Below are 56,413 nucleotides of genomic sequence, written 5' to 3'. Positions count from 1 at the left end.
TCGGCCACTTGCACCAGCGCCCGGCTTTGTTCCTCGTCGTTGTCGGAAGCAATATCGAGATAGCTGAACGCCACGCGCACGGGCGTGCCGTGGATGGTGTCGTTGCGAAACAGCACCATGCCGCTGCGGTATTTGTCGGGGTCTTGCGGCGGCGGCAAATCGCGGTCGCCGGCCAGGTATTCGCCGCGCGGTCCCACCACCAGGTAATACAGGGTGTCGACATCGTCGCCGCGCAGCAAGTCGCGGCCATTATTATTGCTGCTCTTTTGGTTCCTGTCGGGCGCGCGGCGCAGCATGGCGCCGTCGGCCTGCTTGACCTGCTGCGTGAGCACCGTCACGCTGTCTTCCAGCGCATGGTCGAACGGCTGATTGGCGATGCCCTTGGCCACCAGATAGGTGATGGCGATGCTCATCGGCCACAGCAGCAGCAGGGGCGCCAGCATCCAGTCGAGGATTTCGCCGAACAGCGAATGCTCGATGGTGTCATCCTGCTCCGTGGTGGGCGGCTCGAACCAGTCGTCGTCGTCCGGTTCGTCCGCTGGCGCCTCGCGCGCCTTCACTTGCTGGCGGGTCCGCTGGCCGGGCTTGCCGACTCGCCCGCTTCGGCGTTCAGGCGCGCCGCTTCCGAATATTTTTCCAGGCAATAGCCGAGGCCGCGCACGGTGGCGATGCGCACGCCGCCCACCTCGATCTTCTTGCGCAGGCGGTGGACATACACTTCGATGGCGTTGTTCGACACTTCCTCGCCCCATTCGCACAGGTGGTCGACCAGCTGCTCTTTCGAGACCAGGCGGCCGGTGCGGCCCAGCAGGATTTCCAGCAAGCCCAGTTCGCGCGCCGACAGGTCGAGCATCTGGTCGTTGATGTAGGCGCTGCGTCCCACCTGGTCGTAGCTGAGGGGGCCGTGCTTGATGATGGTGGCGCCGCCGCCGGCGCCGCGGCGCGTCAGGGCGCGCACTCTTGCCTCCAGTTCCGACAAGGCGAACGGCTTGGCCATATAATCATCGGCACCGAGGTCGAGGCCATTGACGCGTTGTTCGATGGAATCGGCGGCCGTCAGGATCAGTACCGGCAGCAGCGAGGCGCGCGCGCGCAGGCGGCGCAGCACTTCCAGGCCGGACATTTTCGGCAGGCCCAGGTCGAGGATCAGCAAGTCGAATTCCTGGGTGGACAGAGCCGTATCGGCTTCCTGGCCCGTCTTGACGTAGTCGATTGCATAACCGGACTGGCGCAGCGAGCGGGTCAGGCCATCGGCCAGCACGCTGTCATCTTCGGCAAGTAAAATACGCATGGTGCACTTCCTATGCTTTGCGGCGGTAGAAGCTTGTATTGTGTTTCATTTTCCGCAAGGTGGCGAATTTTTGTGAAAATCCAGGCTTGTATTGATCTGTTTCAAAACAAATCCACGTTCCGCTTGCATTGATCACTGTTTTTTTATACAGTACTGTCTGTGTAAAGAATTTAACCCACTGGCGCTATCGCAGGCTGCACGGTTCACGTAGATGCGTCACGTGAATCCGCAACTGTAGAACGGCTGAAAGAACATATGGACGATAAAAAAGCTGTAGTACCCGCATCGGAAAAAGCCAAGGCGCTCGCCGCCGCACTGGCGCAGATCGAGAAGCAGTTTGGCAAAGGTTCGGTCATGCGCATGGATGCCAGCGCACCGATCGAAGAAGTGCAAGTCGTGTCGACCGGTTCGCTCGGCCTCGATATCGCGCTGGGCGTGGGCGGCTTGCCGCGCGGCCGCGTGGTGGAAATCTACGGTCCGGAATCGTCGGGTAAAACCACGCTGACCCTGCAAACCATCGCCGAAATGCAAAAACTGGGCGGCACGTGCGCCTTTATCGACGCCGAGCACGCGCTGGACGTCGGTTACGCGCAAAAGCTGGGCGTGAACCTGCATGAATTGCTGATCTCGCAACCGGATACGGGCGAGCAGGCGCTGGAAATCTGCGACGCCCTCGTGCGTTCGGGCAGCGTCGACCTCGTCGTCATCGACTCCGTGGCCGCGCTGACGCCACGCGCCGAGATCGAAGGCGACATGGGCGATTCCCTGCCAGGCTTGCAAGCGCGCCTGATGTCGCAAGCCCTGCGCAAGCTGACCGGTTCCATCAACCGCACCAATACTCTGGTCATCTTCATCAACCAGATCCGCATGAAGATCGGCGTGATGTTCGGCAGCCCGGAAACGACCACCGGCGGCAATGCGCTGAAATTCTACGCTTCCGTGCGCCTGGACATCCGCCGCACCGGCTCGATCAAGTCCGGTGATGAAGTGATCGGCAACGAAACCAAGGTCAAGGTCGTCAAGAACAAGATCGCGCCACCGTTCAAGGAAGCGCACTTCGACATCCTGTACGGCGCAGGCACTTCGCGCGAAGGCGAAATCCTGGACCTGGGCTCGGATGCCAAGATCGTGGAAAAATCCGGTTCGTGGTACAGCTACAACGGCGAACGCATCGGCCAGGGCAAGGACAACGCCCGCGCCTTCCTGCAAGAGCGTCCGGCGCTGGCCCGCGAAATCGAAAACAAGGTCCGCGCTTCGCTGGGCGTACGCGAACTGCCGCCGCTGGCTGCTGAAAAACCGGAAAAAGCGGACAAAGCCGCCGACAAGGCTGCCAAGGCTGCGGAAGCCAAGCCAGAGTAGGTCGGATTAGCGCGGCAAAGCCGCGCGTAATCCGACAACACCACAGACGTCAACAATGTTGTCGGATTACGGCCCAAGGGGCCTAATCCGACCTACGCATGGCTTGCCGCAAGGTAGGACCATAATCGCCGTCCCGCGCTGTTGCGCCGGGCGGCGATTGTGTTTGGGTGACGTGATCGTGGAATGAAAGACAAGGTGGGTGTATGGCCGCAGTACAACTAAGCTTGAAGGGCAGGGCGCTACGCTTTTTGTCGATGCGTGAACACAGCCGCATGGAATTGCGGCGCAAGCTGCAGCGCCATGCGCAAGAGGGTGATGACGTGGAAGCCTTGCTCGACAGCCTGGAGCAAGCCAACTGGCTGTCGCAGGAGCGCTTTTCCGAGTCGCTGATCCACCGCCGCTCGGCCCGCTTCGGCAATAGCCGCATCATGGCGGAGTTGCAAAGTCATGGCATTGGTGGCGAGGCGCTGCAGGAACTCAAGGCGGGCCTGGCCGAAGGCGAAGTTGCACGCGCCTGCGAAGTGTGGCGCCGCAAATTTGGTGAAGTAGCGCAGGATGCGGAGCAGCGCAACAAGCAGATGCGCTTCCTGATGCAGCGCGGTTTTTCCCAGCGCGCCGTGCAAGCGGCCTTGAAGGGGCTGGATCCCGACGAGGAATAAGGCTGGCCAGGGCACGCCGGCCGCCCCGGCCGTGCCGCCATGAACTGCGCTTTCAAACGCCGTCTGTTTCCCGTATGGCGATGCCGCGCGATCGGGTATGCTGGCGCTCGAACGCTGTGCGATGCGCAGCAACACTGACCGTGACAGGATGCAAGATGAGCAACTGGAATGCCGGCTATGTGGCCGAAATCGCCTATACCTATGGTTATTACGAAGAACTGAATCCTCTGCGCCTGCGGCTGCCCCTGCTGGCTGCCGGGCTTGCCTTGCCGGACAGCGGCACGGCTTGCGAGCTGGGCTTTGGCCAGGGCATCAGCGCCAACATCCATGCGGCGGCGTCCTCCACACGCTGGCATGGCAATGATTTCAATCCATCCCAGGCCGCCTTTGCGCAGGAGCTGGCCAGCGCGGCCGGCGCCGGCGCGCAGTTCACGGACGAATCGTTCGCGCAGTTTTGCTGTCGCGACGACTTGCCCGATTTCGACTTTATCTGCCTGCACGGGATCTGGAGCTGGGTCTCGGCGGACAATCGCGCGCTCATCGTCGACTTCCTGCGGCGCAAGCTGAAAGTGGGCGGTGTCGTCTTCATCAGTTACAACACGCAGCCAGGCTGGGCCGCCATGATGCCGATGCGCGACCTGATGGCCGAACATAGCCGTGTCATGAGCGCCCCGGGCCAAGGCGTGCTGGCCAGAGTCGCTGGCGCCATCGATTTCGTCGACAGGATGATCGCCGCGCAACCGCGCTTCCTGGAGGCCAACCCGCTCCTGGCGGACCGCATCGACAAGCTCAAGGCGATGGATGGACATTATCTTGCCCACGAGTATTTCAATGCCGACTGGCAGCCGATGGCCTTTTCCAGCGTCGCGGCCATGCTGGGCGAAGCCAAGCTCGAGTTTGCCGCGTCCGCCACCTATACCGCTCTGGTCGACATGCTGAACCTGACGGCCGAGCACCAGCAATTCCTGGCCGAGATACCCGATCCCGTCTTCCGCGAGACGACGCGCGCCTTCCTCGTCAACGAGCAGTTCCGTAAAGACTATTGGGTCAAGGGCGCGCGCAGGCTGACGCCGTTTGCCCAGGCCAGCGCCTTGCGAGCCGTGCGCGTGATGCTGGCCGTGCCGCGCGACGAAGTGGTGTTGAGCGTGCATGGCGTGCTGGGCGACGCCGATATGGATGAGCGCGTGTATGCGCCCGTGCTCGATGCCATGGCCGACCATCGCGTGTACACGATAGGCGAACTGGAGCAGCAACTGGCGGGCAGCGAAGCCAGCCTGGCCGCCTTGCTGCAGATCATGCTGGTGCTGGTCAGCAAGGGCAGCGTGCTGGCTGTCCAGGACGAGGCCGACATTGCCGTGGCGCGACCGCAGACGGCGCGCCTGAATGCGCACCTGCTGGAACAGGCACTGGCAAGAACCGATTTGACCATCCTCGCCAGTCCCCTGACGGGTAGCGGCGTGGCTGTACCGCATTTACAACAGCTGTTCCTGTGGGCGAAACTGCAAGGTTGTTCAACGCCGCAAGAATGGGTGGCCGCGACATGGCCGGTGTTGCTGCGTCTGAAGCAGCTGCTGACGAAGGACGGGCAGCCCTTGTTGACGGAAGATGAAAACCTGGCCGAACTGCTGGCGCACGCACAGTATTTCTCTGCGCGTAGCTTGCCCATCTTGCGCGTACTGGGCGTGACAGACTGAGGCGCGGCGCCGGCCAGCTTGCCGGTGCCCGCATACCCGCATCCAGGTTATTCATATTGTGAATGCTTGTCATTCATTTTGCGATTTTCATTAATAATTTGCGGCGGGCGGCCAGACCAATAAAAAATTATGTTGCGGCGCAACTAGCGCCCTGTGTGCTACACTTTTAGGGTTTTTGCGGCGCCGCAGGTGCGGTTGCTGTTCGTAGAAGCTGCGAACAGCGTGCTTTATGCACATGGCTGCTTACTAATTATGGCCGCGCAAGCGGCATCGGTCTTATGCCCCTGTCAATTCCCGTATCCCGGCGCGCCCTACGGCACTCCCGCGTTATCGACGTCCAAGCGTATGTGCGCGACGACGGCCTGTGGGATATTGACGCCCATATCACCGACATCAAAAGCTATGACGCGACCCTGGCCTCCGGCCTCCGTCCCGCCGGCGCCCCTCTGCATGACCTCCACTTGCGCATTACCGTCGATCGCGAACTGACCATTGTCGAGGCCGAAGCTGCCTCCGATGCCGTGCCTTATCCCGGTTTTTGCGATACCATCGGCCCCGCTTACCGGGCCTTGATCGGTCTGAATTTATTGAAGAATTTCCGCCGCGACTTGAAACAGCGCCTGGCGGGAATCGCCGGCTGTACCCATTTGACCGAACTGGCGCAAGTCTTGCCGACTGCGACGGTTCAGGCATTTGCCGGCGATGTCTGGTCGACCCGCGACGGTGAGAATGCTGATTTGCCGCATGAAAAGCCGTTTCAACTCGACAAATGCCACGCCCTGCGCACCGATGGCGGGGCGGTTGCACAGTATTACCCGCGCTGGGTAGCCAAAGCGTGACCCCGGCGCTTACCTGTTTTTTTTGCACCACTAACCGTATTTTTACACATCAGTATCAGAAGGGAAGCCAGCATGAAAATCCATGAGTATCAAGCCAAAGAAATCCTCCGGCAATTCGGAGTGACGGTACCACGCGGTATTCCGTGCATGTCCGTCGAAGAAGCCGTCAAGGCTGCGGAAACCCTGGGCGGCCCGGTGTGGGTTGTCAAGGCGCAGATCCACGCAGGTGGCCGCGGCAAGGGCGGCGGCGTGAAAGTGGCAAAATCGATGGAACAGGTCAAGGAATACGCTGACCAGATCATGGGCATGCAGCTGATCACGCATCAGACCAGCGCCGAAGGCCAGAAAGTCAACCGCCTGCTGGTGGAAGAAGGCGCCGACATCAAACAAGAACTGTACGTTTCGCTGGTCACCGACCGCGTTACCCAGAAAATCGTCCTGATGGCGTCGTCCGAAGGCGGCATGGACATCGAAGAAGTGGCCGAGAGCCACCCGGAGAAGATCCACCACGTGACCATCGATCCGGGCGTAGGCCTGACCGATGCCCAGGCAGACGACATCGCCGCCAAAATCGGCGTGCCTGCCGGTTCCATCGCCGACGCACGCGTCAACCTGCAAGGCCTGTACAAAGCGTACTGGGAAACCGACTGCTCGCTGGCCGAGATCAACCCGCTGATCGTTACCGGCAGCGGCAAAGTCATCGCCCTGGACGCCAAGTTCAACTTTGACCCGAACGCCCTGTTCCGTCACCCGGAAATCGTCGCCCTGCGCGATCTGGACGAAGAAGATCCAGCTGAAATCGAAGCGTCGAAATTCGACCTCGCCTACATCTCGCTCGACGGCAACATCGGTTGCCTGGTGAACGGCGCCGGCCTGGCCATGGCCACCATGGACACTATCAAGCTGTTCGGCGGCGAGCCAGCCAACTTCCTGGACGTCGGCGGCGGCGCCACGGCAGAAAAAGTCACCGAAGCGTTCAAGATCATGCTGAAAAACCCAGGCCTGAAAGCCATCCTGGTGAACATTTTCGGCGGCATCATGCGTTGCGACGTGATCGCTGAAGGCGTCATCGCCGCAGTGAAAGCCGTCTCGCTGAACGTGCCACTGGTCGTGCGCATGAAGGGCACCAACGAAGACCTGGGCAAAAAGATGCTGGCCGATTCCGGTCTGCCTATCATCGCAGCCGACACCATGGAAGATGCAGCCAAGAGCGTCGTTGCCGCTGCTGCCGGTCAAGCTTAATTAAGGAATCAACATGTCCATTCTGATCAATAAAGATACCAAAGTCGTTACCCAAGGGATCACCGGCAAGACCGGCCAGTTCCACACCCGCGGTTGCCGCGACTACGCGAACGGCAAAGCTGCCTTCGTGGCAGGCGTGAACCCGAAGAAAGCCGGCGAAGATTTCGAAGGCATTCCTATTTTCGCTAACGTTACCGAAGCGAAAAAAGAAACCGGCGCCAACGTTTCCGTGATCTACGTGCCGCCAGCAGGCGCGGCAGCGGCGATCTGGGAAGCTGTCGAAGCTGAAATGGATCTGGCCATTTGCATCACCGAAGGCATTCCTGTCCGCGACATGATGGCCCTGAAAGACCGCATGGCCAAAGCCAACAGCAAAACCTTGCTGCTGGGCCCTAACTGCCCAGGCCTGATCACGCCAGACGAAATCAAGATCGGCATCATGCCAGGTCACATCCACAAGAAGGGCCGTATCGGCGTGGTGTCCCGTTCGGGCACCCTGACCTATGAAGCAGTGGGTCAATTGACCGCACTGGGCCTGGGCCAATCGTCGGCAGTCGGCATCGGCGGCGACCCGATCAACGGTCTGAAGCACATCGACATCATGAAGATGTTCAATGATGATCCAGATACCGACGCGGTCATCATGATCGGCGAAATCGGTGGTCCGGACGAAGCCAACGCGGCTTATTGGATCAAAGACAACATGAAAAAACCGGTCGTTGGCTTCATCGCTGGCGTGACGGCTCCTCCAGGCAAGCGCATGGGCCACGCCGGCGCGCTGATCTCGGGCGGTGCCGATACGGCACAAGCCAAGCTGGAAATCATGGAAGCTTGCGGCATCACCGTGACCAAAAACCCGTCGGAAATGGCGCGTCTGCTGAAAGCCATGCTGTAATTCCAGCCTGGTCACCGCAGTACAAAAAAGGAGCTTCGGCTCCTTTTTTTTTGTCCGCAAGACAGGCCGATTCCCGCTCTAGGCGGACGGCGCTGGTCCGAACCCGCCCAAATGTGTCGTTTTTCTTGCCATGCGTACCGCCGCCGCCCGCGCGCGCCGCTGGCATGGCGCTTGCACCATGCACGGCACGAGCAATGCACAATGGGAGGATACGATGCGCGCGCAAAGCGGATTTACCTTGATAGAACTGATGATCGTGGTGGCCATCGCCGGCATCCTGGCGGCCGTGGCCATTCCCCAGTATGGCGACTATACGATGCGGGCCAAGGTCAGCAATGTGCTGGCGGCGGCCGCACCCTTGAAAACGGCCGTGGCCCTGTGTGTGCAGGAAAATGGCGGCGAGGCGGCCGCCTGCAGCACGCCCACCGAGAGTGTGCCCAGCGCCATCCCCGTGTTCAGTGCCACGCGCGAAGTGGCCAGCGCCACAGTGAGCAAGGGCGATATCGTGCTGACCCTGGCGGCCGACCTGGGCACGGGTATCGGTGGACAAACAGTGACGATGACCATGAAGCCGGGTACCAGCAGCCTGACCTGGTTCAATAGCACCACCGTGACGAATCCGGCAGCGAAGGAAGCGATTACCAAAAACAATATTCCCGTCGTGACATCGACGCTGTAAGTGGTGCTTGCCAGCTGGGTCTAGACGATTTTTTGCCGGTCCGCGATCAGCGCTTCGTAGGTGAGGTTTTGCAGCAAGGTGTAGTGGGTCGGTTCCAGATCGATGAATTGCACGCCGTACGTATAGATTTCGGCCACCCCGGCGGCGTGGCCGTTCGACGGCTTGCCCACGCTGACGTTCTGGATGCGGGCGCGCGTGTTGACGCGCATCTGGTGCTTGTTCGGCTGCACCAGCAGGGTAAAGCTCAGTGCCACGCCTTCGTCATCGGGCGTGAGCATGCTGGGCGCCTCGATCAGCGCGCCCGTGACGCTGAGATTGACGATGAACACGGGCACGGCCGCCACGTCGCGGTAGCTCAGCTGTGCCGGAATTTCCACTTTCACGCGCATGGCCGTGCGCAGGCTGGTGCCCTGGATGGCGTCGGGAAAGCTCAGGTGGACATAGTTGAGCGGGCGGCCGAAGAGGCGCAGCACGCTGCAGGAAAAGGAACAGACGGTGACGCCGGAAAACACGCGGATGGTCAGCTTGTCGCCTTCGTTGAGCACGATGGACGCGCCGTTTTCCATGGGAATCTTGACGATCAGGTACTCGTCTTTCACATAGCCGATGACGGTCGAGAAATGCTGGATGGGTTTGATGGTGCGGTGCGTGATGAACTGGATGCGTCCCCCCACTTGCAGATTCATGGCCTCGAAGTCGAAGTCCTGGAGCTTGGTTTCCGCGGCGGGCTTGTTGCTTGTCATGCGATGCTCATGTGGATATGGACGACTCGCAGTATGCATGATTTCTTGATGAAAAAGCATTTATATCAATGAAATTCATTTTTGCATCGAAAGTGCCATGGGCACATGCAGGTGCTCGGTGCAGGCTTTACAATAGGATCAATATTGACGAATGTAAATCTTATGCCGCGCAGCTACTTCTGGACCATGTTGTTCCTGATCTTGCATCAAATCGACGCTGCCTACTGGAAAGAGTGGGAAATGTTTCATGTGCCGGGCGGCGTGCAGGGTTTTCTCGTGTTTAACCTGGCGGCCATTGCCCTGGTGCTGGCCGGTTACCGGCACGTGCTGCTGGCCACTCCGCAGGCGCCCCTGTATGCGGGCATCTGCGCCGCGCTGGGCGTGGGCACTTGCCTGATCCATGCCGGCTTTGCGCTGGCAGGGCTGGAGCAATTCCACTTGCCCCTGTCCATGGCCATCATCGCGCTGTGCCTGGCCAGTGGCGTGTGGCTGCTGCGCGACTTGCGCCGCGTCCGGGGCCAACTGGCGCGCCAGGCGGCATAGTTACACTTCTGCGTGCCAGTCGCCCGACTTGCCGCCATGCTTTTCCAGCACGCGCACATTCGTCATGACCATGCCCCGGTCGACGGCCTTGCACATGTCGTAGATCGTCAACAAGCCGATCTGCACGGACGTGAGCGCTTCCATTTCCACGCCCGTCTTGCCCGTCGTGTCGACCTGGGCGCGGCAGTGCACGCTGTTGGCCGCTTCATCCACTTCAAAATCGACGGTGACGCGCGTGAGGGCCAGTGGGTGGCACAGGGGAATCAGGTCGCTCGTGCGCTTGGCGCCCATGATGGCGGCGATGCGGGCAATGCCCAGCACGTCGCCCTTCTTTGCATTGCCGGAAATGATCAATGCCAGGGTGGCCGGTTGCATGCGGATGGTGCCGGCGGCCACGGCGCTGCGGCGTGTGTCTTCCTTGCTGCCCACGTCGACCATATGGGCCTGGCCCGTGGCGTCGAAATGGGTCAGTTCTCCGGCGGGGGCTTGCTTGTCTGCTGTTGTCATGGCGTCAAAATAGGTGAGAAAAGGGGGGCGCGGCACGCCTGGACACGACGTCATGCCACTGGCATGGCGCGTGGGAATGGGGGCCGCGAACAAGGTATGATAGCACCCGTGAATTCAAAAACTTCCCTTCCGACCCTCCCTGAAAACGCCGGCGCGGCATGGTTGCACGGCGCGCGTCGCGCGTCGGTGCTGGCCGCCTTCTGCATTGCTGCGCCCTGTGCGCTGGCGCAAACCTATACGTCCGCGCCAGCGGTGCCGGCTGCCAGTGCGCCGGCCAAGCCGGCCGGCAGCTGGACGCAGCTACCCGTGCCGCCGGCGCCGAACCTGCCGAACCTGGGGGACACGTCGCGCGAAGACCTGTCGCCGGCGATGGAGCGCAAGATCGGCGAGGAAATCATGCGCGGCATCCGCGGCGACCGCGACTACCTCGACGACGCGCCCCTGCTCGAGTACCTGAATACCTTCGGCAACGCGCTCGTGGCGGCGCGCCCCAGCGTGCGCGGTGAAACGAATTACGACTATTTTTTCTTTGCCGTGCGCGATCCCCAGTTGAACGCGTTTGCCTTGCCCGGCGGCTTCATCGGCGTGCACTCGGCCCTGGTGCTGGCGGCGCAAACGGAGGCGGAACTGGCGTCCGTGCTGTCGCACGAGATCGGCCATGTGGCGCAGCGCCATATCGCGCGCATGCTGGGCCAGCAGCGCCAGGACGCCCTGATGCCGCTGGCGGCCATGCTGCTGGCGGCGCTCGCGTCGCGCGCGGGCGGCGACGTGGCCATGGGCGTGTTTGCCGCCGGTCAGGGTCTGGCCATCCAGCGCCAGCTCAATTTCGGCCGCGACGCCGAACGCGAGGCGGACCGCATCGGTTTCCAGATCATGGGCGAGGCCGGTTTCGACACCACCGGCATGGTGGCCTTCTTCGGCCGCATGCAGGCGGCCAGCCGTTCGTACAGCGACTTGATGCCCGCCTATCTGCAGACCCACCCGCTGACGACGGAACGCATCGCCGACATCCAGGCACGCATCCGCGAGCAGCCGTACAAGCAGCGGGCGGACAGTCTGAGTTTCCACCTGGCCCGCGCGCGCGCGCGCGTGCTGCAAGATGAAAGCGTGCAAGGCCTGTTGAACGCCAAGGCCGTCTTCAAGACGCAGCTGGAACAGCAAAGCCGCTTCCAGGTGACAGCCGCCCATTACGGCTTGTCCTTCGTCGCCGTCAAGCAGGGCAAGCCGGTGGAGGCGCAAAAGGAACTCGATGCGGCCAATGCGGCCCTGCACCAGCCGGCCGGGCCGAATGTGTTTACCTCGGGCGGCACGCAGGCGCCCAATTCCTTGCTGACGGCGATGGGGCTGGAAGTGCTGCTGATGCCGGCGCAAAAGAAGGAAGTGGCGCAACAGGCTCTGAAAGCGGCCGATGCTGCGCGCCAGCAATTTCCCCTCTCGCGCGGCATTGCCCACCAGTATGCGGAAGCGCTGATGGCGGCCGGCAAGCTGGAGCAATCAACTGTGTATTTGCGCGAGCAGGTGCAGCTCTACAAGGAAGAGCCGGAACTGTACGATTTACTGGCGAAAGCCTATGCGGACCAGGGCAAGATGACCTTGCAGCACATGGCGCTGGCCGAATCTTACGTGCTGCAGGGTGCCACCATGGCCGCGCTGGACCAGCTGACGATCGCCCGCAAATCGACGGACGCGACCTTTTATGACCAGGCCGTGATCGATGCGCGCGAACGTGAACTGCAGGAAAAGCGCCGCGAACAGATCAAGGACCAGAAGAGCTAGTCCTGATCGGCTTGCGGCACCTGCTGGAAGCCGAAGGTTTGCGGCACGTCATCGTAGCGCAGCGGCTGCACGGCAATCTCCTTGCCTTCATGTAATAAAGTCAGCTTGCCCCGGCGTTCTTGCAGCCAGGTCAGCAAGTCGTCGTCGCTGGCCACCTGTCCATCGAAGTGCAGCGTGTCCAGCACTTGCGAAATGTCGCGGTCGTCGACCTGCGCCACGATATCGCCGTGGCGCAAGATCAGCATGCCGTCGTCGCACCAATACACTTGCTCGATCTGTTCCAGCGGCGCGCCCGTCTGCAAGACAAAACCGTGCTGTGGATCGCTGCGGGCGATATACGGCGTCGCTTCGAGATTCACATACACGCGCTGCGGGCCGTTCTGGAAAAACCAGCAGCCGCGTTCGTCCTGGGCGTAATTGCGATTGATGAAATTCAACAGGGCCGCATGGACGATCTTGTCGCCGGGCAGTTGTTGCTGTTGCGCCTGTTGGTCGCGCATGCGCCAGTGGCCGCGCGCGTCCAGGCCCAGCCAGCCGTAGCAGTGGGGCACGTTCGGCCATTTGGCCAGGGCCTGTTTGACGAGTTCATCCATGTGTAGCGTTTTCCGTGTGAGTGCGTGCACCGCCAGCGTGCCAGCTTTGCGGTGCGGACGGCGCCATGTTGCCGTTTTCAAAAAAGGAGAGCAGCCGTTGCGGCAGCCAGCGTGTGCTTCCCGGCAGCTTGCCGGCCGCAAAGCCGACGTGGCCGCCGTGGCGCGGATACTCGAGCGTGACGTTCGGCGCGGCGCTGCGCGGCAAGAAGCGCCCGGGCAGGAAAGGATCGTTTTGCGCATTCAGTACCAGGGTCGGCACGGTAATGTCTTGCAAGACGTGCTTGGCGCTGGCGCGGTGCCAGTAATCGTCGGCGTCGCGGTAGCCGTGCAGGGGCGCCGTGACGACATTGTCGAAGGCGTGCAAATCGCGCGCGGCCAGCATGGCGTCGCGCGCAAACAGGCCGGGAAACTGTTCCAGCTTGGCCAGGCATTTCGGTTTCAAGGTGTTCAGGAACATGCGCGTGTAGAGCCGGTTGGCGCCCGAAGACAGGGCCTTGCCTCCCTGCGCCAGGTCCAGCGGGGCGGACACGGCCGCTGCCGCATCGATGAAATCGGCCTGGTGCTGCGACTGGCCCAGCCAGCACAGCAGGGCGTTGCCGCCCAGCGAAACGCCGGCCGCGTAGAATTTTCCCGTGGCGCGCGGGCGCAGGCGCTGCACGATCCAGTCCACTTCCTGCGCATCGCCCGAATGGTAAAAGCGGGGCGCCAGGTTTGCTTCGCCCGAGCAGCCGCGAAAATGCGGCACGGCGCCCGACCAGCCGCGCGCGGCCACCTCGGCCATCAGGGCGCGCGCGTAATGGCTGTTTGACGAGCCTTCCAGGCCGTGGAACAGGACCACGAAGGGCTGGCCCGGCTGGCCGTCGACCAGGTCGACGTCGACGAAATCGCCATCGGGCGCTTGCCAGCGTTCGCGGCGGAAAGCCACGGCCGGCTTGGCGAGGCATACGGCCGGATAAATCGTCTGCGCGTGGCCGCCAGGCAGCCACAGCGGTGCGGTGTAGGAAAGAGACAAAGCCATCAGTGCAGGATCTGCGTCCCCGCGGCGTCGGCCGGTGCGCCACCGGGGGCGATGGAAGCGTGGTGCAGCACGATGCGCCAGCCGCGCGGGGTTTTCACATATACGTTTGTTGCCAGCAGGTGCGCCGGACCGCCTTCTTCCTGGGTCACGCCTTCGATCACCGTGTGCACTGAACTCATCAGATTATGCGTTTCATGCAGCTGCGCCGGCACGATGTGCAGGCCGCCGCCCGCCAGGATGGTTTCCCACGAGGCGCGGATGGCGGCATGGCCGATCAGGCGCGCGCCGCCCGGGTGGATGCAGACGATCTCTTCATCGTCGGCCCATAGCGCCATCAGCGCTTCGAGATCGGCGCGGTGCAAGGCATCGTAGAACGCCGCTTCGACTTCGGCGGCGCTGCCATTGAGTTCTTTCAGACGTTTCATGACGACTCCGGGCTGATCGGTATAACTTGATGCAAATAAAAACGGCGCGCTGGGGGCGCGCCGCTGGGCAGTTTAATGATGGCCGGCGCTGGCGCCTTCCTTCAGGGTGTAGGCCGTGCCGCAGTAAGGGCACTTGGCGATACCATCCTTGTTGAATTCCAGGAACACACGCGGATGCGACGACCACAGCGGCATGGCCGGGTTAGGGCAGTGGGCTGGCAAGTCTTTACTGTCGAGTTCGACCGCTGGCTGGGTGGTTTTTGTCATCTTGTCATGCTCCGTGAGGCTGTATGGAAGGAAGTCGGCTGCTGCCAAAAGCACGATTTTAACGGATTCAGGCAGACAGCAAAAATCATGGCTAAAATGGCGGCTCGATCATCTTCGGCTGCGGCGCGGATTTTTGCGGAAATATGGCAGCTGCAGCGCCACCCTGACTGGATTTGCCTTGCCGGTATCACCGTTGCGGAGCTTTTCTCCGCGCACCATTGTTGTGCAGTTACCACACTCCCTGAGCCGGAGCGCCGCGTGAACGCCGTCCCGGCCGCCAAGGACGACGCCCTGCTGAAAGATGCCTGGCGCGCCGGCCTGAACCTGGGTGCACCCACCTTGCTGGGCATCGCCGCCTGGGGCATGGTGGTGGGCGTGGCCATGGTGAAAAGCGGCCTGACGGTCGCGCAGGCGGGGGCCATGACCCTGTTTGTCTTTGCCGGCTCGGCCCAGCTCGCGTCCTTGCCCCTGCTGGCGGCGCAGGCGCCCGTGTGGGTGATCTTCGCCACGGCCCTCGTCGTCAATTTGCGTTTTGTTATCTTTTCCGTGCTGCTGGCTCCCCATTTCGCCCATCTGCCATGGCGCCAGCGCTTTGCGCTCGGCTATGTGGCCGGCGACATCACGGTGGGCCTGTTCCTGCAACGCTACCCCCATGAAACGCCGGACCCGGCCAAGTTGCCTTTCCTGAAAGGCTTGATTTACCCCAACTGGCTGGCCTGGCAAATCGGTTCCTTCATCGGCATCGTGCTGGGCGCCGTCGTGCCGGCCGAGTGGGGGCTGGGCTTTGCCGGCACCCTGGCGATCCTGTGCGTGACGGTGCCGCTGATCCTCAGCCGCGCCGCCCTGTGCGGCGTGCTGGTGGCGGGCGCGGTGGCTGTGCTGGCCTTCAGCCTGCCGTACAAGCTGGGCTTGCTGGTGGCCGTCGTGGTGGGCATGGTCAGCGCCATGGCCGTGGAAGAATTGACAGAAAAATGGACAAAACGCCATGTTTGACGGCATCGACTGGGGCAGGGCAGACGTGTGGATCGCCATTGCCGTGCTGGTGGTGGCGACGGCCGCCACGCGCAGCACCTTCTGGCTGATCGGCCACCACGTCACCATCCCCCGCCGCGTGGGCGAGATGCTGCGCTATGCGCCGGCCTGCGCGCTGGCCGCCATCATCGCGCCCGACATGCTGATGGAGGGGCAGCAAGTGCACTTCGACTTATCCAATTTGAAACTCTTGTCGGGTATTGCCGCCACGCTCTTTTTCGTGATTCGCCGCAATATGCTGCAAACCATCGTCTTCGGCATGCTGGTTTTCACGGGCTTGCGACTGTTGCATGTTTTTCAGTAAAGCAGGACAAATCGGGGATTTGGTCTGGTCATTGCGGTAAAATAGCGCACTTCCTTCCACTCGTCATCTGGATCGCCATGTCAGCTGTTCTCAACTTCATCCGTCTGCAAGATTTGATCGCCCAAAATGCACTGCAAGGCAAGCGCGTGTTTATCCGCGCCGACCTGAACGTCCCGCAAGATGACAGTGGCAAGATCACCGAAGATACGCGCATCCGCGCCTCGGTGCCGGCCATCCGCGCCGCCCTCGACGCTGGTGCTGCCGTCATGGTGACGTCGCACCTGGGCCGTCCGACGGAAGGCGAGTTCAAGCCCGCCGACAGCCTGGCGCCCGTGGCCGCCCGCCTGTCCGAACTGCTGGGCCAGGAAGTTGCATTGAAACAAAACTGGATCGATGGCGCCGGCCTGGAAAACCTGGCCGCCGGCCAAGTGGTCTTGCTGGAAAACGTGCGCGTCAACAAGGGCGAAAAGAAAAACAGCGATGAGCTGGCGCAAAAAATGGCCAAATTGTGCGACATCTACGTCAATGACGCGTTCGGCACGGCCCACCGCGCCGAAGCGTCCACGCACGGCATCGCCAAGTTCGCCCCCGTCGCCTGCGCCGGCCCGCTGCTGGCCGCCGAACTCGATGCGCTGGGGAAAGCGCTGCACGCCCCAGCCCGCCCATTGCTGGCTATCGTTGCCGGTTCGAAAGTGTCGAGCAAGCTGACCATTTTGAAAGCCCTTTCCGACAAGGTCGATAACCTGATCGTTGGCGGCGGCATCGCCAACACCTTCATGAAAGCCGTCGGCTTGAATGTCGGCAAGTCGCTGGTGGAAGCGGAACTCGTTGAAGAGGCGAAAGCCATCATCGAGATCATGGCCAAGCGGGGCGCGCAAGTGCCGATTCCCGTCGACGTCGTGTGCGCCAAGGAGTTTTCGCCTACGGCCGTGGCTACCGTCAAGGATGTGGCCGACGTGGCTGACGACGACATGATCCTCGATATCGGCCCGAAAACGGCTGCCCTGCTGGCGCAGCAGATCGCTGCCGCCGGCACCATCGTGTGGAACGGCCCCGTGGGCGTGTTCGAATTCGACCAGTTCGGCAACGGCACCAAGACCCTGGCCCTGGCCATTGCCGATTCGAAAGCATTCTCTATTGCCGGCGGTGGTGACACCCTGGCGGCGATTGCCAAATATGACATTACCGATAAAATCAGCTATATCTCGACCGGTGGCGGCGCTTTCCTGGAATTCCTGGAAGGCAAGACGCTCCCAGCAGTTGAGATCCTGATGCAACGCGCCGCTTGAGGCGCTGCCGTTAGCAGTTCAGTACCAAGCGCAGCCTGACCGCTGCGCTTTTACCTTGCCGGGCGGCTCAGCCGCCAGGTCTTGCTCACCTTCGCTCGCGCACAAGGAATCCTATGCCACGCGGTACAAAAATCGTAGCAACAATCGGCCCCGCTTCCACTGACTTCGATATTCTGGTCAAAATGATACGTGCGGGCGTCGACGTGGTGCGCTTGAATTTTTCCCACGGCAAGGCGCAAGACCATATCGACCGTGCGGCGCTGGTGCGCCTGGCGGCGGCCGAGTGCGGGCGCGAAGTGGCCATCATGGCCGATATGCAAGGGCCGAAGATTCGTGTCGGCAAGTTTGAAAACACGCGCATCCAACTTGAAGCGGGCGAGCGCTTCATCCTCGACGCCAAGTGGGGCGAAAACGGCGAACTGGGCAACCAGGAAAGAGTCGGCCTCGACTATAAAGCCTTGCCGCGCGACTTGCACAAAGGCGACGTACTGCTGCTCAATGACGGCCTGATCGTGCTGATCGTCGAGCGCATCCACGGCAGCGAAATCCACACCACCGTCAAGATCGGCGGCGAGTTGTCGAACAACAAGGGCATCAACCGCCAAGGTGGCGGCCTGTCCGCGCCCGCGCTGACGGCCAAGGATATGGAAGATATCAAGACGGCCATGAGTTTCCAGGCCGACTATCTGGCCATTTCCTTCCCAAAATGCGCGACCGACATGGAAATGGCGCGCCAGCTGGCCAATATCGCCGGCGAGCCCTACCATCACAAGCCGATGATGATCGCCAAGATCGAGCGCGCGGAAGCGATCCCTGCGCTGCAAGAAATCCTCGATGCTTCCGACGGCATCATGGTGGCCCGTGGCGACCTGGCCGTGGAAGTGGGTAACGCGGCCGTGCCGGCCTTGCAAAAGCGCATGATCAAGATGGCGCGCGCGTCGAACAAATTAGCCATTACTGCCACGCAGATGATGGAATCGATGATCGTCAACGCCGTGCCGACCCGCGCGGAAGTGTCCGACGTGGCCAATGCAGTGCTCGACGGCACGGACGCCGTCATGACGTCGGCCGAGACGGCCTCGGGCAAGTACCCGATCGAGACGGTGGAAATGATGGCGGCCATCTGCGTGGAAGCGGAACAGTCCGAATACAACAAGCTCGACGCCGATTTCCTTAACGTCACCTTTACCCGCATCGACCAGTCGATCGCGTATGGCGCCCTGTTTACGGCCCACCATTTGCGCGTCAAAGCCATCGTGGCGCTGACGGAATCCGGTTCCACCGCCTTGTGGATGAGCCGCCACAGCATCGACACGCCGATCTATGCATTGACTCCCAGCGTGACGACTTTGCGCAAAGCCGCGCTGTACCGCAATGTTCGGGCGTATCATCTGATGCAGAACGCCCCCAGCGCGCAAGTGCTGAAGCAGGCGGAAGAGCTGCTGGTGGCGCAGGGCATCGTCCGCAAGGGCGACATGATCGTCGTCACCTGGGGTGAGCCGATGGGCCAGGTGGGCGGCACGAATGCCTTGAAGATTGTGAAGGTCGGCGAATTCGACTAAGGTCCAAGAATTCAGGCGCCGCCGCGGTCATTGACCGCGAAGCGCCGCAACGGTTTCTATTGTTATCTGGAGTATTACCATGTCTCTCGTATCCATGCGTCAACTGCTGGACCATGCCGCCGAAAACGGTTATGGCATTCCTGCTTTCAACGTCAACAACCTGGAGCAAGTGCAAGCCATCATGGCTGCCGCCGATGCGCTGAACTCGCCGGTGATCATGCAAGCGTCCGCTGGCGCGCGCAAGTACGCCGGTGAAGCGTTCCTGCGCCACCTGATCGACGCCGCCGTCGAAGCGTATCCGCACATCCCTGTCGTCATGCACCAGGATCACGGCCAGTCGCCGGCCGTCTGCATGGCCGCCATCCGCTCGGGGTTCACTTCCGTGATGATGGACGGTTCGCTGGAAGCGGACGGCAAGTCGGTCGCCTCCTACGAATACAACGTGGAAGTGTCGCGTGAAGTGGTGAAATTCTCGCACGCCATCGGCGTGACGGTGGAAGCGGAACTGGGCGTGCTCGGTTCGCTGGAAACCATGAAGGGCGACAAGGAAGACGGCCACGGCGCCGACGGCACCATGACCCGCGAGCAACTGCTGACGGACGTGGCGCAAGCGGCCGACTTCGTGCAGCGCACCCAGTGCGATGCCCTGGCGATCGCCATCGGCACCTCGCACGGCGCCTACAAATTCACGCGCAAGCCGACGGGCGATATCCTGGCCATCGACCGCATCAAGGAAATCCATGCGCGCATCCCGAACACCCACCTGGTGATGCACGGTTCCTCGTCGGTGCCGCAGGAATTGCTGGCCATCATCCGCGAATTCGGCGGCGACATGAAGGAAACCTACGGCGTGCCAGTCGAGGAAATCCAGGAAGGCATCCGTCACGGCGTGCGCAAGATCAACATCGACACCGACATCCGCCTGGCGATGACGGCCGCGATCCGCAAATACCTGTTTGAAAACCCGTCGAAATTCGACCCGCGCGACTACCTGAAGCCAGCCCGCCTTGCTGCAGAGCAAATCGTGCGCGCCCGCATGCAGGCATTCGGCTGCGAAGGCCAGGCGTCGAAAATCAAGGCCATGCCACTGGAAAAAATGGCCGAGCGCTACAAGGCCGGCGAGCTGTCGCAAATTGTGAAGTAAAATTCTGTCTGGAACGGGCCGGAGGCAATCCTCCGTGCCCGATTTTCTCGACCGGCAGGCACCCCTTGCCTGCCGGTTTCGTTTCATCCAACTATTCCCCCGCTATGAACAGCCTCTATCAGACTTCCATCCACTCCCTGCCATTGCTGGGCCACGGCAAGGTCCGCGACAATTACGCCGTTGGCGACGACAAGATCCTGATCGTCACCACGGACCGCCTGTCGGCCTTCGATGTCGTCATGAACGAGCCTATCCCCGGCAAGGGCAAGGTCCTCAACCAGATGAGCGACTTCTGGTTCGAGAAACTGGGCCATATCGTGCCGAACCACCTGACCGGCGTGGCGCCGGAATCCGTGGTGGCAGCTGATGAAGTGGAGCAGGTACAAGGCCGCGCCGTCGTGGCCAAGCGCTTGAAACCGATCATGGTCGAGGCAGTCGTGCGCGGCTACATCATCGGTTCGGGCTGGAAAGATTACCAAGATACGGGCAGCATCTGCGGCATCGCGCTGCCGGCCGGCCTGCAACAGGCGGAAAAACTGCCGGAACCGATCTTCACCCCGGCGGCCAAGGCCGAACTGGGCGAACACGACGAAAACATCAGTTTTGCCGAAATGGAAGAGCGCATCGGCGCGGAACTGGCCGCCAAGATGCGCGACGTGGCCATTCAACTCTACAAGACAGCCGCCGAATATGCGGCCACGCGCGGCATCATCATCGCCGACACCAAATTCGAATTCGGCCTGGACGACAATGGCGTCATGCACCTGATGGATGAAGTGCTGACGGCCGATTCGTCGCGCTTCTGGCCCGCCGATTCCTACCAGCCTGGCATTTCGCCACCGTCGTTCGACAAGCAATTCGTGCGCGACTACCTGGAAACACTGACCTGGGGCAAGACCGCACCGGCGCCAGCGTTGCCGGCCGACGTCATTGAAAAAACCCAGGCCAAGTACTTCGAAGCCATCGAACGCCTGACGGGCGAGAAGCTGAAGGCCTGAGATGACTGAGCAAAACAAGCCGCTGGTCGGCGTCATCATGGGGTCGTCCTCGGACTGGGACGTGATGCAGAACGCGGTCGCCATGCTGAAACAGTTTGGCGTGCCGTACGAAGCGCAAGTCATTTCCGCGCACCGCATGCCCGACGAGATGTATGCGTACGCGAAAAGCGCGCGCGCGCGCGGCTTGCGCGCCATCATCGCCGGCGCCGGCGGCGCGGCCCACCTGCCTGGCATGGTGGCGGCGATGACCATCGTGCCCGTGCTGGGCGTGCCCGTGCCATCGAAATACTTGCGCGGCGAAGATTCCATGCTGTCCATCCTGCAAATGCCCAAGGGCGTGCCGGTAGCCACTTTCGCTATCGGCGAAGCGGGCGCGGCGAATGCTGCGCTGACAGCGGTGGCGATGCTGGCCGCCAACGACGACGCCCTGGCCGAGCGCCTGGAAGCGTTCCGCGCCACGCAAACGGCCGCCGCCAAGGCCATGGTCTTGCCTGAATAATGTGTTTGAAAAATAATGAATAGTAAATCGACTTCCCCATTGCTGCCTGCCGCCAATCCACCGGCGTGGCTGGGCGTGATGGGCGGCGGCCAGCTCGGCCGCATGTTTGCCCAGGCGGCCCAGAGCATGGGCTATCAGGTGGCCGTACTGGAACCGTCCGATGCCTGCCCTGCGGGACAGGTGGCGCAGCGCCTCATCAATGCCGGCTACAGCGATGCAGCCGGACTCGACACTCTGGCGGCGCAATGCCTGGCCGTCACCACGGAATTTGAAAACGTGCCGGCCGACAGCCTGTCGCGCCTGGCCGAGCGCGTGTTCGTGGCGCCGAACGCCCATGGCGTGTCGGTGGCGCAGGACCGCATCGCGGAAAAGCGTTTCTTTGTCGACTGTGCGGCCAAGTCGGGTGTGCTGCCGGCGCCGCACATGGTGATCGCCACGCAGCTTGACATCGACGCCATCGGCGACGACTTGCTGCCGGGTATCTTGAAAACCGTGCGCATGGGCTATGACGGCAAGGGCCAGTTCCGCGTGCGCACGCGCGACGATGTGCGCGCCGCGTTTGCGGAAATGGGCGAAGTAACTTGTCTGCTGGAAAAGATGCTGCCGCTGGCGTATGAAGTGTCGGTGCTGACGGCGCGCGGCGTGGACGGCGAATCGGTCGTGTATCCGATCGCCGAGAACGTGCACCGCGACGGCGTCTTGTTTACCACCACCGTGCCGGGCCCGAACGTGTCCGACGATTGCGCCGCCAGGGCGCAGCGGGCGGCGCAAGCCATGGTCGCCGAACTCGGCTATGTCGGCGTGCTGTGCATCGAATTTTTCGTGCTGGAAGATGGCAGCCTGGTGGTCAATGAAATGGCGCCGCGCCCGCACAACAGCGGCCACTACACGATGGATGCCTGCGTCACCAGCCAGTTCGCGCAGCAGGTGCGGGCCATGGCGCGCTTGCCGCTGGGCGACGTGCGCCAGCATTCGCCGGCCGTGATGCTCAATATCCTCGGCGACGCCTGGTTTGCCGACGACAGCGATGTGGTCACTGAACCGGCATGGGATCAGGTGCTGGCGCTGCCGGGCGCTTGCCTGCATCTGTACGGCAAGGACGACCCGCGCCGTGGCCGCAAGATGGGTCATTTGACCTTCATTGCCGCCACGTTGCCGCAGGCGCAGCAGCGCCTGCGCGACGCTTGCCTGATCCTGGGAATCGCGCCGTGAGCGTGCCCGCACACGACCTGGCGGCGGCGGCCGCCGTGCTGGAAGCGGGCGGCCTCGTCGCTTTCCCGACGGAAACCGTGTACGGCCTGGGCGCCGATGCGGAAAACCCGGCCGCCGTGGCGCGCATCTACGAGGCCAAGGGCCGTCCCTCGGACCACCCCGTGATCGTGCACGTGGCGCCCGGCGCCGACTTGGCGCACTGGTCCGGCGATATTCCTGTCGAGGCCGAACAACTGGTGGCCGCCTTCTGGCCCGGTCCGCTGACCCTGATCGTCAAGCGCGCCGCGCATATCCCCGACGCCGTTTCCGGCGGCCAGGATACGGTGGGCCTGCGCTGCCCGTCGCACCCGGTGGCTATCGCCTTGCTACGCACTTTTAAAGGCGGCAAGGGCGGCCTGGCGGCGCCGTCGGCAAACAAATTCGGCAATGTCAGCCCCACCACGGCGCAGCACGTGCGCGATGAATTCGCGGCCGAACTCGACAGCGGCCTGCTGGGCCTGGTGCTCGATGGCGGGCAGAGCGACGTGGGCATCGAGTCGACCATCGTCGACCTGTCGCGCCTGGCCACACACGGTCCTGTGTTGTTGCGTCCTGGTCATATCAGCAGCGAGCAGATCGCCGCCGTCATTGGCCGCGCACCGGCGGTTGCCGATGCAGCCGCGCCGCGTGCCTCGGGCACCCTGGAATCGCATTACGCGCCACATACGCCTGTTGCGATGCAGCACAGCGACGACGTGAGCGCCACCCTGAACCGTTTGCTTAATGACGGGCGCCGCGTGGCCCTGATCCACTACTCGGATCTGCCGCCGGCCAGCGCCAGCGTGCGCCTGGCAGCGAACCCGGAAAATTACGCACATGCGCTGTATGCCTCGCTGCGCACGATGGACCAGGTCGGCGCCGAGCTGATACTCGTCGAAGCCCCACCGACCGGCCCCGCGTGGCTGGGCGTCAACGACCGTTTGCGGCGTGCCGCGTTCGGCTCAAGTGGTATCTTGCAGCAATTCCTGTCCGTCTGAAAAAAGCCCCGCAAGGGGCTTTTTCTTGATGCAGCGCAATAGCGATGCTTGCCACGAAACATAGTAAATCCTCCATAATTCAGCAGATCGGCCGGCCATGACAGGGCGCCGGCGGTGTTGTTATTTCGTTGATTTTTAAAACATATTTTCTATACAAGCCTGAGGAACGATGGCATATTAGTTGGGTAGCGAATAGCACGCCCGTTCGTTTAGAAACCAGAAAAAAGACCGAGGAGACAAAATGCATCAAACAAAATTCGCGCTGGCCGTGCTGGCTGCGGCTGTCCTGGCAGGCTGCGGCGGCGCCAGTGGCGGTGATCAAACCTTGAAAGTCAAATACACGGCGCAGGTGTCGTTCGGCGACAGCCTGTCCGATGTCGGTTCGTATGCCGTCGGCACGGTGAAGGCGAAAGGTGGCGGCAAGTTCACCATCAATGGCGACAATACCAAGATCAATCCTGAACTGACGGGCAAGAACTGGACCGAGCACCTGGCCGCACAATTCGGCCTGGCCGCGCCATGCGCCGCCGAGACTGGCCTGGAGGGAAATGCGGCGCAAGGCCTTTCCGTGCCGCGCGTCAAGCATGCCGGCTGCTACGGCTACGCCATGGGCGGCTCGCGCGTGACCAATCCGGTTGGCCCGAACAACAAGGCGACGGGCAGTGCGCTGGGCGCCCTGACCGTGCCCGTGGTGACGCAGATTGCGAACCACCTGGCTGTTTCCGGCGGCAAGTTCAGCGGCACGGAAGCCGTTTTCGTGATGGCTGGCGGCAATGACGTGCTGTATCAGCTGGGCGCATTGCAAGCGGGCGCGACTGCCGCTGGCCAGGCTGCTGGCGCGGCCGCTGGCGCCCAGGCTTTCGCCACCAACCTGGCCATGGCTCTGGCCGCTGGCGCCACCAACCCTGCCACGGCAGCGGCAGCCATCGGCGCCGCCATCAAGACGGCCAGCGCCGTGCCGGGCGCCACATCGGCGGCCATCGTCGGTGCCGCCGTGCAAGCTGCCGTGATTGCCGGCAATACCAATGCCCCAACCCTGGCCCCTGCTTTGGCCGCCAAGGCACAAGCCGATGCGACGGTGACGGGCAACGCTGCCGGCGCCAAGGCCGGTGCCGACTACGCGGCAGCCCAGGGTCCGACGCTGGTTGCCGCCATGAAACAGGCGGGTACCGAACTGGTGGCGCTGGTCAAGGACCAGATCATTGCCAAGGGCGCCAACTATGTCATCGTCAACAATCTGCCTGACGTGGCCGGTACGCCATCGGGCCTGAGCAAGGATGCCAATACCAAGGCGCTCATCAACGCCATGGTCAGCGCCTTCAATGGCGAACTGAGCGGCGGCCTGAGCGCCAACGCGAAAGTCTTGCTGGTCGACGTGTTTGCCGTCAGCCATGACCAGGGTACCAACCCTGGCCCGTATGGCTTGACCAACGTCAGCGAGACGGCGTGCGACTTGAGCGCGCCAGGCAATATTCTGGGCAGCTCGCTGGTCTGCAATGGCTCGAACCTGAAAGCGGGCGACGTCAGCCACTACTCGTATGCCGACGATGTGCATCCTACGCCGTTCAACAACCTGTTGCTGGCCCGTTATGTGGCCAAGGACATGGTCGTGCGGGGCTGGCTGTAAGGAATCGCCGCGCCAGCTGCGTCCCCGGGGCGTGGCTGGCGCTGGCAGCGACACGACTGGATAGCCTGGCTATCCGCACATAATGATCAGGAGACAAGATGAAAAATCGTTTGAATACCGCTGTACGCGTGCTGGCCGCCGCCGCCGCGATGGCCATGGCGACGGGCGCTTCGGCGCAAAGCGCAGGCACCTGGATGGCCAAGGCTGGCCTCAACAAGATCACGCCGCACGTCGACAGTGGCGACATTTCCGCGCCAGCACTGCCGGGTACGAAAGCGGATGTCAAGGCCGATACCAAGCCCATCCTGACCTTTGCCTACATGATCACGGACAATATTTCCGCTGAAATGATCCTCGGCGTGCCGTACAAGCATGACTTGATCGGCGCTGGTGCCATCAAGGGCACGGGCAAGCTGGGGACGGCGGAAGCCTTGCCGCCGACGGCCTTCATCCAGTACCGTTTCTTCCAGCCCAATGCGATGATCCGCCCTTATGTTGGCGCGGGCTTGACGTATGCTTATTTCCAGAAGGAAAAGGGTTCGGGCCAGATGACGGCCTTGCTGGATCCGGGTGGATCGCCTGTCACTTACCGCCTGGACAACAAACTGGCGGGCAGCCTGGTGGTCGGCAGCAGCCTGGCGTTCAACGAGCGCTGGTTTGCCGACGTGGCCGTGGTCAAGACCTTCCTGAAAACCAAGGCGAAATTCTCGACGGGGCAGACGCAGGACATCAAGCTCGACCCGATTGCCGTGAGTGTCAGCATTGGATACAAATTTACGCTGTAAAACAAAAAATCCGCCTCGGCGGATTTTTTTTGTCCCGCTCAGGCTGGCGGTGTATTGAACTTTCCATTGTGGAAGATCAAGGGCGGCTGCGCGGCAAACGCGCATTGTTCCACTTCGCCCACGAAAATGACGTGGTCGCCTTCTGGATAGCGGCTGCGGTTGTGGCATTCGAACCAGGCCGACGCGCCTTTCAGGATGGGCTGGCCCGTGCGCGACAGTTCGTATTCGACGTCGTCGAACGGGTTCGGCGTGCGGCGTGAAAAGCGCGTAGCCAGTTCCGCCTGCTCGGCGCCCAGCACGTTGATGACGTAATGCGAATTGCCGCTGAAGATGGGCATGCTGTTCGCCACGGAACCGAGGCTCCACAGCACCAGAGGCGGCGACAGCGAGACGGAATTGAAGGAACTGGCCGTCAAGCCGCGGAAACTGCCGTCGGCCAGGCGCGTCGTAATGACCGTCACGCCGGTGGCAAACTGTGACAGTGCCTGACGGAAATGTGCCGTGTCGAATTCTTGCGCTGGCGCGCGGGGAGAGCGTGTGTTCATGGGTGACCTGTCTATTTGCTGACATTATGCCAAAAATCGGCCGCGCCAGCGCAATCGTGGCCGGCATGCCCCTTATGTGCGGTGCACCACGCGCCGTTTCAAGCGGCACTGCAGGCCATGGCGCTTTGCGTTACAGTAATGAAATGATACGTCGCAGAGGCGTTGCAGGAGGACATCATGCATCAACAGACGGAAGTGGCGGTATTCGGCGGTGGCTGTTTCTGGTGCCTGGTCGTCGTATACGGGGAAGTGCGCGGCGTGACGCGTGTCGAGGCCGGCTACACGGGCGGCAGCGTGCCCAACCCCACGTATGAACAGGTATGCACGGGCGAGACGGGCCACGCGGAAGTGGTGCGCCTGGAATTCGATCCCGCCGTCATCGCTTACCACGACTTGCTGGAAATCTTTTTTACCCTGCACGATCCCACCACCGTGAACCGGCAGGGCAACGATGTCGGCACGCAATTTCGCTCCGTCATCCATTACCAGTCGGCCGGGCAGGAAAAGGTGGCGCGCAAGGTGCTGGCCGAGATGGCCGGCGTGTGGGATGCGCCCATCGTCACGCAGTTGGCGCCGGCATCGGCCTTTTATCCGGCCGAGGATTACCACCAGAATTATGTCGAGCAGCATCCCTTGCAGGGCTATTGCGCTTTGGTCGTCGCGCCCAAGGTGGAGAAATTCCGCGCCATGTACGCGGGGCGCTTGAAGTAAGCGCTCCGCGCGCGTCTTTCAGCTCGCCAGCACGGGCGCCGGCCTGGCATCCTGCGTATACATATAGTTGCGCGACCAAGGCAGGGCGGAAGAACGCCGGCCCGCCTTCACGCAGACGATCTGGTACAGGCTGATCAAATCTTGCTCGAAGGCATAGGCGCAGCCAGCCAGGTAGACGTGCCAGATACGGAAGCGCCGTTCGCCCGCCAGCGGACGGATCTGCTCGGCATGGGCTTCGAAATTTTCCGTCCACAGGGCGCAGGTGCGCGCATAGTGGCGCCGCAGATTTTCCACGTCCAGCACTTCCAGTCCCCCCTGCTGCATGGTTTTCAGGACATTGCCGATGTGCGCCAGCTCGCCGTGCGGAAACACATATTTTTCGATGAATTCGCCGCCGCCGTATGGCGTCTCGCCATTGTCCGGGTCGGTCGAGGTGATGCCGTGGTTCATCGCCATGCCGTCCGGCGCCAGCAGCTTGTTGATGATGGAAAAGTAGTCGGGCAAGTGTTTCAAGCCCACGTGCTCGAACATGCCCACGCTGGTGATGCGGTCGAACTGGCCCGTCACGTCGCGGTAGTCTTGCAGGCGGATGTCGATCAGGTGCGCCAGGCCGGCCGCCGCCACGCGCTCGCGCGCCAGCGCGTACTGGTTTTCCGACAGGGTCACGCCCACGCAGCGGGCGCCATATTGCTGGGCGGCACGCATGACGAGCGCGCCCCAGCCGCAGCCGATGTCGAGCAGGGTCTGGCCCGGCTGGAGCTGGATTTTCTTCAGGATGTGGTCGATCTTCTTGACTTGCGCCTGCGCCAGGGTTTCGTCGCCCTGTTCGAAATAAGCGCAGGAATACACGAGCGCGGGGTCGAGAAACTGTTCATAGAACGCGTTCGACACGTCGTAGTGGTAGCGGATGGCTTCGGCATCCTTGCTCTTGTCGTGCGTAAAGCTGCGCACGATGCGGGCCAGCTTGCCTTCCGGCTTCAAGGTATTGCGCGCCAGGGCATTGCAAATGGAAATCATGTCCATCGCCGTGCCCTTGACCTCGATATTGCCTTCCACATAAGCCGAGCCCAGGTTGGCCAGCGAGGGGTTCAGCAGATAGCGGGCCGAGGCGACGGTCGGCAGGCGGATGGTGACTCTGGGCGTTTCGCTGGACAGGTCGACGTGCTGGCCGTTCCACAATTCTATGCGTAGCGGCAAGGCGGTCTTGCTGCGGATGCTGGCGATCCAGGACTTGAGTTGGTTTTGTACAAACAAAATGGCCTCCAATGAAGCAGCCCCAGCCGGGGCCGCAAATTGAGAAACAATGTTATTTAGTAACTTCTACCCTCATAGCCTACACCGATATTGACCAGCTTGCTTTGCGCCGCCTTGGCTGTCCTGCCTACGGTTGCAAGCGTTGCATGCTCCATTGCCCGTCAGCACCGCGCGTAAACACGATGCGGTCGTGGAAGCGCGAACGGCGTCCCTGCCAGAATTCGATGCGCTCCGGTTGCAAGCGGTAGCCGCCCCAGTGGGCCGGACGGGGCGGCTGCGCGTCGCCGACGGCGGCGGCCACGGCCGCGTAATTGCTTTCCAGCGCGGCACGGTCGGCGATGGGGGCGCTTTGCTGCGAGGCAATCGCCGACAAGCGGCTTTGCACGGGGCGTACATTGAAATACTCGTCGCTTTCGGCAGCCGTGGTTTTTACCACCGTGCCCTCGATGCGCACTTGCCGCTCCAGCTCGCCCCAGAAGAACAGCAGGGCCGCGTGGGGATTGTGTTCCAGCTGCTGGCCCTTGTCGCTGTGATAATTCGTGTACCAGGTAAAGCCCCGCTCGTCGAACTGCTTGATCAGCACGATGCGCGAGCTGGGCTTGCCGTCGGGACTGACGGTCGCCAGGCTCATGGCGTTGGGCTCCATCACCTGGGCTTTGACGGCTTCGGCAAACCACTTTTGAAATTGGGCGATGGGATCGGTCAGCACGTCCGTCTCGCTCAGGCTCGATTGCACGTAATCGGTGCGCATGGCGGCCAGCACGGCGGCCGGATCAGGCACCTGGGGAGCCTCTGGCGCGATGCCGCGGCGGCGCTGCATGGCCGTGCCCAGCTGCTCCATCTGCTGTGCGCTGAACAGGCGCTTGGCCATGGGCGCCAGCTGGCCCTCTTCTTTGCTCATGTGGGCCTGGTAGGCGGCGACATAGTCGTGCACGCCATCGGTGGACAGCTGCGTGCCCGTGCCGGCCGCGATGGCATCCAGTTCCGGGCGCAGGGCCAGCCAGGCCTGGTCCATGCGCTGGTGGTCGGCCAGGATTTCCGGCACCAGCGTCGCCAGCAATGCCGCATCGTCGCCCGTGGCCGTCGCTTGCAGCATCGGCATCAAGTCCTGCTCTTCATCGTCATGGTGCAGATGGGCGGCTTTATTGAAATATTGCAATACCGCCTTGGCCGCTTGCTGCGCGTCCGCCGTGTTGCCGTGCTGCGCCAGGTGGCCCAGCAGGTTTTGCAGGGTCGTCAACTGCTTGCGGATCTTGTCGTGGCAATGCTTGAGCACGGCGATGGGCTGGTCAAAGCCGGGAACGGAGTCGAACAGGGGAGCGGTCATGGCGAGTTCTCGTGATGGGCGGTGTGGGGGCGTGGCGACAAACGCTGCTTGTCGCTGTGTCAATTCAGCTATTTTAGAATATCCGTCAGCGCAGTGTCCGTTAAAATGGCGTCATGCATACCTCCACCAATGAACTAATTTCCATGGACTTGACCGAGATCGATTTTGAGCGGCGTTTTGGCGGCATTGCCCGCCTGTACGGTGCGCCGGCTTTGGCCCGCTTCCGTGCCGCCCATGTGTGTGTGATCGGCGTGGGCGGCGTCGGTTCCTGGATCGTCGAAGCGCTGGCGCGTAGCGCCATCGGTCGCCTGACCCTGATCGACCTCGATAACGTTGCCGAATCGAACATCAACCGCCAGATCCAGGCCATGAGCGACACCATCGGCCAAGCCAAGATCACGGCCCTGGCCGAACGCATCGAGCTGATCAATCCGTTTTGCCAGGTCACGCAGATCGAGGATTTTATTACCCCGGAGAATCTGGAGCAGTTGCTGGGCGGGCGCGATTTCGACTACCTCGTCGACGCCATCGACAATGCCAAGGCGAAAGCGGCCGTGATCGCGTATTGCCGTGCGCGAAATATTCCCATGCTGACCATCGGTAGCGCGGGCGGGCAGACGGATCCGACCTTGATCGCCGTGCGCGACCTGTCGAAGACGGAACAGGAACCGCTGCTCAAGCGGGTGCGAAAACTGTTGCGTACCGAATATGGTTTCCCCCGTGGCGTGAAAAACAAATTCAATGTCGACGCCGTGTTTTCCATGGAGCCGTTGAGCACGCCCGAGAGCGCGGAAGCGTGCGCCATCGAGGGCAGCGCGCCCGCCGGCGTCACGGGCCTGAACTGCGCCGGTTTTGGTTCCAGCGTGGTGGTGACGGCCAGCTTCGGCATGGTGGCGGCAGCGCATGCGCTGAAAAGCTTGCGCCAGGACAAATTGGCCGAGGTAGCCGTGTCGATGCCGGACGCCGCCTAGCTTAATTTCCTGCTGGCCAGGATGCGGTAGTCGCCGCTGCTCTTGAGCGACTCCACCAGCACCAGCTCGTCCGCCTGCCAGGCGATGGGCGCGAAGTCCCCGATGGCCGGCGGCGGCGCCTGGCGCGCCAGGGTGATGTGCGGCGTAAAACGGTCGTGCTCGAAGCGGGGCGCCAGTCCCTGTTCCGCCAGCTTATGCATGCAGGCCGCGCGCAAATCCAGCAGGGCTGGCGACGGTTGCGCCAGGGCGGCCCAGGCCAGCATCAGCTTCGCAAAGTGGCTGGCGTGATCGAACCGCAAGGGCATGGGATGCGCCGGCAATTGCGCCAGGATGTCGAGCAGGGCTGGCAGCTCGCTGGCCGGGCGCTGGCCCAGGAAGGCCAGGGTCAGGTGCAGCTTGTCGGCGCGCACGGGTTTGCCTTGCAAGCGCGCCTGCCAGGCGGCCAGGGCCGCGCGCGTGGCCGCATCGGGCCACAGCGCGTAAAACAGGCGGGGGCAGTGTGTATCGGGCGACAAGTTTTTCCTATCGTTGCGGCGGTTTGCTATTATTGGCGTTCCCTGCCCACTTGCACTGGCAGGGATCTCACCGAAACTCACTGAAAGAATACATCATGACGCGTAGCTCCGTTTTGTTTGCCCTGATCTGCTCCGTCGCCGCGTCGCTGGCGCAGGCACAGGCGCCAGCGCCTGTTCCCGCCTCCGCCGTCTCGCTGAGCCCCGGCCCTGTCGCCGATAAATTGATCATCATCGACAACAAGGTCGGCACGGGCAAGGAAGCGTCCGCTGGCAATAACGTCACCGTGCACTACACGGGCTGGCTGTACCGTCCGCTGGCAAAAGATTCGCGCGGCAAGAAGTTCGACAGCTCCGTCGGTCGTGGCCCGTTTGACTTCCCGCTCGGCAAGGGCATGGTCATCAAGGGCTGGGACCAGGGCGTGGCCGGCATGAAAGTGGGCGGCAAGCGCACCCTGATCATTCCAGGCGAACTGGCTTATGGCCCGCGCGGTGCCGGCAATGGCGACATTCCACCGAACTCGGCACTGATCTTCGACGTGGAACTGCTGGACGTTAAGTAATTGTTCAGTTTGGCGGCGGCGCATGCCCGCGCCGCCGCCATTTACGCTCTGAAACGCGGTAGACTGGGTTCTCCTGAAATTGCTGTGGAGACCACACCCATGAACATCGCCAACGACGTCACTGAACTGATCGGCAACACCCCCCTGGTGCGCATCAACCGCATCGCCGCCGGCAGTGTGGCCACCATCCTGGCCAAACTCGAATTCTACAATCCCGCGCACAGTGTCAAGGACCGCATCGGCCTGGCCATGATCGTTGCCGCCGAAGCCGCTGGCAAGATCCATCCCGATACCGTCATCGTCGAACCCACTAGCGGCAACACGGGCATCGCGCTGGCCATGGTGTGCGCCGCGCGCGGCTACCGTTGCACCCTCGTCATGCCCGATACCATGAGCCGCGAGCGCCGCATCCTGCTGCGCGCCTACGGCGCCGAGCTGGTGCTCACGCCCGGCAGTGAAGGTATGCTGGGCGCCATCCGCAAGGCCGAGGAACTGGTGGCGGCCGACCCGCGCTACCTGATGCTGCAGCAATTCAACAATCCCGCCAATCCCGCCATCCACCGCGCCACGACGGCCGAGGAAATCTGGCGCGACACGGATGGTCAAGTGGACATCGTCATCGCCGGCGTGGGCACGGGCGGCACGATTACCGGCATCGGCGAAGTGCTGAAGGAACGCAAGCCCGGCCTGCAAGTGATCGCCGTGGAACCGGAAGCGTCGCCGATGCTGTCGAAGGGGACAAAAGGGCCGCACCCGATCCAGGGCATCGGCGCCGGTTTCGTGCCGCAGATCCTCAACACGACCATCTACGACGAAATCATTTGCGTCAAGAACGACGACGCCTTCGCCACGGCGCGCCTGGCCGCCAGCGATGAAGGCTTGCTGGTCGGCATCTCGTCGGGCGCCGCCCTGTGGGCCGCCCTGCAAGTGGCGCGCCGCCCGGAAAACGCGGGCAAGACCATCGTCACCATCATCCCGTCGTTCGGCGAGCGCTATTTGAGTACGGCCTTGTACGCGGGCTTGGGCGATTGATTTGTAAACAGTAGGGACAGGTCTATCCCTTCCGCCAGCGCCCGGTTGCCTGCGTCGCCCGGGTGCAGGTGGTCGCCCGAGTCGTAGGCGGGCAGCAGTCGCAGCGGGTGCGCCGGGTCGCGCGCCAACGCATCGAAGTCGAGTACGGCATCAAAAAGGCCGCTGGCGCGTATCCACGCATTCAATTGCTGGCGCAACGTATCTTTTTCCTGCTGATAATAGTTGCTCAAGGTCGTGCCGGGCAGGGCGCCTTCGAACGGCGTCAAGGTGGCAGCGAGCACGCGCACGCCGCGGCTGCGGGCCTGGGCGACCAGTTGGGCGTAGCCGCTTGTTAATTCCTCCAGGGTTGGCCGTTTTTGCCGTGGCGCAAACGCCGTACCGGGCCAGCTGATGTCATTAATTCCCAGCAAGACGATCACCGCGCGCACGCCAGGTTGTGCCAGCACGTCGCGCTCGAAGCGGGCCAGGGCATTGTCTCCCATGCCATCGGACAACAACCGTGCACCGGAAATGCCCGCATTGATCACGGCCACGCCATGCGGCGTCAGACGCCGGGCCAGGAAATCGGGCCAGCGCGCATCCATTCCCAGGCTGGCAGTGGCGCCATCGGTAATTGAATCGCCGAGGATGGCCACGGCTTGCGCCCCCGGCGCCGCCTCCACCTGAATCGCACTGAGCAAGACGCGCGCGGTGGTCGTGTGCGCGTCGTCGATACGTGTTGCCCGTGTCTGGTCATGCGGGGCGATCCACGCCGTCTCGCGGCCATCCCAGTGAAACGTGGACACGGGACTGGCCTGCGGCAGGTGAATGCTCACCGTCAGCCGGGCCAGGTCCGGCACGGACAGGTCGACGGGATCGCTGACGAGCGGCGCGCCCGGCGCCACGCTGGCTGCCGGCTGGCCGGAAAATGTGAGCGTGCGCAAGCTGCCCGGTTTGATGGCGGAAGCGGAAGCGGCCAGGGCCACGGTGGCCGCACCGATGCGCAGCGGCACCTTGCCGTACGCATTCGACAACACGATGCGCACGCGCGGGCCGCCCACGCTGAGGCGCGCCACCTGGCGCACGGTTTGCCCGTGCAGCACGGCGGGCACATTGCTGGGGAACAGGAAATCGCTGCTCCACACGGCTTGCGGGCTGGCCATCCAGCTGGCCAGCCAGGTGGATGCGGGATCGGCCGCATGGGCGGGAGGAGCACTCAGTGCCAGGCTCAGCAGGGTGGCGGGGAGGACGGACAATCGTTGCATGGCGGCTCGCTTCATCAAGGGGAATGTGCGCATGATGAAAGCAAAGCCATGTATGTACTAGACTATCTCATCGAAGAACATTTATGAGTTGAATTCACAATGGCCAGACTGGAAGTGAACCGTTCCGGCGAGCTGGAAGTGTTTGTGCGCGTGGTCGAGCTGGGCGGCTTTTCCGCCGCCGCGCGCGCCTGCGGCATGACGCCGTCGGCCGTCAGCAAGCTTGTCTCGCGGCTGGAAGAGCGCCTGGGTGCGCGCCTGCTGAACCGCTCCACGCGCCAGCTGCAGCTGACGGCCGAAGGCTGCGGCCTGTATGAACGGGGACAGCACGTGCTGACGGCGCTGGACGAGGCCGAGCGCTGCGCCGGCGTGCAGGATGTGCCGCGCGGCAGAATCAAGGTCAATGCGAACGTGCCGTTCGGCCAGCATTTCTTGTTGCCGCTGGCGCCGCTGTTTCTCGAACGCTATCCCGAGGTGACGCTCGACATCGTGCTCACGGATGCCGTCGTCGATATCCTCGAGCAGCGCACGGACGTGGCCGTGCGCGCGGGGCCATTGAAAAGTTCCAGCCTGCTGGCGCGCAAGCTGGGCCAGACGCGCATGGTCATCGTGGCATCGCCAGCCTACCTGGCGCGGCGCGGCACGCCGTTGACGCCCGCCGACCTGGCATCGCACAACTTGCTCGACGCCAATTACGCGCGCGCCCGCTCGGGTTGGCCGCTGCGCCTGCCCGAGGGCGACATCGTCGTGCCCGTCGCGGGCAATGCGCAAGCAAGCGATGGCGAAGCCTTGCGGCAACTGGCGCTGGCGGGACTGGGACTGGCGCGCCTGGCCGCCTTCCAGGTGCGCGCCGATCTCGCGGCCGGCCGGCTGCAGGCTGTGCTGGAAGAGTGCAACCCGGGCGACAGCGAGGAAGTGCATGCCGTGTTCGTGGGGCAAGGCGGGCATGTGCCGCTGCGCGTGCGCGTCTTTCTCGACTTCCTGGCGCAGCACGTCGAGCTGGGGTGATGCGATAGCCTGCATCCGGACACGGCCGCGCAGTACAATATCGGACGGGCCGCAATGGTTCGGCCCGTATTGTGCCTTTGAATGGAAATATGTTCCTGGTAAAACCTGAACGCCGCCGCCTGCTGCAGGTGGGCGCAACCGTGGCTGTTATCACGCTGGGTCTGGCCTCTCGCGCCTTTCCCCAATTCGTCCCTGCCGCGCTCGGCAAGTATCCGGGCGACGCCCTGTGGGCCATGATGATCGTCTTTGCGCTGGGCATCGTCGCCACGCGCATGCGCACGTGGCAGCTGGCGCTGACGGCCTTGCTGATCTGCTTTGCCGTGGAATTCGGCCAGCTGTACCAGGCGCCGTGGATCGTCGAGTTGCGCGCGCATCCGCTGGGGCACCTGGTGCTGGGCTCCGCCTTCGGCTGGGTCGACTTGATCGCCTACACGGCGGGCGTGGCGATCGCGGCGCTGGTGGATAAAGCGGCGCTGTTCAAGCGCCGCTAATCCTGATTACTTGACGTTACCTTCGGCGTCGCGCAATTCCACGGGCGCCAATTTCAGCTTCGACAATTGCGAGGCGATCTTTGCCTTGTCGCCCACGCCGATGACGATCAGCTTTTCCGGCTGCAGGTATTTTTTCGCCACCTGCTGCACCTGCTTGTCCGTCACGCTGGCAAAGCGCTGCGGCAAGGTTGTGTAGTAGTCGAGGCCCAGGCCGTAGATGTACGTGTTGGCCATGCTGGCGCTGATACTGGCATTCGTGTCGAACTGGCCCGGCAAGGACAGCACTTGCGAGTTGCGCGCATTCGCCAATTCCTTGTTGCTCAAGGGCTTGGCGATCATGACGCGGATTTCCCTGACGGTTTCCGATACGGCCGGGCCCGTCACATCGGTGCGCACGCTGGCGGCAATCGAGAATGGCCCGGGCTGGTTGCGGTACTGGAATTGCGAGCGCACGCCATACGTGTAGCCCTTTTCTTCACGCAAGTTGGTGTTCAGGCGGCTGGTAAACAAGCCGCCCAGCGCCGCGTTCATCACTTGCAGCGGCGCGTAATCGGGCGTGGCGCGCGGCACGGCGATGGTCGACAGGCGCACGGCCGTTTGCGGCGCGCCCGGCTTGTCGACCAAAATCAGCTTGGCCTTTGTCGTCTGCGGTGCGGCGGCCACGGCCGGCGCCACCGTGCCTGGCTTCCAGCTGCCGAACTTGGCTTCGGCCAGCGCCTTCAATTCCGCTTCGCCGATATCGCCCGAAACGATCAGGGCCGCATTATTGGGCAGGTAATGCTGCTGCCAGAAACCTTGCAGGTCGGCGCGGCTGGCCGCTTTCAGCGCCGCTTCCGTGCCCAGCTGGATATAGCCATACGGATGCTGCGGGCCATACAGGGCCGCCGCTTCCACGCGGGCCGCGACAAAGCCCGCGTTTTCGCGCTGCTGCGCCAGCTGTCCGATGCGACTGGCGCGCTGGCGTTCCACTTCTTCCTGCGGGAATTGCGGGTGCAGCACCACATCGGCCAGCACATCGAGCGCTTGCGGGAACGTGGCTTTGAGCGACGTCAGCTGGGCGAACGACGCGTCCACGCCGGAGCCGGTATTGAGCAGGGCGCCCAGCTGCGCCACGTCGTCGGCAATCTGCGGCGCGCTGCGCGTGGCCGTGCCTTCCTGCAGCAATTGCGCTGTAAAGCTCGACAAGCCCGGCTGCGCCAGCGGATTGGCGCCCGAGCCGCTTTTCACCACAAGCTGGCTGGACACGAGCGGCACGGCCCCGTTGTAGTGGTGGATCACGGTCAAACCGTTCACCAGGGTGAACGATTTTCCTTGCGGTAAAACAATCTTCGGCGCGGGGCCCGCCTTCGGCACGGCATTGCGCCATGGCTCGTCCGCATTGATGGCCGTGCCAGGCGCAGGCTTGACCTTGCCAGGCGCCGGCGTCGGCACTTCCGCGCCCAGGTCCGGCGTGCCGGGCACGCCGTAGACGACCACGCGCGACTGGTCTTTCAGGTACTGGTCGACGGCGCGCTGCACGCCGGCCGCCGTCACCTGGCGGTAGCGCTCGATATCCTTGGCCAGGTAACCGGGATCGCCCACGTACTGGTTGTATTCGTTGAGCAAGTTGGCCACGCCGTGGCCGCCCATTTTTTCCACCTGGCTCAGCATGCTCGTCTCGATGCTGTTGCGCGCGCGCTCCAGTTCTTTCTCGGTTGGGCCCTTGGCGCGCAATTGCTCCAGTTCCGCCTGCAAGGCTTGCTCGATTTCCTCGGGCTTGCGGCCCGGGCGCGCCGTCGCGTCGATGGTGAAGATGGAGGTGAGGGCGTTCGAGCCCTGGCTGGCGCCCACGTCCTGGGCGATCTGCTTGTCGTACACGAGGGACTTGTATAAACGGCTGGACTTGCCGCCGGCCAGGATGTGCGCGGCTATCGACAGTTCCGCGTCATCCTTGGTGTAGGCGGATGGCGTCAGCCAGGCCATGAAGACGCGTGGCAATTCTACCCGGTCCTGCACCACGATGCGGCGTTCCTGCGTGATGGGCGGCGTCACGACATCGGGTTTCGGCACGGCCGGGCTGCTCTTGAAGCTGCCGAAGTATTTGTTGACCAGTTTCTTGGTCTTCGCCTTGTCGATGTCGCCCGCGATCACGAGGCTGGCGTTGTTGGGGCCATAGTATTTGCTGAAGAATTCCTTGATGTCGGCCAGTTTCGCGTTCTGGATATCCGCGTGCGAACCGATGACGCTGGCGTAATACGGGTGGGTCTTGGGAAACAACTGGTGGTACAGCGCTTCCTGCACGATGCCGTAGGGCGCATTCTCCACGCTCTGGCGGCGCTCGTTGCGCACCACGTCCTGCTGGTTCGTCAGCGCCGTCTGGTCGAGCACGTCCAGCAGATAGCCCATGCGGTCGGAATGCGTCCACAGGGCCAGTTCCAGCTGGTTCGACGGTACCGTGTCGAAATAATTGGTGCGGTCGAAATCCGTGCTGCCGTTGGAATCGGTGGCGCCCGCGCCTTCGAGCAACTGGTCGGCCATGCCGCGCGGCACATGCTTGGTGGCGGCAAACATCATGTGCTCGAACAAATGCGCAAAGCCCGTCAGTCCCGGCGCTTCATTGGCCGGTCCCACGTGGTACCAGATGTTGACGGCCGTGACGGGCAATTTATGGTCTTCCACGAGAATGACGTCAAGGCCGTTCGGCAAGGTGTATTTTTCGTAGGCAATGTTTGGCACGGCCGTGGCGCCCGTCGTGACGGCCGCATCGGCGGCGTGGGCGAGGGTGAGCGGGGCGCCGTACAGCGACAGCAACAGGGCGGGAATGGCCAGCAGTTTGATCGGTTTCATGCATGCTTCCAGGGATGGGTGGAAAAACGCTGCGGCTCGCTCGTGGCTGGCGCAGCGCGACGGTACTACAGTCGTTACTACGGTCGGTGCTACAGTTTATACAGCAGGGCCGCGCCACCCAGCACCAGCAGGGCGCAGGCGACGGAGACGATGGCCGCCGCGCCCAGCAAGCGCCATTCGCGCGGAGAAAACCAAGCGGTGGACAGGGGCGCTTCCGGCGCAGGCTGGGGCACGGCCGCAGGCAAGCCGCCCGCCGCGCGCGCCTGGGCCGCCAGCGCCTGTGTGGCGGCGTCCAGCAGGGCCAGCTGGCGCTCGACGGTTTCCGCCAGCACGGCTTCGTTCAGCGCCACGAGGGCGAATATCGGGTCGTCGACGTCGACCTTGATGCCCGTCTTGTCGAACACGTGGCTGCGCAGTTTGTGCCGATCCATCTACCACTGCACCTTGTCGAGCTGTTCGAAGATGTCGCGGTAGACAACCTTGATGCGCTGCTTTTCCATGATGTTGAACTTGTCGTTCTGCAGCACTTCCTGCATCGTCAGGCGCGCCGTGTTCATTTTCTTGACGTCCGCGCCGAAAGTGTCGGGATTGCGCTGGCTCAAGGTGATGCTGCCTTTGACGCGGGCGCGGTTGTCGCTGTACGACTGCGATTCGACGAATTGCTTGCCGGACGCCGATTGCAGCAGGCCGAAGTGTTCGTTTTGCCACAGCACCAGCGGCACTTTCGTCGATTGGGCCGTGGCAACAAAACCCGTGGCCGTGTCATGCAAGGTATCGCCGCCGCCGACGATGGTGTGGATGTACACCTTGCGGCCCGATTCTTCCAGCAGCGAAAAACAGTCGTTTTCCAGCAGGTAGCCCATCAGCGGCGAAAAGGTGTTGGCGCCATTGTCGACCACGCAGTTGCCGTCCGTGTCGAGAATGTCGATCATCAGCGCGTCGAAGCGTTTCGGGTCGATGTTGCGCGCATCCGTCATCACGGGCACGTGCTTGACGTTCATCGCCTTGTAGCGCGAAAAAGTCGCGTTTTCCTGGTCGGTGTCATAGCAGCGCAAAGGCGTGTCGTCCTTGCCGCCTATCCACTGTGCCAGCAGGGTCGAGACGAGGGTCTTGCCGATGCCGCCCTTGCCCTGCAGGATGAAATGTACCGTGTTTTGCATTGCGACTACTCCAAGTTGTTGCGTCAGTGACAATCCAGGATCCGTGACAGCGGCGACTGGCATTTTTACCACAATCCTTTGCAAATATGCCATGCGGAACAGCGAATCTGGTTATGATGTTAATCAGGATACCATTGATGCAGAGCAAGTTTTGTGTGAAAAATGCACCCCCAGAGTGTGAACGAGGACGCAGTGCCGATCTCCAGTCTCGATAAAGCCGACATTGACCGTCTGAATCAGCAAGCCCTGTCTTGCCTGGTCGGCAACCGCCGCCAGGCGCGCCGGCTGGCGCAGATGGCGCTGGCGGCGGCGCAACGACAACAGTATGCACGCGGCGGCGCGTATGCGGAACTCAATCATTGCTGGCTTGCGTATTACGCGGGCGAGGCCGAACCGTCATGCGACCGCCTGGGCGCGTATTTCCAGCAAAGCGGCGACCTGGAAGGGGGCATGGAGGTGGCCGCCCTGCAGGGCGCGTATGCGAGCCGGCGCGGCGATTTTGCCGATGCCGAGCAGCATTTCCTGCAGGCGCGCAGCCAGGCCGCGCAGATCCCCGATTCCCTGCACAAGTTCATGCTGTACGCGCGCCTGGGCGTCGACGCCTTGAACCGTGGCGATACGCAGGACGGTCCGCGCAATTTCCTGCTGGCGCTCGACATCGCCGAGCGTTTTGGCAGTCCCGCGCACCGCGTCAACAGCCTGTCGAACCTGGCGTCGTCGCAGCACGACCTGGGCAACGATGAAGACGCCATTCCCCTGCTGGTCGAGGCGCTCGAGATCATCGGCACGCAAAAGCTCAAATACCAGCAAACCATCGTCTCGGCCAACCTGGCCATGTGTTTATTGGCCACGGGCAAGCCGGCCGAGGCGCTGGCGCTGGTGGAACCGTTTTACGAGTGGCCGGAAGAAGACCTGGCCGTGCGCGCCTTTCTGTTCTGCATCGCCGCCCATGCGGCCATCCTGCTGCGCCAGCCCGACAGTGCCTTGCAACTGCTGTTGCGGGCGGAAGAATATGCGCGCCGGGGCCAGGACCTGGAAGAGCAGATGCATGCGTGGCTGGTGCGCGGCAAGCTGGACTTGCACGCGGGCCAGACGGCGCAGGCGCTGGCGTCCCTGACGCAGGCGCACAGCCTGCTGAGCTGGACGCGCAATCCATTCCACCAGCAGCAGATCCTGCGGGGGCTGGCCGACATCAATGCCCAGCTGGGCGAATGGCAGGCCGCGTATGGCTATTTGCAGCAATACCAGGCCGCGTACGAGGCCAGCAGCAAGTCGGCGCGTGCCTCGCGCAGCCTGATGCGCAACCTGGAAAAGGAAATGCACAGCCTGAAAGCCGAGCGCGACAAGGCGCTGGAACTGCAGGCCGCGCGCGAATCGGAAAACGTCAAGCTCGAGCACCTGAACCGCGAACTGGCGCACCAGATCCTGCACGTCAATTCCCTGCAGGACAGCCTGAAGGAGCAGGCCATGCGCGACCACCTGACGGGCCTGTACAACCGCCGCCATTTTGAAACCTGCCTCAACGCCATCCTGCACGAGGCCGATGCGGATGCGCCCGTGGCCATCGCCATCATCGACCTGGATTTTTTCAAGCGCGTCAACGATACCTACGGGCATAACTTTGGAGATGAAGTGCTGATCCAGTTCGCGCGCCTGGTGGAAGGCCAGCTGCGCGGCACCGATATGGTGTGCCGTTATGGCGGCGAGGAATTCTGCCTGCTGTTGCGCGAAGCCGACAGCCTCATCGCCGCGCACAAGATCGACGATATCGCCGCGCGCTACCGCCAGCTGCTGATCCAGCAGGCGCCGCACAGCTTGACGGGCTGCACCTTTTCGGCCGGCATCGCCGAATATCCGCGCCACGGCGCCGGCCGCCACGAATTGCTGATGCGCGCCGACAGCGCCCTGTACGCGGCCAAGCAGGCGGGCCGCGACCGCGCCTGCATCGCCGACGCTACTGGATAAAACGCAGCAGTCCGCGCAGCGCGTGCGCTACGGCCTGCTCGCGCACGGCCTGGCGGTCGCCCGAAAATACCAGCCGCTGCGTCTGCACGCGCCCGTCCATGGCCCAGCCGAAGCAGACGGTGCCGACGGGCTTGCCCGGTACGCCGCCCGTGGGGCCGGCGATGCCCGTGGTCGAGACCGCCACCTGGGCTGCGCTGTGGGCCAGGGTGCCTTGCGCCATGGCGGCGGCCACTTCCTCGCTGACGGCGCCGTGTGCGGCGATCAGTTCGGCGGGCACGCCCAGCATGCTGCTCTTGGCCCCGTTGGAATAGGTGACGAAACCCCGTTCGAACCAGGCGCTCGAGCCCGGGATATCGGTGACGGCCTGCGCCACGCCGCCGCCCGTGCACGATTCGGCCGTGGCCAGCAGCAGGCCTTTCGCCTGCAAGGCCAGGCCGACGGCGGTGGAGAGGGGGACGAGTTCCTTGCTCATGATGACTCCTGCATGCGTTGAAAATGGTGGCGAGACTGTAGCATGGGCCACGGTAAAAGAAACTTTCCCCGGTACCAGCGAAAATGCGTACACTCTTTTATACATTTGCTACCACTTCGGGCTGGCAGGCGCTCTGTCGCTGCGCTACCCGGGTGCGCATCGCTCGAACAGGCAAGCGGCATGGTGCCGCGCCTTCGTATGCATTATCTTTACTCGGTTGTCATGGCAATTCTGAACTGGACCTGGTGGCGTCATCCTGGCCCCTTGCGCCGCCCCGCGCGCGGCGCTGCTTGCCGCTCCCTGCGCTGGGGCTGGCTATTGCTGCTTTTTGGCGTGCTGTGCGCCGATGCGCGATCGCAGGTGCCGGGGGAACTGGAACGCCAGGTCAAGGCCGGGTATCTGTACAAGTTTGCCGGCTATGTCGAATGGCCCGACGGCAGCTTTGCCCGGCCCGAATCGCCGCTGGTGATCGGCGTGGCGGGCGCCGATGCGCTGGCCGAGCAGCTCGAGCAGAGCGTGGCCGGGCATAGCGTCAACGGCCGCGTCGTGCAAGTGAAAAAAGTGCGCCGCGGCGAAGCGCTGGCCGGGCTGCACGTGCTGTACCTGGGGGCGCTGGAGAAAACGGCGCTGCAGGAAATGCTGGCCGCCAGCCGTGGCCTGGCGTTGCTGACGGTATCCGATTCGGATGAGGTCTACGCGATGGGCAGCATGATCAATTTTGTGATGGCCGAAGACAAGGTCCGCTTCGACGTGGCCTTGAAACCCGTGGCGCAGGCGCATATCCGCATCAGCGCGCGCATGCTGCTGGCCGCCTACCGCGTGCAGACGGGGGGCGCCTAGATGATACGACTGCGTTCCATCCGCCACAAGCTGATGTCGGTGGTCTTGCTGACCACCCTGGTGGCGCTCGTCATTTCGCTGGGCACCATCGTCGTCTACGACTTGCGCGCCTACCACCGCAACCTGGTGGCCGACATCAGTACCCAGGCCGAGCTGCTTGGGCACATGAGTTCGGCCGCGCTGGCCTTCGACGACGAGCGCCTGGCGCTGGAAAACCTCAATTTGATGCGCATCCGTCCGCGCGTGACGGCCGGCGCCCTGTACAAGGCCGACGGCAGCCTGTTTGCCAGCTACCGCGCGCATCAGCACGTGGGAGAGCTGCCGGCGAAGGCGGGCAAGGAAGGCGTCAGCATCGCGGGCAAATCCGTCGAATTGTTCAAGCCCATCGTCGACAATGGCGAATTGCTGGGCACCGTGTATCTGCGCGCCGATTACGAGCTGGCCGGCCGCACGGCCGATTATCTGGCCATCGCACTGGGTGTGACGGTGCTGGCGCTGCTGGTGGCCTTGCTGCTGCTGCGCCGCCTCGATTTCGTCATCACGCAGCCCATCCTCGACATCGCCGACGTGGCGCGCGAAGTGATCGAGACGGGCGATTACTCGCGCCGCGCGCGCAAGCTCAGCGTCGACGAAGTGGCGCAGCTGGTCGATTCCTTCAACAAGATGCTGGCCGAGATCGAACTGCGCACGCAGGCGCTGGAGCGCTCGAACGGCGAGCTGGCGCGCGAGGGCGAGCAGCGCACCGAGGCGCAGCAGGAAGTCATGCGCCTGAACCAGGAACTGGAAGTGCGCGTGCACGAACGCACGATGCAGCTGGAAATGACGAATGGCGAACTGGCCATGGCGATGGAAGAGGCGCGCAGCGCCAACTACGCCAAGTCGGCGTTTTTGTCGTCGATGAGCCATGAATTGCGCACGCCATTGAACGCCATCCTGGGCTTCGCGCAAATCCTCAGTTCCGACCGACTGCCGTCGACCCTGGAGCAAAAGAAGGAATTCGCCGGGCATATCCTGAAATCGGGGCGCCACCTGCTGACACTCATCAATGAAATCCTCGACCTGGCGAAGGTGGAATCGGGCACGGTCAGCCTGTCGCTGGAACCGGTGGGCCTGGACGCCATCTTGCAGGAATGCCGCGACATGATCGCGCCGCTGGCCAGCCAGCGCGGCATCGGCATGACTTTCCCCGACGCCTGCCCGCTGAACGTGCTGGCCGACCGCACGCGCCTCAAGCAAATCCTGTTGAACCTGCTGTCGAATGCGCTCAAGTACAACCGCGAGCGGGGGCAGGTGGCCATCGATTGCGCGCCGCAGGCGGGCGGGCGGGTACGCATCAGCGTGCGCGACACGGGCGTGGGTCTCGACGGCGAACAGGTGGCACTGCTGTTCCAGCCTTTCAACCGGCTGGGGCAGGAGGGCGGCACTGAAGAAGGCAGCGGCATCGGCCTGGTGGTCACCAAGCGCCTGGTCGAGCTGATGGATGGCAGCATCGGCGTGACCAGCGCGCCCGGCGAGGGCAGCACCTTCTGGATCGAGCTGCGCGTGGTGGACGCCTTGCCCATTCCAGCGGCACCCGCCTTGCCGCGGCCTGACCTGGCCGGGGCGCTGCTCGATCACAGCGCGCCCGTGACCTTGCTGTACGTGGAAGACAATCCCGCCAACCTGACCCTGGTCGAGGAAATCGTGCGCTACTGCCCCCAATTGCAGCTGCTGACGGCCACCGATGGCCGACTTGGCGTGGAAATGGCGCGCACGCACCTGCCGCAACTGATCCTGATGGACATCAACCTGCCGAACGTGAATGGCACGGATGCGCTGAAACTGCTGCGCGCCGATCCGCGCACGGCGCACATCCCCGTCATCGCCCTGACGGCCAACGCCATGCCGGGCGACGTCGAGCGCAGCCTGGCGCTGGGCTTTTACCGCTATCTGACCAAGCCGATCAACCTCGATGAATTTACCGAGGCGATCAACAGCACCCTGGCCTACGTGGCGCAGCAGCGCCGGCAGAAGGGAACAGGCGCGCCATGATCAGCCAGGCCGATATCTATGCGGCGAAAATTCTCATCGTCGACGACCAGGACGTCAATCTGCGCCTGCTCGAGCATTTGCTGCAAAGCGGCGGCTACACGGCCATCACCAGCACCCTCGACGCGCGCGCCGTGGCCGGCCTGCACCAGCGCCACCAGTTCGACCTGATCATCCTCGACCTGGTGATGCCGGGCATGAGCGGCTACGAGGTGATGGATGCCTTGCGTCCGCTGGAGCTGGAAGGCTATCTGCCCGTGCTGGTGATCGCGGCCGACCCGGACGCCAAGCTGGCGGCGCTGGAGGCGGGCGCGCGCGACTTCATCAGCAAGCCCTTCGACGCGCTCGAGGTGCTCACGCGCATCCGTAACATGCTCGAAGTGCGGCTGCTGCACCGCGCCGCGCGCCATTACAACACCCTGCTCGAACGCACGGTGGGCCAGCGCACGGCCGAACTGCAGCGCTTTCGCGGCGCCATGGATGCCACCACGGACGCCATCTTCCTCGTCGACGTGCTGGGCATGACCCTGGTCGACGTCAACGACGGCGCTTGCCGCCTGCTCGGCTATGCGCGCACCGAACTGCTGGCGCTGGCGCCCGGCACCTTGCTGCCATCGCCGCCGGCCCCGCCGCTGTCCGCGCTGCCGGGCGGCGCGGCCCACCTGGCCACGGAAGTGACGGAGTGCGAACTGGTGCGGCGTGACCTGAGCCTGATCCCCGTGGAGCTGGGTTGGCACTGGTATGCGCAGGCGCCCGTGGCGGGCGGCTATCCTGGTACCCCTGGCGCGGGCGGCCTGCTGCTGATCGCCGTGGCGCGCGACATCAGCGAGCGGCGCCAGGCGCAGGAGCGCCTGAAGCACCTGGCCCATTACGATGGCTTGACGGGGCTGCCGAACCGCAGCCTGTTCTACCAGACGCTGGCCCAGGCCGTCGAACTGGCGCAAGAGAAAAGCTGGCGCATCGTGGTGCTGTTCATCGCGCTCGACCGTTTTAAAAGCATCAACGACACCCTGGGCGCGGCGCTGGGCGACGAATTGCTGCGCCAGTTCAGCAACCGCCTGGTCGAATGCGTGCGCCTGCGCGACACGGTGGGGCGCCTGGGCAACGACGAATTCGCGCTGATACTGACCATGAGCCGCAACCAGCAGGAAGCCGTGGCCGTGGCCAACCAGGTGCGCGAAGCGCTGCGCGCGCCATTCGACTTGCGCGGCCACGCGGCCACCCTGACGGCCAGCATCGGCATCGCCATGTATCCGGACGACGCCACCGACCCGGAAACCTTGATCAAATACGCGAATACGGCCATGGGCGGGGCCAAGCAGGCGGGCCGCGACGGCTACCGCTTTTTCACGGCCGGCATGAACGTGCAGGTGCTGGCGCGCCTGGACCTGGAACTGGCGCTGCGCCATGCGCTCGAACACGATCAATTCATCCTGTACTACCAGCCCAAGGTGGATTTGCGCACGGGCCGCATCAGCGGCGTGGAAGCGCTGCTGCGCTGGCGCCGTCCCGGCTACGGCCTGGTGGCGCCGGCCGAATTCGTGCCCGTGCTGGAAGACACGGGCCTGATCGTGCGCGTGGGCGCCTGGGTGATCCAGGCCGCCTGCCGCCAGATCGCCGAGTGGCGCGACAGCGAAGTGGGACCCGTGCACGTGGCCGTCAATGTATCGAGCCGCCAGTTTGCCGAAGGCGACCTGGAAGGCGAAGTGACGCGCGCGCTGGCGCTGCATGGCGTGGCGCCGGAATTGCTGGAACTGGAGCTGACGGAAACGGCGCTGATGTCGAACGCCGAGCGCACCATCGTCGTGCTGGGGAAATTGAAGAAAATCGGCGTGAAGGTGGCCATCGACGATTTCGGCACCGGCTATTCGAGCCTCGCGTATCTGCAGCGCTTCCCCATCGACAAGCTGAAAATCGACATCGCCTTCGTGCGCAACATCACCAGCAATCCGAACGACGCGGCGATCGCGCTGGCCATCGTCAGCATGGCGCATAGCCTGAAACTGAGCGTCGTGGCCGAGGGCGTGGAGTCGCGCCCGCAGCTCGAATACCTGCGGCGCAACCGCTGCGATGAAATCCAGGGCTTTTATTTCAGCCGCGCCCTGCCGGCGCTGGAACTGGGGCAGATGATCGTCGCCGGCGCCGGCCTGCCGCCCGGCCATGACCCGGCCGCCCAGCCGGCGCAGACGCTGCTCATCGTCGACGACGATGTCAACGTGCTGTCGTCATTGCACCGGCTGTTCCGTCCCGAGGGCTACCAGATCCTCACGGCCAGCACGCCGGCCGAAGGCTTTGAAATGCTGGCCCTGCACAGGGTGCACGTGATCGTCTGCGACCAGCGCATGCCGAGCATGAGCGGCACGGAATTCCTCAGTAAAGTCAAAGAACTGTACCCGGAAACCATCCGCATCATCCTGTCCGGCTACACGGGCCTGGAAGCCGTGCTCGACTCGATCAACCGGGGCGCCATCTACCGTTTCTATACGAAACCATGGGACGACACCCAGCTGCGCGACAACATCCGCCTGGCCTTCCAGCACTACTGGATGGTGAACCAGCCGGGGCTGGCGCGGGTGGCGGCGGTGCGCTAGCCGTCCTTATGCGCTGAAATGGTCGAAGGAAGACAGCTGCAGATCGAGCGGCACCCCTTTTGCATCCACCAGCCGCAAGCCTGTTTTGGCCTCGATGCTGCCCACGCGCGTGACTTGTGTGCCGCAGCTTGCCGCCAGGGCGGCGATGGCATCGCGCGACGATGCCGGCGCCGTGAAGCACAATTCATAATCGTCGCCGCCTGCGGCCGTGTAGCGGTGGCGCAGGCCTGTTTCCTGCTGCGCCAGCACGGGGCCGGCCGGCAAGGCGTCGACGTCGAGGGTGGCCCCCACCTGCGACGCTTTCAAGATGTGGCCCAAATCTCCCACCAGGCCGTCCGAGATGTCGATGGCAGCATGCGCCAGGCCCGCTTCGGCCAGCGCGCAGCCGAGCGCCACGCGCGGCGTCGGCGTGTGCATGCGCGCGGCGGCCGTCAGCAGGTCTTCTGGCGACAATTCCTGCTCCATCCGATAGCCGGCCAGCGCCAGGCGAGCGTCGCCCAAGGTGCCGCTGACCCAGATATCGTCGCCCGCCACGGCCGCGCCGCGGCGCAGGGCCTGGCCCGGCGCCAGTTCGCCGAACACGGTGATGCAGATATTCAAAGGGCCCTTGGTGGTGTCGCCGCCGATGAGTTCGCAATTAAACGCGTCGGCCAGCGCAAACAGGCCGTCGGCAAAGCCGGCCAGCCAGGCGCGCTCCGCTTGCGGCAAGGCCAGGGCCAACGTAAAGGCCACGGGACGCGCACCCATGGCGGCCAGGTCGGACAAATTCACGGCCAGGCTTTTGTGACCGAGCATGCGGGCGTCGGCGCCGGCAAAGAAATGCCGGTCCTCGACCAGCATGTCCGACGAGATGGCGATCTGCTTGCCGGCGCCGGGCGTAATCAGCGCACAATCGTCGCCGATGCCCAGGGTGGCGCGGCCGGGGCGCTGGCGCACGAAATATTGTTTGATCAGGTCGAATTCGGAAAGCGCGTCGTGTGGGGCCATGGCGTGGTCAGTTCGTTGAGTGAGGGTGTGGCCCGGCTATTATAGGCTGGCATACAATAGGCGCCTTTGCCACTGCCGATCCGCTTGCCATGCCCATCCCCGATATTCACGTCTTACTGCAATCCTGGCTCGATCACGGCTGGCTGCGCGACCCGCAAGCCGTCGGCTTGAGCACCTTCGAGGCGCCGGAGCTGGCGGCGCGCGGCTTCGACGCCATCAGCGACGGCAACCAGCTGTGCCTGTATGAAGATGCGCGCCTGTTCCGCCGCGCCGGCCGTCCCGTGCCGGCGTCGTTCAAGGTGTATCTGCAGCGCGGCCAGCTGGGCGCAAATGGCCTGGAACTCGGCTATCAGGTGCACCTGGCCGGTTTCCTGCGCGCGGCGCGGCAGCCCTTGCCGGCGTGTCGCGTACTGCTCGAGCAGGGTGGCCGCAGCGGCGCCTTGCTGTTCAACAATGGCCTGGTGCTGCAGTTCGCCGCCAATTTGCGCGGCAAGCCCCGTCATTACTATCTGACCCTGGTCGAGGGCCACGTGGCCGACGCCCAGCTTCCGGACCGCGACAGCGATATCGACTTGCGCGCGGCCAGCGTGGGCCATGTCCAGGCCATCTACGACAGCCGCGACCCTGCCGAATTGCAGCGCCTGGCACGGCGCGGCAATGCGGCGCTGCGCGAACTGGCGAGTCTGCTCGCTTAAATTTTCTTCGCCTGCGCCATGCCGTGCAGCAGCTTGGCCAGCAACTGGTCGAGCTGGCGCTGCTCGTCGGCGCCGAGCACCGACAGCATGGCGCGCTCGTTCTCCACGTGCAGCAGCACGAGTTTTTCTATCAGTTCCAATCCCTTTTGTGTCAGCGCCACCAGCACGCCGCGCCGGTCCGTCGGGTGCTTCTGGCGTTCGATCCAGCCGGCCGCTTCCAGCCGGTCGATGCGGTTGGTCATGCCGCCCGAGGACAGCATGGCCGCCTCGTACAGGGCCGTCGGCGTCAGGCTGTAGGGCGCGCCCGAGCGGCGCAAGGTCGCCAGCACGTCGAATTCGCCCGGTTGCAAGCCGTGTTCGGCGAACAGCGGATTGAGCCAGTCGCGCGCCATCAGTTGCGCCACCGTGCCCAGCTGGCCCACCAGCTGCATGGCGCGTGTATCCATCTGCGGCAGCTCGCGTTGCCATTGTGCGGCGGCAAATTGCGCGCGCGTGTGTTCTTGCGGGGTAGTTGTCATGGGCTATCCATTTATCTTGACCTCAAGATAGATTTCTATCTTTATGTTAAGATACTTTTCATCGAGTCATATTTGATGACGCATTAAACCATGTGCCTCCCAGCGAGGCAAGGACTATCCCATGCCTTCCGCCCGACCTGCCGTATCCCCTTCTTCAACGTCTTCGGCCCTGCTGGTGGCCGCCATCATCCTGCTGGGCCTGAACCTGCGGCCCATCCTGGCCGCCATCGGCCCTTTGCTTGACAGCATCCAGGCCGGCACGGGCCTCAGCAATGCCGATGCGGGCTTGCTGACCACCGTGCCCGTGTTTGCCATGGGCGTGTGTGCGCTGGCGGGTGCGCAGCTGCAGCGGCGCCTGGGCGTGGCGCGCGGCATCTCGCTGGGCATCGCCATCATCGCTGCCGCCTGCGCGCTGCGCTGGCCTTTGCATGGCAGTGGCGGCCTGATCGCCACGGCGGCCCTGGGCGGCCTGGGCATCGCGCTGGTGCAGACGTTGCTGCCCGCCTTCATCAAGCGCCATTTCCCCGAGCGGGCAGGCCAGTTGATGGGCTTTTACACGACGGGCATCATGGGCGGCGCCGCCATTGCCGCCGCGTCCGCCTCACCCTTGGCCCAATCGCTGGGCTGGCAGGCGCTGCTGGCCTTGTGGGCGCTGCCGGCCGTGGCCGCGGCGCTGCTGTGGCGGCGCGCATCGGCCGCGCGCGTGGACGTGGCCGGCGGCGCGGGTGCCAGCTTGCCCGTGGGCAGTGGCCGCGCCTGGCTGCTGATGGTGTTTTTCGGCATCGGCACGGGCGCCTATACGCTGGTGCTGGCCTGGCTGCCGCCGTTTTACACGGAGCTGGGCTGGAGCGCGGCCGACAGCGGCTTGCTGCTCGGTGGCCTGACCCTCGTGGAAGTGCTGGCGGGACTGGTGATTTCCAGCGTCATCCACCGTTTTCCTGACCGCCGCATCCTGCTGTTGTCCGTCCTGCTGGCCGTGCTGGGCGGCCTGGCTTGCCTGATTGTGGCGCCCGCACAACTAGCGCTACCCGCCGTGATATTGCTGGGCTGCGGTATCGGCTCCCTTTTTCCGCTGTCGCTGATCGTCAGCATGGACCACGTGCGGGACCCGGCCGGCGCCGGCGCGCTGCTCGGTTTTGTGCAGGGCGGCGGTTACATCATCGCCAGCAGCATGCCGTTTATCGCCGGCCTGATCCGCCAGCATTCGTCCAGCCTGGCCCAGGCGTGGATGGTGATGGCCGCTGGCGTCGTGCTCTTGCTGCTGATCGCCGTGCGCTTCGCGCCAGGTGCGCGGCTGGCGTCGCCTGCGGGAAAAATCGCGTAGGCTGTCGGTTTGTCCTTGATAGAAAGATGCCGCCATGGCCGACCACATCGCCACGCCACCATCGCTGCTGCCCGCCAACCGCCGCATCGTGCTGTCCGGCGAGGATGCGCTGCGCATCCTGCGCGAGATCGAATTCCTGCTGCAGTCGCTGCATCACATCGGTCGCCATTATTATCCCGACGGCGACGATGATGGCGCCGATGCCCAGCGCCGCGCGCAGTATTGCGCGGAGACGACCCGCTTCATCGACGCGCAGCAAGCGACGACGCGCCTGGCGCTGATGCGCAGCATTTTGTCCGCGCCGTTCGACACCACCCTGGGGGCGGACGACATGGACGATATCGAGCGCGCCGTCGAAGCGCTGCCGCTGTGGCGCGCCCCTGGTGATCCATCACAAAAACTAATTGAAATCTAAAATTTGATAGTTTTTCCTGTTCAGGACGTTTGTGCCGCCGGACGGCCTTACAATGCTAGGTTATGCGTTTTCGTGATATCAGACTGTGGCTAGCGGAAAATACCTAGCTAATTGAAAGAATCGGTCTGATAAAATCCGGAACACCCGATCGACCAAACAGGAAGGCAGCACAGCATGGATTCGTCATCTGATAAAAAAGAAGAATTGCGTCAACAATTGCGCTTGGCCGCACTCGAGTATCACGAGTGCCCGCGCCCCGGCAAAATCAGCGTGACGCCGACCAAACAACTGACCAACCAGCGCGACCTGGCACTGGCCTACTCGCCAGGCGTGGCGGCACCGTGCGAAGAAATCGTCATCGATCCGGCCAATGCCTATAAATATACGGCGCGCGGCAACCTCGTGGCCGTCATCACCAACGGCACGGCCGTGCTGGGACTGGGCAATATCGGTCCGCTGGCCGCCAAGCCTGTGATGGAAGGCAAGGGCGTGCTGTTCAAGAAATTCGCCGGCATCGACGTCTTCGACATCGAGATCAACGAGATGGATCCCGATAAACTGGTCGACATCATCGCTTCGCTGGAACCGACCTTCGGCGGCGTGAACCTGGAAGACATCAAGGCGCCAGAGTGCTTCTACATCGAGCGCCAGCTGCGCGACCGCATGAAGATTCCCGTCTTCCATGACGACCAGCACGGCACCGCCATCATCGTCGGCGCGGCCATCCTGAACGGCCTGAAAGCTGTCGGCAAGAAAATCGAAGAGTGCAAACTGGTTGTGTCGGGCGCGGGCGCCGCGGCGCTGGCCTGCCTGGACCTGATCGTCGACCTGGGCTTCCCGCTGAAAAATATCTACGTCACCGACCTGGCCGGCGTCGTCTACAAGGGCCGCACGGAATTGATGGACCCGGACAAGGAACGCTTCGCGCAAGACACGCCGCTGCGCACCCTGGCCGAGATCATCCCGGACGCCGACATTTTCCTCGGCGTCTCCGCCGGCGGCGTGCTGAAGCAAGACATGGTGCGCAAGATGGCGCCGAACCCCTTGATCCTGGCGCTGGCCAACCCGAATCCGGAAATCCTGCCGGAAGAAGTCAAGGCCGTGCGCAGCGACGCCATCATCGCCACGGGCCGTTCGGACTATCCGAACCAGGTCAACAACGTGCTGTGCTTCCCGTACATCTTCCGCGGCGCCCTCGATTGCGGCGCGACGACGATCACGCGCGAAATGGAAATTGCCGTCGTGCACGCGATCGCCGACCTGGCGCATGCCGAGCAGTCCGACATCGTGGCCACGACGTACGGCATCAGCAACCTGTCGTTCGGTCCTGAATACCTGATCCCGATGCCGTTCGATCCGCGTTTGCTGATCAAGATCGCGCCAGCGGTGGCCAAGGCGGCCGAGGATTCCGGCGTTGCCACGCGTCCGATCAAGGACTTGCAAGCGTACGCGGACAGCCTGCAGCAATTCGTCTACCGCAGCGGCACCTTCATGAAGCCGCTGTTCCTGATGGCCAAATCCACGCCGGCCGAACTCAAACGCATCGTCTACGCCGAAGGCGAAGAAGAGCGCGTGCTGCGCGCCGTGCAAGTGGTGGTCGATGAAAAACTGGCGCGTCCTATCCTGGTCGGCCGTCCACCCGTGCTCGAAGCGCGCATCCAGAAGTTCGGCCTGCGCCTCAAGCAAGGCGTCGACTTCGACGTCATCAACCCGGACTTCGACGAGCGCTATCGCGATTACTGGAACACGTATTACGCGATGACGAGCCGCAAGGGCGTCACCGAGGAATACGCGAAGCTGGAAATGCGCCGCCGCCACACCCTGATCGGTTCGATGATGATCCACAAGGGCGACGCCGACGGCATGATCTGCGGCACCTTCGGCACCACCCAGCTGCACCTGAAATACATCGACCAGGTGCTGGGCAAGCGCGCCGGCAGCAACGTGTACGCCGCCATGAACGTGTTGATCATGCCGGAGCGCCAGTTGGTGATGGTCGACACGCACGTCAATGAAAATCCGGACGCCGAGCAGCTGGCCGAGATCACCATCATGGCCGCCGAAGAGATGACCCGCTTCGGCCTGTCGCCGCGCGCGGCCCTGCTGTCGCATTCCAACTTCGGTTCCAGCGACAGCGCCTCGGCGCAAAAGATGCGCGCCGCCTTGGCCATCGTCAAGGAACGCGCGCCGGACCTGGAAATCGACGGCGAAATGCACGGCGATACGGCTCTGGACAGCAAGCTGCGTCAAAAACTGATGCCAAATTCGGCACTGAAGAACGACGCCAACCTGCTCGTCATGCCGAACATCGAGTCGGCCAACATCGCCTACAACCTGGTGAAAACGGCGGCCGGCAACGGCATCGCCGTGGGCCCGATCCTGCTCGGCTGCGCCAAGCCCGTGCACATTCTGACGCCATCGGCCACCGTGCGCCGTATCGTCAACATGACGGCACTGTGCGTCGTGGACGCAGTGGCTCAGCGTAAAGTCTAAGCGTTAGCTGCGCATGAAAAGCCGCCCCGTCCGCAAGGAGGGGCGGCTTTTTTACATGGGTGGCACGGGCAGGGCCGTGGCGGCCGGATGGCGGCGCAGGTAATAGTGGCGGTACAGCATGATCTCGCCCCACACCAGCAGCAGCGCCGCCAGCGCGAACAGGCCCAGCGTGATCTTGAGCGAATTGAAATACGCGCCGGCCTGGCGTTTGATGGCGTCGATGAAAATCATCGGCACTGATTTGTCGAGTTTGCTGAAGTCGGCCTGGCGCGCCACATCGGTGGTCAGGCGCACGGCCAGGTCGGTGCCCAGACTGGCCAGTTCGCCCGTCGCCTGGCCACGGAAGCCGGCGCCCTTGAGCGCTTCGCCCAGCACGCTTGCCCTGGCGATCAGCTGTTCCTGCAGCACTTGCGTCAGCAGCACGCTGCCGCGGCGCAGGATGAATTCATTGATCCAGCGCGCCTTGCTGCGTTCCCAGTAACTGCCTGATGTCGGCCGGTAATACAGGTCTTGCACGAAGGGCTCGATCAGGCTGCGCATGCTGATAGGCTGGCCCGGGGCGATCAGCTTGACCTGCTGTTCCAGGTAGACGCGCAGCGCCGGCATCTGCGCTTCGACCACCGGCTGCAGGTCGCGCTCGAGGGCCTGATTGACGACGCGGTGCACGCTGTGCACGGCGCCAAAGCCGCCGCCGAGGAGCGGCAGCGCGACCAGGATCAACACATAGCTGAGCTTGGCGGCCACGTGCCAGGCGGGCGGACGGCGCACCAGCAGGCATTTTCTGGCCAGCTGGTAGCAGATGCCGAGCGCCAGCACAAAGCCGATCACGCCATACAGCAGCATCCACGGCAGGGCGCTCCACAGCAGGTCGCTGCCGAACGGCGCCAGGGTGCTGCCCCAATTGACCAGTTGTTCCTTCATGTACATTGCCTTAAAGTAATTGATCAGGCAATTATAGCTATTTAACAAATAGACATGGCGCGCTTGACCTCAGTGCGCCATCAGGACCGGTTGATGTGGGTCAAAAAAGCACAGGCCCTGGTCATGTACAAGCGCATTTTTCGGAAATGCCGCTCTATTTGATGTGCATCAAAATGCTTCACTGCCTGCCGGCGATAATGGCATCGAACTCCTTGCCCTTCCAGTGGTCTGCATCGGCGCCGGCGTCATCTGTCCGGCACTTCCTTGTGTGACGCAACAACGCTGGCCGTGGCGGGAGTTCACTCTTCATGCCTGCGCGTGGTGTTCCTCTTGCTCTGCCCAGCGCAGCCGGATGGCGTCGATGGCGGGCAGTTCCTCGACAAACAGCTCGACCAGCCGCGCATCGAAATGGCTGCCTTGTTGTTCTTGCAAATAGCCCACGGCATCGATCACCGACCATGCGCGCTTGTACGGGCGCACCGAGGTCAGCGCGTCGAAGACGTCGGCCACGGCGACGATGCGTCCCGCCAGCGGGATCGTCTCGCCCGCCAAGCCGTTCGGGTAGCCGCTGCCATCCCATTTTTCATGGTGCGCCAGGGCGATTTCGCGGGCCAGCGCCAGCATGCCGCCCTCGGCATGTTCGCCGATGATGTCGCCGCCGATGCGCGCATGCGTCTGCATGACGGCCCATTCGTCCGCGTCGAGCTTGCCCGGCTTTTGCAGGATGCGGTCGGGGATGCCGATCTTGCCCACGTCGTGCATGGGCGCCGCGTGCAGCAGGTCGTCCGCGGCGGCCTCGTCCATGCCGGCGGCCACGCCCAGCAGGCGCGCGTAATGGCTCATGCGGATCACGTGCAAGCCCGTTTCATTGTCCTTGTATTCGGCTGCCAGGCCCAGGCGCTGGACTATCTGCAGCCGGGTTTCCTTCAGTTCGTCGATGCGTACCAGCGACAGGTGCGTGCGCACGCGGGCACGCACGATGGCGGGGCTGAGCGGCTTGGTGATGTAATCGACGGCGCCCGCTTCAAAACCGCTCAGTTCATCGCGCATGTCGTTCAGGGCCGTGACGAAGATGACGGGGATGGCGGCCGTCAGCGGCGCCGCTTTCAGCTGGCGGCAGGCATCGTGGCCGCTCATGCCCGGCATCATCACGTCGAGCAGGATCAGGGCCGGGCGTTCCTGCCGCGCCAGTTCCAGGGCCCGCGCGCCATCCTTGGCGAACAGCAGCGCGTAGTCGTTCTGCAAGATCTGGCGCAGCAATTGCAAATTGGCCGCTTCATCGTCGACGACGAGAATCACGGGCCTGGCGCGTGCATTCATGGGGACTCCGGGGCGAAGGTGGGCAGCAGGTCGTGCAGGAGCGACTGCGCCAGGGGGAAATCAAAGTCGTCGATGGCGTGCAGCAGCGGCGCCAGCGCGTCCGCTTGCGCACCCATGGCGTGCTGCAATTGTGCTTGCGCCGCGTCATCGAGTTCGCCGCGCCGCAGGGCGTGCAGCAGGGAACTGGCCGCTTGCCGGGCGGCGG

At 63.2% G+C, this 56,413-nt stretch carries 56 protein-coding genes (1 of these 56 running past the window's edge); 34 read left to right on the top strand and 22 right to left on the bottom strand.

Annotated elements, in window-relative coordinates; genetic code table 11:
• Together VM94_RS16700 and VM94_RS16695 are read right to left on the bottom strand one after the other, a co-directional pair.
• Positions 1-560, bottom strand: partial view of a sensor histidine kinase gene (locus VM94_RS16700; protein WP_046684397.1) — the start only. It extends 988 nt beyond the left edge of the window; only the first 560 of its 1,548 coding nucleotides appear in the window; it begins with the start codon at positions 558-560; the stop codon falls past the left edge of the window.
• Positions 557-1,291: a response regulator gene (locus tag VM94_RS16695; RefSeq protein ID WP_034746066.1), complete on the bottom strand. Its 735-nt coding sequence runs from the start codon at positions 1,289-1,291 to the stop codon at positions 557-559. Before VM94_RS16695 ends, VM94_RS16700 begins: the two co-directional genes overlap by 4 nt.
• 255 nt (positions 1,292-1,546) lie before the next feature.
• Between VM94_RS16695 and recA the strand changes: the two genes are divergently transcribed.
• From recA to VM94_RS16660, 7 genes are all read left to right on the top strand, one after another.
• A complete protein-coding gene (gene recA / locus VM94_RS16690; RefSeq protein WP_034746069.1) occupies positions 1,547-2,650 on the top strand; it encodes a recombinase RecA in 1,104 nt (367 codons plus the stop codon).
• 203 nt (positions 2,651-2,853) lie between these two features.
• Positions 2,854-3,309: a recombination regulator RecX gene (gene recX / locus VM94_RS16685; RefSeq protein WP_034746072.1), complete on the top strand. Its 456-nt coding sequence runs from the start codon at positions 2,854-2,856 to the stop codon at positions 3,307-3,309.
• A gap of 155 nt (positions 3,310-3,464) precedes the next feature.
• Positions 3,465-5,003 carry a class I SAM-dependent methyltransferase gene (locus tag VM94_RS16680; RefSeq protein ID WP_046684396.1) on the top strand — a complete coding sequence of 513 codons (1,539 nt, stop codon included), beginning with the start codon at positions 3,465-3,467 and terminating at the stop codon, positions 5,001-5,003.
• A 278-nt stretch (positions 5,004-5,281) separates the two neighbouring features.
• Positions 5,282-5,842, top strand: coding sequence for a DUF2889 domain-containing protein (locus VM94_RS16675; protein WP_046684395.1), 561 nt, complete (start codon positions 5,282-5,284; stop codon positions 5,840-5,842).
• A 72-nt stretch (positions 5,843-5,914) separates the two neighbouring features.
• Complete coding sequence (gene sucC, locus VM94_RS16670; protein ID WP_046684394.1) at positions 5,915-7,084, top strand: ADP-forming succinate--CoA ligase subunit beta; 1,170 nt, start codon at positions 5,915-5,917, stop codon at positions 7,082-7,084.
• Positions 7,085-7,097: 13 nt separating this feature from the next.
• A complete protein-coding gene (gene sucD / locus VM94_RS16665) occupies positions 7,098-7,979 on the top strand; it encodes a succinate--CoA ligase subunit alpha (RefSeq protein ID WP_034746085.1) in 882 nt (293 codons plus the stop codon).
• 130 nt (positions 7,980-8,109) lie between these two features.
• Positions 8,110-8,658, top strand: a complete 549-nt coding sequence (locus tag VM94_RS16660) for a pilin (protein ID WP_409929621.1) — start codon at positions 8,110-8,112, stop codon at positions 8,656-8,658.
• A gap of 20 nt (positions 8,659-8,678) precedes the next feature.
• On the opposite strand, the gene VM94_RS16655 is transcribed toward VM94_RS16660, so the two are convergent.
• On the bottom strand, positions 8,679-9,401 hold the full coding sequence (locus tag VM94_RS16655; RefSeq protein ID WP_046684393.1) for a flagellar brake protein: 723 nt from the start codon (positions 9,399-9,401) through the stop codon (positions 8,679-8,681).
• Between the two features lie 162 nt (positions 9,402-9,563).
• On the opposite strand from VM94_RS16655, the gene VM94_RS16650 reads away from it, so the two are divergent.
• Positions 9,564-9,944 (top strand): DUF6713 family protein, encoded by a 381-nt coding sequence (locus VM94_RS16650; RefSeq protein WP_046684392.1) that lies wholly within the window; start codon positions 9,564-9,566, stop codon positions 9,942-9,944.
• On the opposite strand, the gene moaC is transcribed toward VM94_RS16650, so the two are convergent.
• Complete coding sequence (gene moaC, locus VM94_RS16645) at positions 9,945-10,451, bottom strand: cyclic pyranopterin monophosphate synthase MoaC (RefSeq protein ID WP_034746095.1); 507 nt, start codon at positions 10,449-10,451, stop codon at positions 9,945-9,947.
• 186 nt (positions 10,452-10,637) lie between these two features.
• On the opposite strand from moaC, the gene VM94_RS16640 reads away from it, so the two are divergent.
• Positions 10,638-12,227 carry a beta-barrel assembly-enhancing protease gene (locus tag VM94_RS16640; RefSeq protein ID WP_046684656.1) on the top strand — a complete coding sequence of 530 codons (1,590 nt, stop codon included), beginning with the start codon at positions 10,638-10,640 and terminating at the stop codon, positions 12,225-12,227.
• On the opposite strand, the gene VM94_RS16635 is transcribed toward VM94_RS16640, so the two are convergent.
• The 4 genes from VM94_RS16635 to VM94_RS16620 all read right to left on the bottom strand — a co-directional run bounded on the left by VM94_RS16635 (position 12,224) and on the right by VM94_RS16620 (position 14,530).
• Positions 12,224-12,820 (bottom strand): DUF2946 family protein, encoded by a 597-nt coding sequence (locus tag VM94_RS16635; RefSeq protein WP_046684391.1) that lies wholly within the window; start codon positions 12,818-12,820, stop codon positions 12,224-12,226. The two genes, VM94_RS16640 and VM94_RS16635, sit on opposite strands and share 4 nt — an antisense overlap.
• On the bottom strand, positions 12,813-13,838 hold the full coding sequence (locus VM94_RS16630; RefSeq protein ID WP_046684390.1) for a YheT family hydrolase: 1,026 nt from the start codon (positions 13,836-13,838) through the stop codon (positions 12,813-12,815). Before VM94_RS16630 ends, VM94_RS16635 begins: the two co-directional genes overlap by 8 nt.
• On the bottom strand, positions 13,838-14,263 hold the full coding sequence (locus tag VM94_RS16625; RefSeq protein ID WP_034746103.1) for a YybH family protein: 426 nt from the start codon (positions 14,261-14,263) through the stop codon (positions 13,838-13,840). The genes VM94_RS16630 and VM94_RS16625 overlap by 1 nt, the downstream gene beginning before the upstream one ends.
• Before the next feature lie 72 nt (positions 14,264-14,335).
• The gene (locus VM94_RS16620; RefSeq protein WP_034780619.1) at positions 14,336-14,530 is read right to left on the bottom strand and encodes a zinc-finger domain-containing protein; all 195 of its coding nucleotides are present in this window, start codon (positions 14,528-14,530) and stop codon (positions 14,336-14,338) included.
• A 258-nt stretch (positions 14,531-14,788) separates the two neighbouring features.
• On the opposite strand from VM94_RS16620, the gene VM94_RS16615 reads away from it, so the two are divergent.
• The 11 genes from VM94_RS16615 (at position 14,789) to VM94_RS16565 (ending at position 25,998) form a co-directional block, all read left to right on the top strand.
• The gene (locus VM94_RS16615; RefSeq protein ID WP_046684389.1) at positions 14,789-15,523 is read left to right on the top strand and encodes an AzlC family ABC transporter permease; all 735 of its coding nucleotides are present in this window, start codon (positions 14,789-14,791) and stop codon (positions 15,521-15,523) included.
• Positions 15,516-15,866, top strand: coding sequence for an AzlD domain-containing protein (locus VM94_RS16610; protein ID WP_046684388.1), 351 nt, complete (start codon positions 15,516-15,518; stop codon positions 15,864-15,866). The genes VM94_RS16615 and VM94_RS16610 overlap by 8 nt, the downstream gene beginning before the upstream one ends.
• Before the next feature lie 77 nt (positions 15,867-15,943).
• Entirely contained in the window at positions 15,944-17,155 is a 1,212-nt protein-coding gene (locus VM94_RS16605) for a phosphoglycerate kinase (RefSeq protein WP_046684387.1), read from the top strand.
• 113 nt (positions 17,156-17,268) lie between these two features.
• Positions 17,269-18,717, top strand: coding sequence for a pyruvate kinase (gene pyk, locus VM94_RS16600; protein WP_046684386.1), 1,449 nt, complete (start codon positions 17,269-17,271; stop codon positions 18,715-18,717).
• A gap of 79 nt (positions 18,718-18,796) precedes the next feature.
• Positions 18,797-19,861, top strand: coding sequence for a class II fructose-bisphosphate aldolase (fba, locus tag VM94_RS16595; RefSeq protein ID WP_034746119.1), 1,065 nt, complete (start codon positions 18,797-18,799; stop codon positions 19,859-19,861).
• Between the two features lie 104 nt (positions 19,862-19,965).
• A complete protein-coding gene (locus tag VM94_RS16590) occupies positions 19,966-20,859 on the top strand; it encodes a phosphoribosylaminoimidazolesuccinocarboxamide synthase (RefSeq protein WP_046684385.1) in 894 nt (297 codons plus the stop codon).
• 1 nt (position 20,860) lies between these two features.
• Entirely contained in the window at positions 20,861-21,358 is a 498-nt protein-coding gene (gene purE, locus VM94_RS16585) for a 5-(carboxyamino)imidazole ribonucleotide mutase (RefSeq protein WP_046684384.1), read from the top strand.
• Positions 21,359-21,373: 15 nt separating this feature from the next.
• Positions 21,374-22,570, top strand: coding sequence for a 5-(carboxyamino)imidazole ribonucleotide synthase (locus tag VM94_RS16580; RefSeq protein ID WP_046684383.1), 1,197 nt, complete (start codon positions 21,374-21,376; stop codon positions 22,568-22,570).
• Complete coding sequence (locus VM94_RS16575) at positions 22,567-23,586, top strand: L-threonylcarbamoyladenylate synthase (protein ID WP_046684382.1); 1,020 nt, start codon at positions 22,567-22,569, stop codon at positions 23,584-23,586. The genes VM94_RS16580 and VM94_RS16575 overlap by 4 nt, the downstream gene beginning before the upstream one ends.
• 241 nt (positions 23,587-23,827) lie before the next feature.
• A complete protein-coding gene (locus VM94_RS16570; protein ID WP_046684381.1) occupies positions 23,828-25,213 on the top strand; it encodes an SGNH/GDSL hydrolase family protein in 1,386 nt (461 codons plus the stop codon).
• 98 nt (positions 25,214-25,311) lie between these two features.
• Entirely contained in the window at positions 25,312-25,998 is a 687-nt protein-coding gene (locus VM94_RS16565) for an OmpW/AlkL family protein (protein WP_046684380.1), read from the top strand.
• Positions 25,999-26,036: 38 nt separating this feature from the next.
• Here VM94_RS16565 and VM94_RS16560 read toward each other — a convergent pair whose 3' ends face one another.
• The gene (locus VM94_RS16560) at positions 26,037-26,543 is read right to left on the bottom strand and encodes a flavin reductase family protein (protein ID WP_034746143.1); all 507 of its coding nucleotides are present in this window, start codon (positions 26,541-26,543) and stop codon (positions 26,037-26,039) included.
• Between the two features lie 177 nt (positions 26,544-26,720).
• Between VM94_RS16560 and msrA the strand changes: the two genes are divergently transcribed.
• A complete protein-coding gene (gene msrA, locus VM94_RS16555) occupies positions 26,721-27,254 on the top strand; it encodes a peptide-methionine (S)-S-oxide reductase MsrA (RefSeq protein WP_046684655.1) in 534 nt (177 codons plus the stop codon).
• Positions 27,255-27,272: 18 nt separating this feature from the next.
• On the opposite strand, the gene VM94_RS16550 is transcribed toward msrA, so the two are convergent.
• Positions 27,273-28,508 carry an SAM-dependent methyltransferase gene (locus VM94_RS16550; RefSeq protein ID WP_046684654.1) on the bottom strand — a complete coding sequence of 412 codons (1,236 nt, stop codon included), beginning with the start codon at positions 28,506-28,508 and terminating at the stop codon, positions 27,273-27,275.
• A 127-nt stretch (positions 28,509-28,635) separates the two neighbouring features.
• Positions 28,636-29,835 (bottom strand): pyridoxamine 5'-phosphate oxidase, encoded by a 1,200-nt coding sequence (gene pdxH / locus VM94_RS27835; protein ID WP_082127747.1) that lies wholly within the window; start codon positions 29,833-29,835, stop codon positions 28,636-28,638.
• A 113-nt stretch (positions 29,836-29,948) separates the two neighbouring features.
• Here pdxH and tcdA point away from each other — a divergent pair, with 113 nt between their 5' ends.
• On the top strand, positions 29,949-30,806 hold the full coding sequence (gene tcdA, locus VM94_RS16540) for a tRNA cyclic N6-threonylcarbamoyladenosine(37) synthase TcdA (protein WP_046684379.1): 858 nt from the start codon (positions 29,949-29,951) through the stop codon (positions 30,804-30,806).
• Here the strand turns inward: tcdA and thpR are convergent.
• Complete coding sequence (thpR, locus tag VM94_RS16535; protein WP_046684378.1) at positions 30,803-31,321, bottom strand: RNA 2',3'-cyclic phosphodiesterase; 519 nt, start codon at positions 31,319-31,321, stop codon at positions 30,803-30,805. The two genes, tcdA and thpR, sit on opposite strands and share 4 nt — an antisense overlap.
• 95 nt (positions 31,322-31,416) lie before the next feature.
• Between thpR and VM94_RS16530 the strand changes: the two genes are divergently transcribed.
• Both VM94_RS16530 and cysK read left to right on the top strand, forming a co-directional pair.
• Entirely contained in the window at positions 31,417-31,881 is a 465-nt protein-coding gene (locus tag VM94_RS16530; RefSeq protein WP_046684377.1) for an FKBP-type peptidyl-prolyl cis-trans isomerase, read from the top strand.
• Between the two features lie 99 nt (positions 31,882-31,980).
• Entirely contained in the window at positions 31,981-32,913 is a 933-nt protein-coding gene (cysK, locus tag VM94_RS16525; protein WP_046684376.1) for a cysteine synthase A, read from the top strand.
• Here the strand turns inward: cysK and VM94_RS16520 are convergent.
• Entirely contained in the window at positions 32,874-34,157 is a 1,284-nt protein-coding gene (locus tag VM94_RS16520; protein ID WP_138828977.1) for an SGNH/GDSL hydrolase family protein, read from the bottom strand. The two genes, cysK and VM94_RS16520, sit on opposite strands and share 40 nt — an antisense overlap.
• A gap of 99 nt (positions 34,158-34,256) precedes the next feature.
• Here VM94_RS16520 and VM94_RS16515 point away from each other — a divergent pair, with 99 nt between their 5' ends.
• Positions 34,257-35,162, top strand: coding sequence for a LysR family transcriptional regulator (locus VM94_RS16515; RefSeq protein ID WP_046684374.1), 906 nt, complete (start codon positions 34,257-34,259; stop codon positions 35,160-35,162).
• A gap of 89 nt (positions 35,163-35,251) precedes the next feature.
• Complete coding sequence (locus tag VM94_RS16510) at positions 35,252-35,653, top strand: ribosomal maturation YjgA family protein (protein ID WP_046684373.1); 402 nt, start codon at positions 35,252-35,254, stop codon at positions 35,651-35,653.
• 6 nt (positions 35,654-35,659) lie between these two features.
• Here VM94_RS16510 and VM94_RS16505 read toward each other — a convergent pair whose 3' ends face one another.
• The 3 genes from VM94_RS16505 to VM94_RS16495 all read right to left on the bottom strand — a co-directional run bounded on the left by VM94_RS16505 (position 35,660) and on the right by VM94_RS16495 (position 39,639).
• Entirely contained in the window at positions 35,660-38,479 is a 2,820-nt protein-coding gene (locus VM94_RS16505; protein WP_046684372.1) for a M16 family metallopeptidase, read from the bottom strand.
• Between the two features lie 89 nt (positions 38,480-38,568).
• The gene (locus VM94_RS16500) at positions 38,569-38,910 is read right to left on the bottom strand and encodes a hypothetical protein (protein ID WP_052755790.1); all 342 of its coding nucleotides are present in this window, start codon (positions 38,908-38,910) and stop codon (positions 38,569-38,571) included.
• Positions 38,911-39,639: a hypothetical protein gene (locus VM94_RS16495; protein ID WP_046684371.1), complete on the bottom strand. Its 729-nt coding sequence runs from the start codon at positions 39,637-39,639 to the stop codon at positions 38,911-38,913. It abuts the gene before it with no gap.
• A 192-nt stretch (positions 39,640-39,831) separates the two neighbouring features.
• Between VM94_RS16495 and VM94_RS16490 the strand changes: the two genes are divergently transcribed.
• Entirely contained in the window at positions 39,832-41,604 is a 1,773-nt protein-coding gene (locus VM94_RS16490) for a GGDEF domain-containing protein (protein WP_235432927.1), read from the top strand.
• On the opposite strand, the gene VM94_RS16485 is transcribed toward VM94_RS16490, so the two are convergent.
• Positions 41,594-42,076, bottom strand: coding sequence for a CinA family protein (locus VM94_RS16485; protein WP_046684369.1), 483 nt, complete (start codon positions 42,074-42,076; stop codon positions 41,594-41,596). The two genes, VM94_RS16490 and VM94_RS16485, sit on opposite strands and share 11 nt — an antisense overlap.
• Positions 42,077-42,298: 222 nt before the next feature.
• Between VM94_RS16485 and VM94_RS16480 the strand changes: the two genes are divergently transcribed.
• Genes VM94_RS16480 through VM94_RS16470 form a run of 3 tightly spaced genes read left to right on the top strand, consistent with a single transcriptional unit; the run spans position 42,299 to position 47,535 of the window.
• On the top strand, positions 42,299-42,916 hold the full coding sequence (locus tag VM94_RS16480; RefSeq protein ID WP_160309299.1) for a YfiR family protein: 618 nt from the start codon (positions 42,299-42,301) through the stop codon (positions 42,914-42,916).
• Positions 42,917-44,947: an ATP-binding protein gene (locus VM94_RS16475; RefSeq protein WP_046684367.1), complete on the top strand. Its 2,031-nt coding sequence runs from the start codon at positions 42,917-42,919 to the stop codon at positions 44,945-44,947.
• Positions 44,944-47,535 (top strand): EAL domain-containing protein, encoded by a 2,592-nt coding sequence (locus VM94_RS16470; RefSeq protein WP_046684366.1) that lies wholly within the window; start codon positions 44,944-44,946, stop codon positions 47,533-47,535. Before VM94_RS16475 ends, VM94_RS16470 begins: the two co-directional genes overlap by 4 nt.
• A gap of 6 nt (positions 47,536-47,541) precedes the next feature.
• On the opposite strand, the gene thiL is transcribed toward VM94_RS16470, so the two are convergent.
• The gene (gene thiL / locus VM94_RS16465; RefSeq protein ID WP_046684365.1) at positions 47,542-48,522 is read right to left on the bottom strand and encodes a thiamine-phosphate kinase; all 981 of its coding nucleotides are present in this window, start codon (positions 48,520-48,522) and stop codon (positions 47,542-47,544) included.
• Between the two features lie 89 nt (positions 48,523-48,611).
• On the opposite strand from thiL, the gene VM94_RS16460 reads away from it, so the two are divergent.
• The gene (locus VM94_RS16460) at positions 48,612-49,217 is read left to right on the top strand and encodes a hypothetical protein (protein WP_046684364.1); all 606 of its coding nucleotides are present in this window, start codon (positions 48,612-48,614) and stop codon (positions 49,215-49,217) included.
• Here the strand turns inward: VM94_RS16460 and VM94_RS16455 are convergent.
• Positions 49,214-49,735, bottom strand: coding sequence for a MarR family winged helix-turn-helix transcriptional regulator (locus tag VM94_RS16455; protein ID WP_046684363.1), 522 nt, complete (start codon positions 49,733-49,735; stop codon positions 49,214-49,216). The two genes, VM94_RS16460 and VM94_RS16455, sit on opposite strands and share 4 nt — an antisense overlap.
• Positions 49,736-49,856: 121 nt before the next feature.
• On the opposite strand from VM94_RS16455, the gene VM94_RS16450 reads away from it, so the two are divergent.
• The 3 genes from VM94_RS16450 to VM94_RS16440 all read left to right on the top strand — a co-directional run bounded on the left by VM94_RS16450 (position 49,857) and on the right by VM94_RS16440 (position 53,967).
• On the top strand, positions 49,857-51,059 hold the full coding sequence (locus VM94_RS16450; RefSeq protein ID WP_046684362.1) for an MFS transporter: 1,203 nt from the start codon (positions 49,857-49,859) through the stop codon (positions 51,057-51,059).
• Between the two features lie 34 nt (positions 51,060-51,093).
• Positions 51,094-51,474, top strand: a complete 381-nt coding sequence (locus VM94_RS16445; RefSeq protein WP_200899225.1) for a hypothetical protein — start codon at positions 51,094-51,096, stop codon at positions 51,472-51,474.
• Between the two features lie 174 nt (positions 51,475-51,648).
• Entirely contained in the window at positions 51,649-53,967 is a 2,319-nt protein-coding gene (locus tag VM94_RS16440; RefSeq protein WP_046684361.1) for an NADP-dependent malic enzyme, read from the top strand.
• Positions 53,968-54,018: 51 nt separating this feature from the next.
• Here VM94_RS16440 and VM94_RS16435 read toward each other — a convergent pair whose 3' ends face one another.
• The 3 genes from VM94_RS16435 to VM94_RS29065 form a co-directional block, all read right to left on the bottom strand.
• On the bottom strand, positions 54,019-54,888 hold the full coding sequence (locus VM94_RS16435) for a hypothetical protein (protein WP_138828978.1): 870 nt from the start codon (positions 54,886-54,888) through the stop codon (positions 54,019-54,021).
• Positions 54,889-55,194: 306 nt separating this feature from the next.
• The gene (locus VM94_RS16430; RefSeq protein WP_046684359.1) at positions 55,195-56,208 is read right to left on the bottom strand and encodes a response regulator; all 1,014 of its coding nucleotides are present in this window, start codon (positions 56,206-56,208) and stop codon (positions 55,195-55,197) included.
• The coding region (locus VM94_RS29065) for a hypothetical protein (RefSeq protein ID WP_235432926.1) at positions 56,205-56,413 on the bottom strand (209 nt) is incomplete at its 5' end. The genes VM94_RS16430 and VM94_RS29065, both read right to left, overlap by 4 nt.

The sequence above is a fragment of the Janthinobacterium sp. KBS0711 genome, from assembly GCF_000988085.1.
Taxonomy (GTDB): domain Bacteria; phylum Pseudomonadota; class Gammaproteobacteria; order Burkholderiales; family Burkholderiaceae_D; genus Janthinobacterium; species Janthinobacterium lividum_E.
Note: the sequence above shows the minus strand (reverse complement) of the source record. Positions and strands in the feature narration are given on the sequence as shown.

Coding starts and splice junctions, on each gene's coding strand:
- VM94_RS16460 (WP_046684364.1), top strand. CDS start 48,612: ATGCCCATCCCCGATATTCACGTCTTACTGCAATCCTGGCTCGATCAC.
- VM94_RS16505 (WP_046684372.1), bottom strand. CDS start 38,479: ATGAAACCGATCAAACTGCTGGCCATTCCCGCCCTGTTGCTGTCGCTG.
- VM94_RS16680 (WP_046684396.1), top strand. CDS start 3,465: ATGAGCAACTGGAATGCCGGCTATGTGGCCGAAATCGCCTATACCTAT.
- VM94_RS16430 (WP_046684359.1), bottom strand. CDS start 56,208: ATGAATGCACGCGCCAGGCCCGTGATTCTCGTCGTCGACGATGAAGCG.
- sucC (WP_046684394.1), top strand. CDS start 5,915: ATGAAAATCCATGAGTATCAAGCCAAAGAAATCCTCCGGCAATTCGGA.
- cysK (WP_046684376.1), top strand. CDS start 31,981: ATGAACATCGCCAACGACGTCACTGAACTGATCGGCAACACCCCCCTG.
- purE (WP_046684384.1), top strand. CDS start 20,861: ATGACTGAGCAAAACAAGCCGCTGGTCGGCGTCATCATGGGGTCGTCC.
- VM94_RS16605 (WP_046684387.1), top strand. CDS start 15,944: ATGTCAGCTGTTCTCAACTTCATCCGTCTGCAAGATTTGATCGCCCAA.
- VM94_RS16445 (WP_200899225.1), top strand. CDS start 51,094: ATGGCCGACCACATCGCCACGCCACCATCGCTGCTGCCCGCCAACCGC.
- VM94_RS16470 (WP_046684366.1), top strand. CDS start 44,944: ATGATCAGCCAGGCCGATATCTATGCGGCGAAAATTCTCATCGTCGAC.
- VM94_RS16630 (WP_046684390.1), bottom strand. CDS start 13,838: ATGGCTTTGTCTCTTTCCTACACCGCACCGCTGTGGCTGCCTGGCGGC.
- VM94_RS16450 (WP_046684362.1), top strand. CDS start 49,857: ATGCCTTCCGCCCGACCTGCCGTATCCCCTTCTTCAACGTCTTCGGCC.
- VM94_RS16570 (WP_046684381.1), top strand. CDS start 23,828: ATGCATCAAACAAAATTCGCGCTGGCCGTGCTGGCTGCGGCTGTCCTG.
- thiL (WP_046684365.1), bottom strand. CDS start 48,522: ATGGCCCCACACGACGCGCTTTCCGAATTCGACCTGATCAAACAATAT.
- VM94_RS16510 (WP_046684373.1), top strand. CDS start 35,252: ATGTTCCTGGTAAAACCTGAACGCCGCCGCCTGCTGCAGGTGGGCGCA.
- tcdA (WP_046684379.1), top strand. CDS start 29,949: ATGCATACCTCCACCAATGAACTAATTTCCATGGACTTGACCGAGATC.
- VM94_RS16435 (WP_138828978.1), bottom strand. CDS start 54,888: ATGAAGGAACAACTGGTCAATTGGGGCAGCACCCTGGCGCCGTTCGGC.
- VM94_RS16655 (WP_046684393.1), bottom strand. CDS start 9,401: ATGACAAGCAACAAGCCCGCCGCGGAAACCAAGCTCCAGGACTTCGAC.
- fba (WP_034746119.1), top strand. CDS start 18,797: ATGTCTCTCGTATCCATGCGTCAACTGCTGGACCATGCCGCCGAAAAC.
- recA (WP_034746069.1), top strand. CDS start 1,547: ATGGACGATAAAAAAGCTGTAGTACCCGCATCGGAAAAAGCCAAGGCG.
- msrA (WP_046684655.1), top strand. CDS start 26,721: ATGCATCAACAGACGGAAGTGGCGGTATTCGGCGGTGGCTGTTTCTGG.
- VM94_RS16500 (WP_052755790.1), bottom strand. CDS start 38,910: ATGGATCGGCACAAACTGCGCAGCCACGTGTTCGACAAGACGGGCATC.
- VM94_RS16455 (WP_046684363.1), bottom strand. CDS start 49,735: ATGACAACTACCCCGCAAGAACACACGCGCGCGCAATTTGCCGCCGCA.
- VM94_RS16650 (WP_046684392.1), top strand. CDS start 9,564: ATGCCGCGCAGCTACTTCTGGACCATGTTGTTCCTGATCTTGCATCAA.
- pdxH (WP_082127747.1), bottom strand. CDS start 29,835: ATGACCGCTCCCCTGTTCGACTCCGTTCCCGGCTTTGACCAGCCCATC.
- VM94_RS16495 (WP_046684371.1), bottom strand. CDS start 39,639: ATGCAAAACACGGTACATTTCATCCTGCAGGGCAAGGGCGGCATCGGC.
- sucD (WP_034746085.1), top strand. CDS start 7,098: ATGTCCATTCTGATCAATAAAGATACCAAAGTCGTTACCCAAGGGATC.
- VM94_RS16565 (WP_046684380.1), top strand. CDS start 25,312: ATGAAAAATCGTTTGAATACCGCTGTACGCGTGCTGGCCGCCGCCGCC.
- moaC (WP_034746095.1), bottom strand. CDS start 10,451: ATGACAACAGCAGACAAGCAAGCCCCCGCCGGAGAACTGACCCATTTC.
- VM94_RS16475 (WP_046684367.1), top strand. CDS start 42,917: ATGATACGACTGCGTTCCATCCGCCACAAGCTGATGTCGGTGGTCTTG.
- VM94_RS16515 (WP_046684374.1), top strand. CDS start 34,257: ATGGCCAGACTGGAAGTGAACCGTTCCGGCGAGCTGGAAGTGTTTGTG.
- VM94_RS16635 (WP_046684391.1), bottom strand. CDS start 12,820: ATGGATGAACTCGTCAAACAGGCCCTGGCCAAATGGCCGAACGTGCCC.
- VM94_RS16520 (WP_138828977.1), bottom strand. CDS start 34,157: ATGCAACGATTGTCCGTCCTCCCCGCCACCCTGCTGAGCCTGGCACTG.
- VM94_RS16485 (WP_046684369.1), bottom strand. CDS start 42,076: ATGAGCAAGGAACTCGTCCCCCTCTCCACCGCCGTCGGCCTGGCCTTG.
- VM94_RS16580 (WP_046684383.1), top strand. CDS start 21,374: ATGAATAGTAAATCGACTTCCCCATTGCTGCCTGCCGCCAATCCACCG.
- VM94_RS16625 (WP_034746103.1), bottom strand. CDS start 14,263: ATGAAACGTCTGAAAGAACTCAATGGCAGCGCCGCCGAAGTCGAAGCG.
- VM94_RS16590 (WP_046684385.1), top strand. CDS start 19,966: ATGAACAGCCTCTATCAGACTTCCATCCACTCCCTGCCATTGCTGGGC.
- VM94_RS16560 (WP_034746143.1), bottom strand. CDS start 26,543: ATGAACACACGCTCTCCCCGCGCGCCAGCGCAAGAATTCGACACGGCA.
- VM94_RS16530 (WP_046684377.1), top strand. CDS start 31,417: ATGACGCGTAGCTCCGTTTTGTTTGCCCTGATCTGCTCCGTCGCCGCG.
- VM94_RS16480 (WP_160309299.1), top strand. CDS start 42,299: ATGGCAATTCTGAACTGGACCTGGTGGCGTCATCCTGGCCCCTTGCGC.
- VM94_RS16695 (WP_034746066.1), bottom strand. CDS start 1,291: ATGCGTATTTTACTTGCCGAAGATGACAGCGTGCTGGCCGATGGCCTG.
- recX (WP_034746072.1), top strand. CDS start 2,854: ATGGCCGCAGTACAACTAAGCTTGAAGGGCAGGGCGCTACGCTTTTTG.
- VM94_RS16620 (WP_034780619.1), bottom strand. CDS start 14,530: ATGACAAAAACCACCCAGCCAGCGGTCGAACTCGACAGTAAAGACTTG.
- VM94_RS16440 (WP_046684361.1), top strand. CDS start 51,649: ATGGATTCGTCATCTGATAAAAAAGAAGAATTGCGTCAACAATTGCGC.
- VM94_RS16660 (WP_409929621.1), top strand. CDS start 8,110: ATGCGTACCGCCGCCGCCCGCGCGCGCCGCTGGCATGGCGCTTGCACC.
- VM94_RS16610 (WP_046684388.1), top strand. CDS start 15,516: ATGTTTGACGGCATCGACTGGGGCAGGGCAGACGTGTGGATCGCCATT.
- VM94_RS16675 (WP_046684395.1), top strand. CDS start 5,282: ATGCCCCTGTCAATTCCCGTATCCCGGCGCGCCCTACGGCACTCCCGC.
- pyk (WP_046684386.1), top strand. CDS start 17,269: ATGCCACGCGGTACAAAAATCGTAGCAACAATCGGCCCCGCTTCCACT.